This window comes from Stenotrophomonas maltophilia group sp. Smal32, from assembly GCF_030237085.1.
In the GTDB taxonomy this organism is placed as follows: Bacteria; Pseudomonadota; Gammaproteobacteria; order Xanthomonadales; family Xanthomonadaceae; genus Stenotrophomonas; species Stenotrophomonas maltophilia_Q.
Map to the genome: position 1 here is coordinate 1 of NZ_JASJSI010000027.1, position 49,706 is coordinate 49,706.

General features: G+C 66.9%; 49 protein-coding genes, 1 other RNA gene and 1 riboswitch. Of the genes, 29 read left to right on the forward strand and 21 right to left on the reverse strand.

The features are described from left to right. Positions 1–232: 232 nt before the first annotated feature. Positions 233–1,810 (reverse strand): BCCT family transporter, encoded by a 1,578-nt coding sequence (locus QRO91_RS08810; protein WP_197650484.1) that lies wholly within the window; start codon positions 1,808–1,810, stop codon positions 233–235. 254 nt (positions 1,811–2,064) lie between these two features. Beyond that, positions 2,065–2,165, forward strand: a riboswitch (TPP riboswitch). A gap of 82 nt (positions 2,166–2,247) precedes the next feature. Here QRO91_RS08810 and thiC point away from each other — a divergent pair. The 6 genes from thiC (at position 2,248) to QRO91_RS08840 (ending at position 11,894) form a co-directional block, all read left to right on the forward strand. Next, positions 2,248–4,092: a phosphomethylpyrimidine synthase ThiC gene (thiC, locus tag QRO91_RS08815; protein WP_049429951.1), complete on the forward strand. Its 1,845-nt coding sequence runs from the start codon at positions 2,248–2,250 to the stop codon at positions 4,090–4,092. A gap of 115 nt (positions 4,093–4,207) precedes the next feature. Continuing rightward, positions 4,208–4,879 carry an ion channel gene (locus QRO91_RS08820; protein ID WP_100443676.1) on the forward strand — a complete coding sequence of 224 codons (672 nt, stop codon included), beginning with the start codon at positions 4,208–4,210 and terminating at the stop codon, positions 4,877–4,879. Between the two features lie 271 nt (positions 4,880–5,150). After that, on the forward strand, positions 5,151–7,481 hold the full coding sequence (locus tag QRO91_RS08825) for a winged helix-turn-helix domain-containing protein (protein WP_049429949.1): 2,331 nt from the start codon (positions 5,151–5,153) through the stop codon (positions 7,479–7,481). A 114-nt stretch (positions 7,482–7,595) separates the two neighbouring features. Further along, a complete protein-coding gene (locus QRO91_RS08830; RefSeq protein ID WP_049429948.1) occupies positions 7,596–8,495 on the forward strand; it encodes a helix-turn-helix transcriptional regulator in 900 nt (299 codons plus the stop codon). A 49-nt stretch (positions 8,496–8,544) separates the two neighbouring features. Then, positions 8,545–11,508 carry a TonB-dependent siderophore receptor gene (locus QRO91_RS08835; RefSeq protein WP_049429947.1) on the forward strand — a complete coding sequence of 988 codons (2,964 nt, stop codon included), beginning with the start codon at positions 8,545–8,547 and terminating at the stop codon, positions 11,506–11,508. 179 nt (positions 11,509–11,687) lie between these two features. Further along, entirely contained in the window at positions 11,688–11,894 is a 207-nt protein-coding gene (locus tag QRO91_RS08840; RefSeq protein WP_049429946.1) for a hypothetical protein, read from the forward strand. Between the two features lie 56 nt (positions 11,895–11,950). Here QRO91_RS08840 and QRO91_RS08845 read toward each other — a convergent pair whose 3' ends face one another. After that, positions 11,951–13,072 (reverse strand): HDOD domain-containing protein, encoded by a 1,122-nt coding sequence (locus QRO91_RS08845; RefSeq protein ID WP_049429945.1) that lies wholly within the window; start codon positions 13,070–13,072, stop codon positions 11,951–11,953. A 151-nt stretch (positions 13,073–13,223) separates the two neighbouring features. Continuing rightward, entirely contained in the window at positions 13,224–13,760 is a 537-nt protein-coding gene (gene ppa, locus QRO91_RS08850) for an inorganic diphosphatase (protein ID WP_005410935.1), read from the reverse strand. Positions 13,761–13,944: 184 nt separating this feature from the next. Between ppa and QRO91_RS08855 the strand changes: the two genes are divergently transcribed. The 4 genes from QRO91_RS08855 (at position 13,945) to QRO91_RS08870 (ending at position 19,157) form a co-directional block, all read left to right on the forward strand. After that, positions 13,945–14,418 (forward strand): hypothetical protein, encoded by a 474-nt coding sequence (locus QRO91_RS08855; RefSeq protein WP_049429944.1) that lies wholly within the window; start codon positions 13,945–13,947, stop codon positions 14,416–14,418. A gap of 72 nt (positions 14,419–14,490) precedes the next feature. Further along, positions 14,491–14,991, forward strand: coding sequence for an RNA polymerase sigma factor (locus QRO91_RS08860; RefSeq protein ID WP_049429943.1), 501 nt, complete (start codon positions 14,491–14,493; stop codon positions 14,989–14,991). A 104-nt stretch (positions 14,992–15,095) separates the two neighbouring features. Continuing rightward, the gene (locus QRO91_RS08865) at positions 15,096–16,028 is read left to right on the forward strand and encodes a FecR domain-containing protein (RefSeq protein WP_049429942.1); all 933 of its coding nucleotides are present in this window, start codon (positions 15,096–15,098) and stop codon (positions 16,026–16,028) included. Positions 16,029–16,238: 210 nt separating this feature from the next. Next, positions 16,239–19,157, forward strand: coding sequence for a TonB-dependent receptor (locus QRO91_RS08870; RefSeq protein ID WP_049429941.1), 2,919 nt, complete (start codon positions 16,239–16,241; stop codon positions 19,155–19,157). Between the two features lie 138 nt (positions 19,158–19,295). Here the strand turns inward: QRO91_RS08870 and QRO91_RS08875 are convergent, their stop codons facing one another. Beyond that, positions 19,296–19,553, reverse strand: a complete 258-nt coding sequence (locus tag QRO91_RS08875) for a DUF2789 domain-containing protein (RefSeq protein WP_049429940.1) — start codon at positions 19,551–19,553, stop codon at positions 19,296–19,298. 106 nt (positions 19,554–19,659) lie between these two features. Between QRO91_RS08875 and QRO91_RS08880 the strand changes: the two genes are divergently transcribed. From QRO91_RS08880 to QRO91_RS08900, 5 genes are read left to right on the forward strand one after another with little or no spacing between them, the layout of a single operon-like run. Next, the gene (locus QRO91_RS08880) at positions 19,660–20,247 is read left to right on the forward strand and encodes a biliverdin-producing heme oxygenase (RefSeq protein WP_049429939.1); all 588 of its coding nucleotides are present in this window, start codon (positions 19,660–19,662) and stop codon (positions 20,245–20,247) included. A 31-nt stretch (positions 20,248–20,278) separates the two neighbouring features. Continuing rightward, on the forward strand, positions 20,279–20,746 hold the full coding sequence (locus QRO91_RS08885) for a YbaN family protein (RefSeq protein ID WP_049429938.1): 468 nt from the start codon (positions 20,279–20,281) through the stop codon (positions 20,744–20,746). Further along, entirely contained in the window at positions 20,733–21,461 is a 729-nt protein-coding gene (gene exbB, locus QRO91_RS08890) for a tonB-system energizer ExbB (protein WP_049429937.1), read from the forward strand. Before QRO91_RS08885 ends, exbB begins: the two co-directional genes overlap by 14 nt. A 9-nt stretch (positions 21,462–21,470) precedes the next feature. Further along, a complete protein-coding gene (gene exbD, locus QRO91_RS08895) occupies positions 21,471–21,896 on the forward strand; it encodes a TonB system transport protein ExbD (protein ID WP_049429936.1) in 426 nt (141 codons plus the stop codon). After that, positions 21,893–22,612: an energy transducer TonB gene (locus QRO91_RS08900; protein ID WP_197650480.1), complete on the forward strand. Its 720-nt coding sequence runs from the start codon at positions 21,893–21,895 to the stop codon at positions 22,610–22,612. Before exbD ends, QRO91_RS08900 begins: the two co-directional genes overlap by 4 nt. An 86-nt stretch (positions 22,613–22,698) precedes the next feature. Here QRO91_RS08900 and QRO91_RS08905 read toward each other — a convergent pair whose 3' ends face one another. Next, positions 22,699–24,726, reverse strand: coding sequence for a sodium-translocating pyrophosphatase (locus tag QRO91_RS08905; protein ID WP_049429934.1), 2,028 nt, complete (start codon positions 24,724–24,726; stop codon positions 22,699–22,701). Between the two features lie 308 nt (positions 24,727–25,034). On the opposite strand from QRO91_RS08905, the gene QRO91_RS08910 reads away from it, so the two are divergent. Further along, positions 25,035–25,538, forward strand: coding sequence for a hypothetical protein (locus QRO91_RS08910; RefSeq protein ID WP_049429933.1), 504 nt, complete (start codon positions 25,035–25,037; stop codon positions 25,536–25,538). 72 nt (positions 25,539–25,610) lie between these two features. Here the strand turns inward: QRO91_RS08910 and QRO91_RS08915 are convergent, their stop codons facing one another. Next, on the reverse strand, positions 25,611–26,000 hold the full coding sequence (locus QRO91_RS08915) for a DUF488 domain-containing protein (RefSeq protein ID WP_197620176.1): 390 nt from the start codon (positions 25,998–26,000) through the stop codon (positions 25,611–25,613). 114 nt (positions 26,001–26,114) lie between these two features. After that, positions 26,115–27,371, reverse strand: coding sequence for a 6-phosphofructokinase (locus QRO91_RS08920; protein WP_049429931.1), 1,257 nt, complete (start codon positions 27,369–27,371; stop codon positions 26,115–26,117). A gap of 136 nt (positions 27,372–27,507) precedes the next feature. Between QRO91_RS08920 and QRO91_RS08925 the strand changes: the two genes are divergently transcribed. From QRO91_RS08925 to QRO91_RS08935, 3 genes are all read left to right on the forward strand, one after another. After that, positions 27,508–28,071, forward strand: coding sequence for an adenylate kinase (locus tag QRO91_RS08925; RefSeq protein WP_014038375.1), 564 nt, complete (start codon positions 27,508–27,510; stop codon positions 28,069–28,071). A 327-nt stretch (positions 28,072–28,398) separates the two neighbouring features. Next, on the forward strand, positions 28,399–29,763 hold the full coding sequence (gene mpl, locus QRO91_RS08930; protein WP_049429930.1) for a UDP-N-acetylmuramate:L-alanyl-gamma-D-glutamyl-meso-diaminopimelate ligase: 1,365 nt from the start codon (positions 28,399–28,401) through the stop codon (positions 29,761–29,763). Continuing rightward, positions 29,760–30,338, forward strand: coding sequence for an LON peptidase substrate-binding domain-containing protein (locus QRO91_RS08935; RefSeq protein ID WP_049429929.1), 579 nt, complete (start codon positions 29,760–29,762; stop codon positions 30,336–30,338). The genes mpl and QRO91_RS08935 overlap by 4 nt, the downstream gene beginning before the upstream one ends. 178 nt (positions 30,339–30,516) lie before the next feature. On the opposite strand, the gene QRO91_RS08940 is transcribed toward QRO91_RS08935, so the two are convergent. Next, positions 30,517–32,514, reverse strand: a complete 1,998-nt coding sequence (locus QRO91_RS08940; protein ID WP_100443675.1) for a bifunctional DedA family/phosphatase PAP2 family protein — start codon at positions 32,512–32,514, stop codon at positions 30,517–30,519. Between the two features lie 85 nt (positions 32,515–32,599). Between QRO91_RS08940 and QRO91_RS08945 the strand changes: the two genes are divergently transcribed. Then, positions 32,600–33,262 carry a serine/threonine-protein kinase gene (locus QRO91_RS08945; protein ID WP_049427303.1) on the forward strand — a complete coding sequence of 221 codons (663 nt, stop codon included), beginning with the start codon at positions 32,600–32,602 and terminating at the stop codon, positions 33,260–33,262. 14 nt (positions 33,263–33,276) lie between these two features. Then, positions 33,277–33,765: a DUF2867 domain-containing protein gene (locus QRO91_RS08950; RefSeq protein ID WP_219632240.1), complete on the forward strand. Its 489-nt coding sequence runs from the start codon at positions 33,277–33,279 to the stop codon at positions 33,763–33,765. A 51-nt stretch (positions 33,766–33,816) separates the two neighbouring features. Here QRO91_RS08950 and QRO91_RS08955 read toward each other — a convergent pair whose 3' ends face one another. Further along, positions 33,817–34,500 carry a hypothetical protein gene (locus QRO91_RS08955; protein WP_049427297.1) on the reverse strand — a complete coding sequence of 228 codons (684 nt, stop codon included), beginning with the start codon at positions 34,498–34,500 and terminating at the stop codon, positions 33,817–33,819. 108 nt (positions 34,501–34,608) lie between these two features. Here QRO91_RS08955 and QRO91_RS08960 point away from each other — a divergent pair, with 108 nt between their 5' ends. From QRO91_RS08960 to QRO91_RS08970, 3 genes are all read left to right on the forward strand, one after another. Next, positions 34,609–35,427 carry an NAD(P)-dependent oxidoreductase gene (locus tag QRO91_RS08960; RefSeq protein ID WP_049427294.1) on the forward strand — a complete coding sequence of 273 codons (819 nt, stop codon included), beginning with the start codon at positions 34,609–34,611 and terminating at the stop codon, positions 35,425–35,427. 93 nt (positions 35,428–35,520) lie between these two features. Further along, positions 35,521–36,513: a YiiG family protein gene (locus tag QRO91_RS08965; RefSeq protein ID WP_049427293.1), complete on the forward strand. Its 993-nt coding sequence runs from the start codon at positions 35,521–35,523 to the stop codon at positions 36,511–36,513. A gap of 17 nt (positions 36,514–36,530) precedes the next feature. After that, entirely contained in the window at positions 36,531–37,496 is a 966-nt protein-coding gene (locus QRO91_RS08970; protein ID WP_049427307.1) for a YiiG family protein, read from the forward strand. Between the two features lie 62 nt (positions 37,497–37,558). Here the strand turns inward: QRO91_RS08970 and QRO91_RS08975 are convergent, their stop codons facing one another. Then, positions 37,559–38,431, reverse strand: a complete 873-nt coding sequence (locus QRO91_RS08975; RefSeq protein WP_049427291.1) for an ion transporter — start codon at positions 38,429–38,431, stop codon at positions 37,559–37,561. Between the two features lie 63 nt (positions 38,432–38,494). Between QRO91_RS08975 and QRO91_RS08980 the strand changes: the two genes are divergently transcribed. Continuing rightward, positions 38,495–39,721: an acetylornithine transaminase gene (locus tag QRO91_RS08980; protein ID WP_006467246.1), complete on the forward strand. Its 1,227-nt coding sequence runs from the start codon at positions 38,495–38,497 to the stop codon at positions 39,719–39,721. Positions 39,722–39,814: 93 nt separating this feature from the next. Here the strand turns inward: QRO91_RS08980 and QRO91_RS08985 are convergent, their stop codons facing one another. Further along, positions 39,815–40,417, reverse strand: a complete 603-nt coding sequence (locus tag QRO91_RS08985) for an HAD-IA family hydrolase (protein ID WP_049428280.1) — start codon at positions 40,415–40,417, stop codon at positions 39,815–39,817. A 122-nt stretch (positions 40,418–40,539) separates the two neighbouring features. Between QRO91_RS08985 and azu the strand changes: the two genes are divergently transcribed. Further along, positions 40,540–40,989, forward strand: a complete 450-nt coding sequence (gene azu / locus QRO91_RS08990) for an azurin (protein ID WP_049428283.1) — start codon at positions 40,540–40,542, stop codon at positions 40,987–40,989. A gap of 174 nt (positions 40,990–41,163) precedes the next feature. Here azu and hemL read toward each other — a convergent pair whose 3' ends face one another. Then, positions 41,164–42,453: a glutamate-1-semialdehyde 2,1-aminomutase gene (hemL, locus tag QRO91_RS08995; RefSeq protein WP_049428286.1), complete on the reverse strand. Its 1,290-nt coding sequence runs from the start codon at positions 42,451–42,453 to the stop codon at positions 41,164–41,166. A gap of 16 nt (positions 42,454–42,469) precedes the next feature. Then, on the reverse strand, positions 42,470–43,096 hold the full coding sequence (gene thiE, locus QRO91_RS09000) for a thiamine phosphate synthase (protein WP_049428288.1): 627 nt from the start codon (positions 43,094–43,096) through the stop codon (positions 42,470–42,472). A gap of 34 nt (positions 43,097–43,130) precedes the next feature. Here thiE and QRO91_RS09005 point away from each other — a divergent pair, with 34 nt between their 5' ends. Then, positions 43,131–43,355 (forward strand): rubredoxin, encoded by a 225-nt coding sequence (locus tag QRO91_RS09005; protein ID WP_014038358.1) that lies wholly within the window; start codon positions 43,131–43,133, stop codon positions 43,353–43,355. A 78-nt stretch (positions 43,356–43,433) separates the two neighbouring features. Here QRO91_RS09005 and QRO91_RS09010 read toward each other — a convergent pair whose 3' ends face one another. The 8 genes from QRO91_RS09010 to QRO91_RS09045 all read right to left on the reverse strand — a co-directional run bounded on the left by QRO91_RS09010 (position 43,434) and on the right by QRO91_RS09045 (position 47,504). Further along, complete coding sequence (locus tag QRO91_RS09010; RefSeq protein WP_005410904.1) at positions 43,434–44,279, reverse strand: SirB1 family protein; 846 nt, start codon at positions 44,277–44,279, stop codon at positions 43,434–43,436. 135 nt (positions 44,280–44,414) lie between these two features. Then, on the reverse strand, positions 44,415–44,861 hold the full coding sequence (locus QRO91_RS09015) for a DUF192 domain-containing protein (RefSeq protein ID WP_049428291.1): 447 nt from the start codon (positions 44,859–44,861) through the stop codon (positions 44,415–44,417). A 21-nt stretch (positions 44,862–44,882) separates the two neighbouring features. Continuing rightward, complete coding sequence (gene rpiA, locus QRO91_RS09020; RefSeq protein WP_006389802.1) at positions 44,883–45,530, reverse strand: ribose-5-phosphate isomerase RpiA; 648 nt, start codon at positions 45,528–45,530, stop codon at positions 44,883–44,885. Between the two features lie 23 nt (positions 45,531–45,553). Continuing rightward, a complete protein-coding gene (locus QRO91_RS09025) occupies positions 45,554–46,033 on the reverse strand; it encodes an EVE domain-containing protein (RefSeq protein ID WP_100443674.1) in 480 nt (159 codons plus the stop codon). Further along, positions 46,030–46,623 carry a 5-formyltetrahydrofolate cyclo-ligase gene (locus QRO91_RS09030; RefSeq protein ID WP_049428294.1) on the reverse strand — a complete coding sequence of 198 codons (594 nt, stop codon included), beginning with the start codon at positions 46,621–46,623 and terminating at the stop codon, positions 46,030–46,032. Before QRO91_RS09030 ends, QRO91_RS09025 begins: the two co-directional genes overlap by 4 nt. 83 nt (positions 46,624–46,706) lie before the next feature. Next, a non-coding RNA gene (ssrS, locus tag QRO91_RS09035) (6S RNA) lies at positions 46,707–46,892 on the reverse strand. 97 nt (positions 46,893–46,989) lie between these two features. Next, complete coding sequence (locus tag QRO91_RS09040; RefSeq protein ID WP_049428297.1) at positions 46,990–47,286, reverse strand: cell division protein ZapA; 297 nt, start codon at positions 47,284–47,286, stop codon at positions 46,990–46,992. Then, positions 47,283–47,504 carry a TIGR02449 family protein gene (locus QRO91_RS09045; protein WP_005410898.1) on the reverse strand — a complete coding sequence of 74 codons (222 nt, stop codon included), beginning with the start codon at positions 47,502–47,504 and terminating at the stop codon, positions 47,283–47,285. The genes QRO91_RS09040 and QRO91_RS09045 overlap by 4 nt, the downstream gene beginning before the upstream one ends. Positions 47,505–47,658: 154 nt before the next feature. On the opposite strand from QRO91_RS09045, the gene QRO91_RS09050 reads away from it, so the two are divergent. Then, positions 47,659–48,207: a UPF0149 family protein gene (locus QRO91_RS09050; protein ID WP_049428299.1), complete on the forward strand. Its 549-nt coding sequence runs from the start codon at positions 47,659–47,661 to the stop codon at positions 48,205–48,207. Between the two features lie 5 nt (positions 48,208–48,212). Next, positions 48,213–49,535 (forward strand): aminopeptidase P N-terminal domain-containing protein, encoded by a 1,323-nt coding sequence (locus QRO91_RS09055; protein ID WP_100443692.1) that lies wholly within the window; start codon positions 48,213–48,215, stop codon positions 49,533–49,535. The last annotated feature ends 171 nt before the right edge of the window (positions 49,536–49,706 follow it).

The window sequence follows — 49,706 nt, forward strand, 5'->3', positions numbered from 1 at the left end:
GGCGAACCGCCTCATCCCTCATGCCCTGAGTGATCTGTTTTGCCATGGGTCTACCTCGATGCTCGAAATTGATCCTATCGAGTGTCCAAGTTGATTAGACCACCACAGGTTTACGGCGTGTCCTGCCCACCCACACCGCTCCCCCCCCGATCAGCAGAAACCCAGAGCCGCTTTGGCTTCTGCACTTGCACTTGCCCGAAAAAGCGGTGCAGCCGCAGGCTGCAAAACACCCTCAATCCCGATCCTGCGCGCGCGCCGCCTCCGCCTGGGTCTCCTCCTGCGCCGCCATCTCGCGTGCGATCCACGCGTCAATCATGTGCCGCTGGCGCTGCGCCTGCCGCCGCTCGCGCGTGTACTCCTGGTCCAGCACCCGGTACAGCGACACCATCACCAGCACCATCAGCAAGGCAAACGGTAGCGCGGCAATCGTGATCATGCCCTGCAGCGCGTCCAGTCCACCGGCCAGCAGCAACGCCGCTGCGATCAATGCCACCGCAATGCCCCAGGCCAGCTTGCGCTTCAACGGTGGGTCGCCAGCCTCGTCGGTGGACATGCTGGCCAGCACCAGTACCGCCGAATCGGCCGAAGTCACGAAGAAGATCATCAGCAGCACCAGCGCGATGCACGACAGCAACAGCGGTAGCGGCATGCTGTCGAACAGCGTGAACAGCACCGTTTCGTAGCCATTGCCCAGCGCCTGCACCAGATCGGCGTGGCCGAAGATCTGTGCCCACAGCGCGGTGCCGCCGAACACCGCGAACCAGAAGAAGCCCAGCAGCGTCGGCGCGAGCACTACGCCGATCACGAACTCGCGCACGCTGCGGCCGCGCGAGATGCGCGCGATGAACGATCCCACGAACGGTGCCCACGAGATCCACCAGGCCCAGTAGAAGATCGTCCAGTCCGCCACCCAGGTGCTGCCGGAGAACGGTGACATGCGCAGGCTCATCGTCACCAGCTGGTTGAGGTAGGAGCCCAGCGTGGTGGTGAACGTATCGAAGATGAAGCCGGTCGGTCCAAGCACCAGCAGGATGGCTGCCAGCAGCGCAGCCAACGCCAGGTTGAAGTTGGACAGCCATTTCACCCCGCGCTCCACGCCGCTGGCGGTGGAGGCCATGTACAGCACGAAGGCGACGGCGATGATGGTCATCTGCACCGCGACCGTGGCCTGCACGCCGAACACGCGTTCGATACCGGCGGCGATCTGGATGGTGCCGAAGCCGAGCGTGGTAGCGACACCGATCGCGGTGGCAACGACGGCGGCGATGTTGACCACCCGACCGATCCAGCCGCGATGGTGACGGCCGATGATCGGTTGCAGCATGTCGCTGACCAGGCCGCGTCCATTGCGGTTGAACTGGAACCAGGCCATCGCCAGGCCGATCAGCGCATAGATCGCCCACGGATGCAGGCCCCAGTGGAAGAACGCATAGCGCATCGATGCGCGCGCCGCATCCAGGCTTTGCGGAGCCAGGCCCTCGGGCGGCTTGGCGAAGTGGGAAATCGGCTCGGCCGCGCCCCAGAACACCAGGCCGATGCCCATGCCGGCGGCGAACAGCATCGACATCCAGCTGGCACGCGAGAACTCGGGCTCGGCATCTTCGCCACCGATGCGCAAGTTGCCGAAGCGGCCGAAGGCCAGGTACATCAGGAACACCAGCGCCAGGAACACCACCAGCAGGTACAGCCAGCCGACACTGCGGATGACCTCGGCCAGCATGGACTGCACAACGGTATTGAAGGGGCCGGGCGCGATGCCGGCCAGCAGCACCAGCAACAGAACCAGCGCGATGGAAACGCGAAACACCATGAAGGAGCTTCTCCGATCAAGGGGATTGAGGGGAGCGAGCAGAGCTTGCAGCGAAGGGCCGGCGGCATGCAGCACGCGCCGGGCAGGGGCCGCGAAGGCGGCGGGGAACGCATCGATCTCAGCGACGCGATGGGCGTGCACGTTACTGAACGCGGCGTCATGGTTCCGTTAACGAATGCCGATCGGGGTCGGATCCGCGTTCCGCGGGAAAGCGGATCCGACCCCGGAGGCGGGCGGTCTATGCTCTAATGCGCAGCAAGAAGCGGGGGTACCGAGCCATGTGGCCACGGTTGAGACAGTCCCTTGGAACCTGATCCGGCTCATACCGGCGTAGGGAAGCTTTGCAATGCAGCCGTGCCCGGACTCCGCCCAAGGACCGCCCGTGCGCGGGTGCCGTGCGCCGCCGCTTCGTCCCTGACCTTCCTGGACGATGCCCGATGAACGCACAGCTCTCCGCCCTGCAGCAACAGGCCCAGCAACTCTCCGAATCGGTGACCCGGCCCATTCCCGGCTCGCGCAAGATCCATGTGCCCGGTTCGCGCCCGGACCTGCAGGTGCCGATGCGCGAGATCGCGCTGACCCGCACGCCCACGCTGTTCGGCGGCGAAGAGAATGCGCCGGTGACGGTCTACGACACGTCGGGCCCGTACACCGATCCGCAGGCCCGCGTCGATCTTTCCGCGGGCCTGCCGGCATTGCGCCGTGCGTGGATCGAGGAACGCGGGGACACCGAACAGCTCGACGGCCTCAGCTCTTCATTCGGCCGCGACCGCGAACATGACCCGAAGCTCGATGCCGTGCGCTTCCCCGCGCGCAGCCTGCCGCGACGTGCGCGTTCCGGCGCCAACGTCACCCAGATGCACTACGCGCGGCGCGGCATCATCACCCCGGAAATGGAATTCGTCGCCATCCGCGAGAACCAGCGGCTGGACGCGATCCGCGATGCCGGCCTGTTGCAGCAGCACCCGGGCGAAGCGTTCGGTGCGTCGATCCAGAAGATCATCACCCCTGAGTTCGTGCGCGACGAGATCGCCCGTGGTCGTGCGGTGCTGCCCAACAACATCAACCATCCGGAAAGCGAGCCGATGATCATCGGCCGCAATTTCCTCACCAAGATCAACGCCAACATCGGCAACAGCGCCGTGTCTTCCGGCATCGCCGAGGAAGTGGAGAAGCTGGTGTGGGCGATCCGCTGGGGCGGCGACACGGTGATGGACCTGTCCACCGGCAAGCACATCCACGAAACCCGTGAATGGATCATCCGCAACTCGCCGGTGGCGATTGGTACCGTGCCGATCTACCAGGCGCTGGAAAAGGTCGATGGCCGTGCCGAGGCGCTCACCTGGGAAATCTTCCGCGACACGCTGATCGAGCAGGCCGAGCAGGGCGTGGACTACTTCACCATCCACGCCGGCGTACTGCTGCGCTACGTGCCGCTCACCGCCAAGCGGGTCACCGGCATCGTCAGCCGCGGTGGCTCGATCATGGCCAAGTGGTGCCTGGCGCACCACAAGGAGAATTTCCTCTACACGCATTTCGAAGAGATCTGCGAAATCATGAAGGCCTACGACGTGACCTTCTCGCTGGGAGACGGCCTGCGCCCGGGCTGCATCGCCGATGCCAACGATGCAGCGCAGTTCGGTGAACTGGAGACGCTGGGCGAGCTGACGAAGATTGCCTGGAAGCACGACGTGCAGACCATGATCGAAGGCCCCGGCCACGTGCCGATGCAGCTGATCAAGGAGAACATGGACAAGCAGCTGCGTGAGTGCGGCGAAGCGCCGTTCTACACGCTGGGGCCGCTGACCACCGACATCGCGCCGGGCTACGACCACATCACCAGCGCGATCGGTGCGGCGATGATCGGCTGGTTCGGTACGGCCATGCTCTGCTACGTGACGCCGAAGGAGCACCTCGGCCTGCCCAACCGCCAGGACGTGCGCGACGGCATCATGGCTTACCGCATTGCCGCGCACGCGGCGGACCTGGCCAAAGGACACCCGGGCGCGCAGGTACGCGACAATGCACTGAGCAAGGCGCGCTTCGAGTTCCGCTGGGAGGACCAGTTCCATCTCGGGCTGGATCCGGAGAAGGCCAAGGAATTCCACGACGAGACACTGCCGAAGGATGCGCACAAGCTGGCCCACTTCTGCTCGATGTGCGGCCCGCACTTCTGCTCGATGAAGATCACCCAGGATGTGCGTGACTACGCCGAGGCCGGCATGAAGGAGAAGTCCGCCGAATTCCGCGCCGCAGGTGCAGAGGTCTACCACCAGGGGTGATGCCGCGCAGGTAGCGCCGGGCGCCGCCCGGCGAGCGCATCGGTCCCGGAAAGCCGCCGGGCGTAGCCCGGCGCTACCCGCTATGCTCCGGCCATCGCCCCGTGGAAAGGACGCCATGCCCATTGCTCTGACCACCCGTTGGCTGGCGATCGCCCGCCGCCACCCCTCGGCCTGGCTGCTGGGTGCGCAACTGCTGGCGGTGCTGTTGTACCCGGCGCTCGACGACACTGCCGGTGGCCGTGCAGCGCTGGGCATGTTCGGCATGGCGGTACTGGGCCTGGCGCTGTGGGTGGTCCAGCGCAGCCCGCTGGGAACCTGGCTGGCGTTGCTGCTGGCCATTCCCTCGGTGGTGTTCTCACTGGCCGGTGCCCTGCTGGACCGCAGCGGGCTGCTGACCACCGCCCAGCTGCTGGAGAGCCTGCTGTACTTCTATACGGCGGGCGCGTTGATCGCCTACATGCTGCAGGATCATAAAGTCACCCGCGACGAACTGTTCGCGGCCGGGGCAACCTTCACCCTGCTGGCCTGGGCGTTTGCTTTCGCGTTCGCGGTGTGCCAGCAGTGGTATCCCGGCAGTTTCCATGGCGCCAGCGGCGGTGATCAGCGCAGTTGGATGGAGCTGCTTTATCTGAGCTTCAGCTTGTTGTCCGGCGTTGGATTGAGCGACGTCGTGCCGCTGCACCCGCAGGCACGGGCCCTGGTGATGCTCGAACAGTTCGCAGGCGTCATGTATATCGGCCTTGTGGTGTCGCGTCTGGTCGGGTTGACCATGCTTCGGCGCATGTGAAAATGAACGCCAGATAAAAATTTCGCGCCCAAAAGGGCGCGAATAGTGATGCAGATTATGTGAATGCGTCGGCGAGAGAGAGAGCCTGAGTGTCGACCCCGTCATAGGCGGGGTAACCGGCTTAGGCTAATATCCGGGGGCGTTATTGTTTTTGCGGTATGCGCCGATGCTTTGTGCGGAATCTGGCTTTTCGATGACCCTGTCCAGGGACGGTGGGGACGGTATTGCTGGTGAGCCCTGCCCAGGTCCCGTCCCTACTGTATAGCGGAAAATGAACAGCAGCGAACTCGCGCCCATTGAGGCCGACCGAGTGCAGGTCGGCGACTGCGTCATTACCTTGTCCTCGCGTGAGGTCGAGGTTGAAGGCGCGCGCCGTCCCCGGCGGCTGACGCCGAAAGCGCTGGGCGTACTGCGCGTGTTGATGCGGCAGCCTGGGCGAGTGGTCACCCGTGAAGAGCTGTTTGCCGAGGTCTGGCCCGATACGTTGCCGACCAATGACGTACTGACCCAGGCCGTCACCCAGCTGCGCAAGGCGTTCGCCAACGACGACGACAACGGCCAGGCCTACATCGAGACCATCGCCAAGAGCGGTTATCGGCTGCTGGTACCGGTGCAGGCGCTGGACGACGTCGATCCCGTGGCGGAAGTGGACGCGGTGGCCGTTGCGGGCGTGATGCCGTCGCCGGACGGTGCCGGCGTGATTCCGGCGATGGCCGTGCCGGCAGCGCCTTCGCGCCGGCGTGGCTGGCGCCAGCTGCGCCGCCAGCTGTTGTGGGTGCTGGGGGTGATGATGCTGGCCGCGCTGCTGGTCATGGCCACATTGCTGCTCCGGCGTGGGCCGGAGTCGAGTTCACCGGTGGATGCCGCGGTCGAGAACGGCGTGCGGGTGATCGGCAGCCCGCAGCGTCCCTATCGCCTGATCACCGCCACCAGTGGTTTTGAAACCTATCCCACGCTTTCGCCGGATGGCTCCCAGGTTGCCTACGAAGGCGCCAACGAGGATGGCACCGGTGGTGGCGCGATCAAGGTGCAGACCTCGGGCAATGCGCCGGCCCGGCAGCTGGCGCTGCCGCCGAAGGGGGCCAGTGACCGCTTCCCGAGCTGGTCACCGGACGGGCGCGAGATCGCTTTTGCCCGCTTTGGAGCCGACGGCGGTTGCCAGGTGCTGATCGCCAGCGCTACCGGCGGCGGTGTGCGCCAGGCGACCCGTTGCGACGGAACCGAGCTGCTCAGCTTCGACTGGACGCCGGATGGCCGTGGCCTGGTCTTTGGCAGCATGGTGGGCCGCTATGCCCATCGCGGCATCCGTGTGCTCGACCTGGCCAGCGGCCAGTGGCGGGCGTTGGACTATGCGGTCGACCAGGATGATTTTGACTACGCGCCACGCTACTCGCCCGATGGCAAGTGGCTGGTGTTCGTGCGCAATCCGCAGATGGGCGACCTGTGGCGGATGCCGGCCGGAGGCGGTGAACTGGAGCAGTTGACCAACGAATCGGCCGAACAGCGTGGCTGGGCCTGGCTGGGCGATGGGCGCACCATCGTGTTCGGCCGGCGCGTGGACAGCGAAGTGCGGTTGTACTACCTGGATGTCGAGCGCCGCACTTTGCGTGATGCCGGCCTCGACGACGCACAATGGCCTGCGGTGTCACGCCACGGCGACGTGCTGGCTTTCGTTCACCGCCGTGCCCAGTTCGGCGTGTTCAAGGTGCCGATGGCCGGTGGCAGCGCCGAGCGGCTGTTTGCGTCCAGCGGGCGTGACGGGCAGCCGATGGCGGCGCCCGACGGTCGCCAACTGGTCTTCACCTCCGATCGTTCCGGCAGTTTCGCGCTTTGGTGGGCGGACATGCAGCGGCCCGATTCACTGCGGCCGATCGAGGGCCTGCGCCCGGAGGGGCGGCAGGCGCCGGACTGGTCGGCCGACAGCCGCCAGCTGCTGGTGGTCGGGCGCGATGAGCATGGGCGTACGGTGGTCTACGAGATCGCCCCGCGCGACGAACACCTGCAGTCGTTGCCGGTTCCGGTGGATCAGCCCCTGCAGGCCCTGTACGGGGCAACCCCGGAACAGCTGCTGGTGGTCGAGCGCGATGCAGAGCAGCGCACCCGGTTGAGCCTGTTCGATCGCAGCGTGACCCCCTGGCGCCGCCTGGCCAGCATCGACGGCGTCTCCCAGGCACGTTTCGATCGGGGCGATGGCCGCGTGCTGTTCACCCGCCTGGCGTCCGGTGGCCTGTGGTCGGTGGATGCGGCGCTGTCCCCGGCCAGCGTGCAGCAGGTCAGTGAAGACAGGCCCAGCCGCTGGCGCTATCGCACCTGGACGGTGGCAGGCACCGGCGGCATCGGGTATCTCGGCAACTCGACCGAGTGCGGTACGACCTTGATCCATATCCAGGCCGGGACCGAAGCCCCCGAGCGCTGCCTGGACCGGCAGCGGCTCAGCGCGGGCAACGGTATCAGTGCCAGCGCCGATGGCCGGGATCTGTACGTCGCCCTGGCGGTCAGCGATGGTGCCGACATCGGCGTCATGCAGCTGCCCCGGTCGACGCCAGCACTGTTCCCGGCATTTCTCAAGTCATTGATCCTGAAGAAAAATATCTCTTCGTGATTTCTTCGTGGAGTTCTCGCCGCGAATTCGTGGCGATCTCGGCGGATTTTCCTGACGGGCTGACGCCTGATTAGGCAAAACGGAAGCCTGTATCAGGCAAACCCGTGGTGCCCCATGCGTCAACTCTCGCTGGCCGATCGTGGCCAAACCGTCTCCCTCGACAAGGCGCTCGACGATCTCGCGCCGACCTGCATGGGCGTGGCCCGGCTCGGCAGCCTGCAGACGGCAGGGTCAAGCTTCACGGTCTGGCTTCAGGTCCGGGGCAGTTCCTGGGTGGAAGCCAAGGAAGGGCGTTTCCGCCTGCGCCATGGTGAGTGGATCGCCTTCGAGAAGGAGTCGCGCCCGCTGGTGCAGGCCGGCCGTAACGGACTGTGCGTGGGCCTCAGCCTGAATGCGGAGGCGATGCGGGTGCTGTCCGAGATGGCCGATTGCGGCCTGTATGCCGGTCGCGGTCGCATGAGCCGCGGCGACGCCCGCGTTGCCCTGCGCCTGTGGCGCGATGCGCTCGACAGCGGCCTGCCTGCGCAGGCGCTGCGCCCGCTGCTGTTGCATCTGGCCGGCCTGCAGCGTGACCTGGCCGACAACGTACAGCGCTGCCCCGGTCGCTCGCGCAGCCGCAAGCGCCAGGTGTTCGGCCGCATGCAGCGTGCCCGTCTCTATCTGGAGGGCAACAGCCACCGCGTAGTGCGGATCGGCGAACTCGCCGAGCTGACCAACTTCTCCAGCTGGTACCTCTCCAAGACCTTCCAGAGCCTGTATGAAGAGAGCCCCCAGTCGCTTTCGGCACGGTTGCGCCTCGAGCGGGCCGCCGATCTGCTGCGCGACACCGACATGATGGTGGGCGAGGTCGCTGCAGCCAGCGGATTCGACAACTGCTGCAGCTTCGCCAGGGCCTTCCGCGCCCGCTACGGGCAGTCTGCTTCCCGGTTCAGGGAGAACGGTGGCTTGCTCCCGCCACATTCTGCAAAGTCTCCGGTTGGGTCGCGCAAATACAGCATCGCAACGCAATCGTAACGTGCTGGAGCGTTTTAACACGCTACTAACACGTACCTTGGAGAGATTGATGAACGTTCGCACCCCTGCCGTGCGGCTGGGCCTGCTGCCCGCCGGCATTGCGCTGGCGCTGGCACCGGCATTTGCTTCCGCACAGGAAGCCAGTGCCCCGACCACCCTTGATCGCCTGGAAGTCACCGGCTCCCGCATCCGCTCGGTGGATGTGGAAACCTCCCAGCCGGTCCTCACCGTAAGCCATGAGGACATCCAGCGTTCGGGCCTGGTCAGCGTCGGCGACCTGCTGCAGAACCTGTCCGTGGCAGGCACCCAGACCTTCAGCAAGGCGGCCGTGCTGGCGTCCAACCCGGAACAGGGCGGCCAGTACGTCAGCCTGTACAACCTGGGTGAGCAGCGCACGCTGGTGCTGGTCAACGGCAAGCGCTGGAGCACCAGCCTGGCCGGCTTCACCGACATGTCGACCATCCCGACCTCGCTGATCGAGCGCATTGAAGTCCTGAAGGACGGCGCCTCGGCGATCTACGGTTCCGACGCCATCTCCGGCGTGGTCAACATCATCCTGCGCAAGAACTTCGACGGCGCCGAGGCCAGTGCCTACTATGGCCAGAACAGCCACGGCGACGGTTCCAAGACCCAGTACAGCCTGACCCTGGGTGCCAGCGGCGAGCGCTCCTCGATCGTGTTCGGCGCGAACTACATCAAGGAAGATCCGGTGTGGGCCAAGGATCGTGGCCTGACCCAGTACTCCTATGGCCAGGGCCACAAGGAAGACGGTCTGAGCCCGGCTGGCCCGTGGGGCCGTTTCACCGATCCGCGTGCCGAAGGCACCGCCGGTGCTGGCGAATACAACAAGGCTGGCAAGTGGGTCCCGAACACCTGGGTGGTCAACCACACCGGTTCGTGGGACACCCCGGTCGGCGTTGGCCAGCCGTCGAACAACTTCAACAACTACCACCTGATTGGTCTGGACGACTACTACAACGCCTCGCAGCAGATGATGCTGAACCAGGGCGCTGAGTCGAAGACCATGTTCACCTCGGCCAGCTACGACATCAACGACAACCTGCGTCTGAAGTCGACGGCGATGTACTCCGAGCGCGATTCCAAGCGCCAGATCGCCGGCTACCCGCTGACCGGCACCTCGCAGCCGCAGTTCCCAGTGGCGATCAGCAAGGACAGCATCTACAACCCGCTGGGCAACTGGGCCAACCCGGGCGCCGGCGTTGACATCGGTGGCTGGGGCCGTCGTATCTTCGAACTGCCGCGCATCACCCAGAACAACGTCAAGTCGCTGCACTTCGACGCGGCCCTGGAAGGCAACTTCGACTTCAACAACCGTCCGTTCGACTGGGATGTGGGCATCAACTACAACCAGTTCGACGTGACCCAGACCAGCTCGGGCAACATCAACCTGCTGGCCCTGAAGAATGCCCTCGGCCCGTCGTTCATCAACGCCAACGGCGTCGCCCAGTGCGGCACCGCTGCCAACCCGATCGCGCTGGGCACCAGCCCGGGCAGCTGCGTCCCGTTCGACCTGCTGGGCGGCGCCAGCGCCGCGACCCCGGATGCGCTGAAGTACATCAACACCCTGCTGAACTCGACCGGGCAGAGCAAGAGCAAGCAGTACTTCGCCAACATCACCGGTTCGCTGTTCGACATGCCGGGCGATGCGGGCGAGTTCGCCTTCGCTGCCGGTTACGAGCATCGCGAAGTGTCGGGCTACGATCATCCGGACGCACTGTCCTCCTCGGGTTACACCACCGAGCTGGCCGCGCAGCCGACCGAAGGCAAGTACAAGACCAACGAGTTCTACCTGGAACTGATGGTGCCGCTGCTGCGTGACCTGCCGGGTGCCAAGGAGCTGTCGCTGGATGTCGCCAGCCGCTACTCGGACTACGACAAGTTCGGCAACACGGTCAACAGCAAGTTCAGCGTGACCTGGAAGCCGATCGACGACCTGCTGGTGCGTGCGACCTACGGCGAGGGCTTCCGTGCCCCGACCCTGGACGACACCTTCGGTGGTGGTTCGCAGACCTTCGACAAGTTCACCGATCCGTGTGATGCCGTGTTCGGCCAGCGCAGCAACCCGGCCGTTGCCGCCCGTTGCGGTGCTGAAGGCCTGGCGTCCGACTTCCGTCAGACCGACGCTGCTGGTCGTCCGATCAGTGCCCGTGACACCCAGGGTAACAACCCGTTCAACTCGGGCGTGGGCAACGACAAGCTGCAGCCGGAAACCAGCAAGACCCGCACCGCGGGCCTGGTGTGGAGCCCGAGCTTCGTCAGCGGCCTGAACGTCTCGCTGGACTGGTACAAGATCACCGTGGACAACGTGATCACCGCGCTGTCGGCGAACTACGTGCTGAACCAGTGCTACCAGAACGGTGTGCAGGCCTTCTGTGACCAGTACAGCCGTGGCGACGTTGCCAATGGCCAGCAGGTCACCGGCCTGAGCCGCGGCAACGCCAATCTGGGCTCGCTGGAAACCGAAGGCTACAACTTCGGCGTCCGCTACCGTATGCCGGAATACAGCTTCGGTACCCTGTCGTTCAACCTGGACACCAACTACCTGACCAGCTTCCGTCAGCAGGCCACCAAGGGTGCTGCATGGGATGACTACGCAGGCTATTGGAACTACCCGCGTGTCCGCGGCACCCTGGCGACTACCTGGACCAAGGGCGACCTGTCGGCCACCTGGACCATGCGTTACTACGGCGGCTTCCGCGACTTCTGCTACGACCAGGAAAATGGCCTGGAGTGCAACCAGCCGGATTACTACACCGAGAACGGTGGCTGGAGCGGTGGCCTGGGTGCCAACAAGAAGGGCGCAATCGTCTATCACGACATCTCGGCCACCTGGCAGGCCCCGTGGAACGGCAGCGTGACCGTCGGTGCCCGCAACGTGTTCGGCAAGACTCCGCCGATCACCTACGCGGTGACCAACGCCAGTGCCGTGCAGCTGGACCCGATGCTGGATTACGACCGCTTCCTGTTCATCCAGTACAACCAGCGCTTCTGATCCATCGAAGCCTGAAGGCAAGACGAGGAGGGCGGGCCGCAAGGCCCGTCCTCTTTGCGTTTGGCAGAGCCGGGTCGGGAAACTCTGAATCGGGCGGTTCAGCGACAGGGGTCACGCTTGTCGCAATTGGACCGCTGGTACGGTCGCGGAGGTCCATTCCGGACCAAGGAGAGCGCGAAATGAAAAATGCGATGCCACGGATGTTCGCTGCTGCAGTTCTTGCCGTCCTGAGCCTGGCCGGTAGTGTGTCGGCCGGCCCGCTGGTGTGTGCCAATGGACGCTATTGCGCCGAAGTGCGCAGCGACTGCATCAAGGCCGGCGAAGATGCGGCGTACTGCCAGCTTCTCTTCGAACGCTGCGTGTACGACCACTGCGCGCAGCCCTGATGCAACGAAGGCGCGTCCTTGCGGGCGCGCCTTCATCGCATGCATTGCCGGTGTGGTCAGGCTTCGCTGGGCGTGAGCCCCATCAGGCTGTTGGCATGTTCGCGCCACTGCGGCAGTTTGTTGAGCACGCCCGCGCGCTGCAGGTAGTCCTCATCCACCGGATCGCCGTTGACCAGCGCAAGCGCCACATGCACCGCACCGGTCACCCAGAAGCTGCGCGTGTTGGCGCGCTGCGGCTGCAGGTGGAACGCCACGGCTTCGATGATCGGCATCGGCAGGCCCCACAGCCCCAACAGGTAGGCACCGGCTTCGGCGTGGCCCGGACGGGTATCGCCGGCCAGCGACGGCTCGGTGCGCTCGTTGCGTACGCCGGGCAGCAGCAGGCCGATGTCGGCCAGCAGTGCCGCGGTTGCGCCCAGTTCGGCACTGGATTCGGGCAGCAGGCGTGCGGCCAGCCGCGAGGCGAGCAGGGCGCGCTGCTGCAGCGAGTTGCGTTCGGCGGTCGACAGCGTCGGCGCCGAGAACACTTCGCTGGCCAGTACCAGGTCGCGCAGTGTTGCCAGGCCCAGCCGGGTCACTGCGGTGCGCAGGTCGGCGATGGTGCGGCCCTGGCTGAAGAACGCCGAATTCGACAGCTGCAGCACCTTGGCGGCGATGGCCGGATCGGCAGCCACAAGCTTGGCGACGTCTGCGCTGTCGGCATCGTCGTCATGCTCCAGCGCCTGGGTCAGGCTCAGGTACAGGTGCGGCGGCGACGGCAGTTTCTCGATGCGGCCGATGGCATCGCGCAGGCGCGGGCTGTCCAGCACTTCGCGCAGCTCTTCCAGGCTGGTCAGCGCTTCCAGAAGCACTTCCGGCGCCAGTGGCAACGGCAGGAAGCGATGGGCAACGCCGATCAGGCGTGCCGGCGGCGGCCGGTTGCCATGCTGGGCGTCCACCAGCGCGATGCGGATGGTTTCCGGACGCAGGGTCCGGATCTGGCCGAGCAGCGTGGTGGCATTGAGGTCCGGCAGCTGCGGGCAGACAATCACCGCGTCCACGCCCTGCGTGGCAACCGCGGTCATCGCGGCCTGGCCATCGGTGGCGGTCAGCGGCTGCCAGTCTTCCCCAAGATCGGCAATGAATTCGGTCAGCTCAGCCGGCAGGCTGGCTGCATCCCCAACAAGCAGAATACGCACGACACATTCCCCTGGCTGTCTCGACGATGGATGTCGATGACGTGTGAAGTGACGCAATTTACCTAATACGACGGCAAGAGTGATGTGCCGTCATCATGAAACGTGACCCGCATCGCTCCGGCACGGCATGCCGGAGCGATCCGGTTCAGGCTCAGGCCTTGCTGTCGAGATGGCGCTGGTGCGCCTCGATCAGGATCTGCTTGGCCTCGGCGGCGCCGCCCCAGCCATCGAGCTTGACCCACTTGCCCTTCTCCAGGTCCTTGTAGTGCTCGAAGAAGTGGCCGATGCGCTCCAGCCAGTGGCTCGAGACCTGCGCGATGTCTTCAACGTGGGCGTAGCCACTGAAGATCTTCGACACCGGCACGGCCAGGATCTTCTCGTCGCTGCCTGCCTCATCGCTCATCTTCAGCACGCCGACCGGACGGCAGCGCACGACCGAGCCCGGCACCAGCGGCAGCGGCAGCACCACCAGCACGTCGGCCGGGTCGCCGTCGCCGCACAGGGTGCTCGGCACGTAGCCGTAGTTGCAGGGGTAGCGCATCGGGGTGGACAGGATGCGGTCGACGAAGATCGCGCCGGTTTCCTTGTCCACTTCGTACTTCACCGGCTCCGAGTCCTTCGGGATCTCGATGATGACGTTGATTTCTTCCGGCGGGTTCTTGCCGGGCGAGACGAGTTCCAGACCCATGGTCGTGCTCCAGGTGGGGGATGTAGACGGATAGCCCCCCATTTTATGCCTTTGCCGGGCGCTGTGCAGGGGAGGGGGCTGACGGCAGGTCGAGGCAGGGGCCGACGCTGCTGGCCGGGATGGACCGATGGGGCCGGCAGGCATGGGGGCGCAGGCTGGATGCACCTTCCCGAGGAGTTGCCGCATGAGACTTCCTGCCCTGTCTTCCGGCCTGTTCTGCGCGCTGCTGATGGCCCCCGCAGCCCAGGCCTTCCCCTACGTCGACCTGATCGATTACCCGCGGCAGGAAGCCAACTGGGATCGCTTCTTTGCCTTGGAAGGCCGTCTGCAGCATGGCTTCGACAGGATCTGCGGAGACACCTTCTGCGAGGGTGAGTACAGCGACATCCGTGCGCTGCGCCTGCGGTGTTCGGTGGACGCGGTGCGCGGCACGGTGCATGAGTGCCTCTGGGCATTTGCCGCCAGTGACCTGGCCGTGTCGCGGCATGACGGTGCGATCGTGGCCCGGCAGCCGACCTGGCTGTGCCGGCTGCCGCTGGTGCCCGGCACTCCGGTGGAGGACTTCCACGCGGCGCTGGCGGCCCGCAATCCGCTGCACGATCCCTTGCCCGGCACGTCGGAGAGCGTCTATGACGGGCTGACCGGCTGCATCCACTGATGCGAACGTGACTGATTCTCATTAACGGAGTAGCATGCGCGGCGCCTTCCGCCTGTCGTCCCGGTTCCGCGCATGTCCTCCAATGCCGCCTCCCTCACTGAACTGCTGATCCGCGAGCGGCCTGCGCTGCTGCGCCGGGTGCAGCGCATCCTCGGGGGCGACAATGGCGCCGAGGACGTGATCCAGGCCGTGTGGTTCAAGGCCCGCAGGGTTGACGACAGCCAGGCCATCGACAACCCGCGCGCCTATCTCTACCGGCTGGCCGCCAACCTGGCGACCGACCATGGCCGCGAATCGACCCGGCGCAACCGCCTGCTGGCCGACCATTACCTGTGGGGGCCGGACGAGGTGATCTCGACCGAGGAACAGGCGATGGCCCAGGACGAGCTGCAGCGGGTGCTTGACGCGGCGGGACACCTGCCGGAGCCGACCCGCACCATCTTCCGGCTCAACCGCCTGCAGGGCCTGACCCAGGCCGAGATCGCACGCCGCCTGGGCGTGTCGGTGACCACGGTCGAGAACCATGTACGCACCGCGTTGCAACGCCTGGCCTGGGCGCGCAGCGGCCGATGATCACCCCGGCTTGGGGCTGGCCCGCGCTGAAACGTCTTGATCACTGGACCGAGGATGCGGTCTAGTTCCCCCGCCCGCGCTTGAATGCGCCTGTCTGCCAGCCGATGAGCCCGCCGAACATGCTGCCCGCCGCCAATGACGATGCCCTGGCCGAACAGGCCCGGGGCTGGATCGCTTGGCTGGCCGCAGGCGATATCAGCGATGTGCGCATGGATGAGTTCGAACACTGGCTCCAGCAGCCTGGGCACCGTCGCGCCTTCGAACACGAGCGCGCGTTGTGGCGCAGTGTCGGGCCGCGGCCGCAGGCCGGGCGCGTCGAACGCCGGCCCCCAAAGCGGCTGCGATGGGCGATGGCTGCGGCGGCCGCGCTGGCGATGCTGGTGGCATGGCCGGAAGCCTCGTTGCGCCTGCAGGCCGATCACCGTAGTACGCATGTCGTGCAGGACGTGCGGCTGCCCGATGGCAGCCGGGCGGTGCTGGATGCGGACAGCGCGATCGCCGTGCGGTTCGATGCGGATGCACGCCAGATCGAGCTGCTGCGCGGGCGCGCCTGGTTCGAGGTCAGCCCGGATGCGCAGCGGCGTTTCAGCGTGCGTGCGGGCAATGGCGTGGTCGAGGACATCTCGACCGCGTTCTCCGTCGCACGCGACAGCGACCAGGTGGAAACCCAGGTCGGACAGGGCAGGGTGCGCGTGGCCAGCCCGGTTGACGGTGGTTGGACGTATCTGCGGGTGGGCCAGCGTGCCATCTATGGCGAACACAGTGGCGTGACGCGCCTGCAGGACGTGGCTGCCGACAGTGTCGGCGCGTGGCGGCAGGGCGAACTGCTGCTGGAGCAGGCCAGCGTCGCCGACGCCGTGCAGTGGGTGGGGCGTTACCGTGCCGGCCCGACCTTCGTGCGCGGCGATCTGTCGCGGCTGCCGGCGGTCAGTGCCGCGCTGCGCATCGATCGCCCGGAACAGGCGCTGGACGCGTTGGCGGCAACGGCGGGATTGCAGGTTACCCGCCTTCCATTCGGCGTCGCCATCGTCCAGTAGATCCACGCCATGCGTGGATGATCGTCGCGGTGATCCCATTGTGCCGGTCAACGGTCGGCACCCACCGCGATCGCAAATCCCTCTTGGGGTTCCTGCCGCGCCACCCGTCTTACCCCGCGAACGTACCCGCCGCCGCCACGTACGTCGCCGTGTCCGCCTGTGTTGCGGATGACGCCGCGCCTGCGGCACCGATTACCTGACAGGTTCCCCATGTTCGACTCCCACCGCCTGGGCCGCGTGCCGCGCCCGTCCCGCCTGTGCATCGCCCTGCTGGCCGCCGGCCTGGCCAGCGCCGCACCGTCCGTGCTGGCACAGAGCGCCACCGGCAATCACGCTGCCGTGCAGCGCTTTGACATTCCGGCGCAGCCGCTGGACGAAGCACTGCGCAGCTTCATGCGCCAGTCCGGCGTGCAGGTGGTGTATCCGGCCACCCTCGCCCAGGGAGTGACCTCGCGCGCAGTCAACGGCAGCCTGTCGGCCAACGAGGCGCTGCAGCAGCTGCTGCAGGGCAGCGGGCTGGCGATGCGCCGGGTCAGTGCCGATGCGGTGACCCTGGAAGCGGCAACGCCGGTCCAGGCCGACAGCGGTGTGATCGTCACCGATACGCTCAGCGTGGCCGGCGACCGTGTCGACGGCGGCGCAGGCAGTGACGAAGCGCGGCTGCTCGACAGCTATCGCAGCGTCGGTTCCACCACCACGCTCAACCGCACGCAGCTGGAGCGTTTCCGCGGCACCTCCAACGGCGACATCGTCAAGGGCGTGGCCGGCGTCACCGCCGGTGACCCGCGCGTGGGCAATGGGTTCGACGTCAACATCCGTGGTATCCAGGGCCAGGGCCGCGTGCCGGTGATCATCGACGGTGGCCAGTCCAGCATGGACACCTACCGTGGCTATGCCGGCCAGTCGCAGCGCACCTATCTCGACCCGGACCTGATCTCCAGCCTGACCATCACCAAGGGCCCGAGCCTGCAGGCCAACGCCTCCGGTGGCATTGGCGGCGTGGTCGAAATGGAGACGCTGAAGATCGGTGACGTGCTGCGCGAGGGGCGCGACTTCGGCGTGCGCGTGCGTGGCGGCCTGGCCAATGGCAGCGCCAACAACCTGCCGGCCTACAGCGCCGCGCCGCGCAGCGACCGCAGCGCTACCGGCAGCCAGTTCTTCAACGTGGCCGGCGCCGGCCACTGGGACCGCTTCGATCTGGTCGCCGCCTATGCCTACCGTGACAACGGCAACTACTTCTCCGGCAAGCACGGCTACGATGATTTCCCGCAGACCCGTCGCACGCTGGCGCCGCTGAATCCGCCGCGTACCGAAGTGTTCAACACCTCGTCGCGCTCGAAGTCGGCGCTGCTCAAAGGCACCTGGCGCATCGATGACGCGCAGACGCTGGAAGCCGGTTACCGTCGCTACGAAGGCACCGCTGGCGAGATCATGGCCTCGCAGATCATCCGCGTCGACCGCGATCGCATTCCGCAGTGGGACCCGGGCCATGTCGACATGGACAGCTACAACCTGCGCTACCGCTTCAACCCGGACAGCGATCTGGTCGACCTGCGTGTCAATGCTGCGTACACCGATACCGACAGCGTGATGTACAACAGCCTGACCGGCATCACCCCGTGGTACTTCGACCGCCGCACCGAGTGGTATGACGCCCCGAGCTTCAGCGGTGACCCCGGTTACAAGGATGCGTATCGCAACCCGCTGCGGCAGAAGCGCCTGAACCTGGATGCAAGCAACACGTCGAAGTTCGACACCCGTGCCGGGGCGTTCACGCTGGACTACGGCCTGTCCTACAGCGATGAGGACATTGCACCAGGCAGCTCCGGCCCGGTCATGCACGATGACCTGGTCAACAACCGCTTCCTGCGCAACGCCGAGCGCAAGGAATACAGTGCCGTGGCGTCGCTGAAGTGGCAGCCCGACGAACACTGGGAGCTGCTGGCCGGTGGCCGCTGGAACCGGGTGGATGTGCACGACCGCAACCGCCTGGCAACGCCGGATGCCTACGAGGTGCAGGGCCGGTACCGCTATACCGAACTGCTCAATGGCAACCCGGCGCTGCCGTCGTGGCGTGCCAAGCGCATCGCGCTGCTGAACTGGTATCCGGACGCCAACGGCAATTTCACCCAGGCCTCGCTGCTGGCGTCGCCGTACAAGAAGGGCACCGTGGCCGACATCGCGGGCTGGAACTTCTATGACGCCGGCAAGCCGCAGGATCTGGAAGTGCCGGTCAGCTGGACCTGGTCGCAGCCGATCCGCCGTCGCGACAACGCGTTCTCGCCGACCGCCAGCGTCGCCTACCGCTTCAGCGAAGACACCATGGTCTACGTGAAGTACGCCGAGGGCACCAAGCTGCCGAGCCTGTTCGAGACCACGCTGGGCCTGTTCACTGCCGCCAAGCCGGTGGGCGAGCTGAAGCCGGAGCGCGCGCGCAGTTGGGAAATCGGCGCGAGCACCATCCGCTACGACCTGTTCACTGCCGGTGATCGCCTGGCGCTGAAGCTGGCCTACTTCGATACCCGCATCGACGATCTGATCACCCGCGACTACCGCACGCTGTCGGCGGGCCTGATCCGCAATGTCGACCAGTTCAAGGTGTCGGGCTTGGAGTTCCAGTCCAGCTATGACAGCGGCAAGGTGTTCGCCGATCTGTCCGCGCACTACTACTTCAAGGCCAAGACCTGCGCGCCGGACATCGCCGCCGAGCGCCGCGCCTATGGCGTGCAGCGCAGGAACGCGGAGCTGGCCGGCACGCCGGACTGCGTGGATGGCGGCTTCGAGGGTTCGTACACAAACACGCAGAACCCGCCTCGCTACATGGTCAACCTGACCCTGGGCTCGCGCCTGTTCGACGAGCGCCTGACCTTCGGTACCCGTGTGATCCACAACGCCGGCCCGATCAGCAAGCTGGACAAGGAATGGAACGTTGGCCTCTCGGCGATCCAGCAGCTGTACCGGCCGACCACGCTGGTCGACCTGTTCGCCAGCTGGAACTTCAATGACCAGTGGTCGGTGGAAGCGGGCGTGGACAACCTGACCGACCGCTACTACCTGGACCCGCTCGCCCTGGGCGTGATGCCGGCCCCGGGCCGCACCGCGCGCCTGGCGTTGACCTGGAAGTACTGATCCACGGGTGATCTGCCAGCGGGGTCGGATCCTTTTCCTGCGGAAAGGGCTCTGACCCCATCGGGTCCGGCCATCCACGCATGGCGTGGATCTACAGTGCCGCGTAATCGGTAGCGCCGGGCCATGCCCGGCGAACGCTTACAGCCCGGTCGCGGCCTTCACTGCATCTTCGTGCAGCGACTCGTTCAGCTCATCCACCACGGTGCTCCACGCCGCATCGGCCTGCAGCGATTCAGACAGGAACTGGCGCTGGGCATCGTTCCAGTACGGTGCCTCGACCACATCCACATCGGTGGCCAGCTGGTGCTCGCGGATGAAGCGGGCGATGCCCTCGGCACTGGCATCCAGGCCCAGTTGCAGGAACAGGTTGGTCATGCGCGGTTCGGTGGTGATCATCGTCGGTTCCTGCGGGAAGAAGGGATGCCTCATTATCGGCGCAGACGAGCTTGGGGAAAGCCCCGCGGCGAACGTCTACAGCACGACGACCCCTTTGGCATCCCCCATGAACGCACACATTGCCCCTGAAGACAGCCGCAGCCTGCGGCTCAAGGCTGCCACCCGCGACAGCCACGGCGCCCTGGACAAGCGCATCATGGCCGGCGACATCTTCGCCGACCGCAGCAACTTCGCCCGTTTCCTGCGCGTGCAGTACCGCTTCCACCGCAGCATCGACGCGCTGTACGCCAACCCTGCACTGGACGCACTGCTGCCCGATCTCGGCGAGCGCCGCCGCCTGACCCAGGTGGCACGTGACCTGCAGGACCTGGAGCAGACCCTGCCGGGGGCGGACATCGCCGCGCTGCCGTCGGATCTCGCGTTGCCGGCCGCGCTGGGCTGGCTGTACGTGGCCGAAGGCTCCAACCTGGGCGGTACCATCCTGTACAAGATGGCGGCCAAGCTCGGGCTGGACCGTGACTTCGGTGCCCGCCACCTGGCCGCGCATCCGGATGGCGCCGCCCGTCACTGGCGCGAGTTCACCGCCGCGCTGGACGCGGTGCCGCTGAGCGCCGAGCAGGAGCAGCAGGTGATCGACGCTGCCGATGCCGCGTTCCGCAGCGTGCACGGGCACGTTGAAGTGGAATTCGCCTGATGAACGCCCGCCACCCGCGGGTGCAGCGCTGATGCGCTGGCTCTGGTTCGCGCTGGGCTGGCTGATGGTCGGCCTCGGGGTGATTGGCGCGTTGCTGCCGGTGATGCCGACCACCATTTTCCTGATCCTGGCCGTGGGTTGCTTCGCGCGCAGCTCGCCGAAGTTCGAGCAGCGCCTGCTGTCGCATCCGCGCTACGGCCCATCACTTCGGCTGTGGCGCGAGCAGGGCGCGGTGTCGCGCAAGGGCAAGGCCTTTGCCAGCGCCGGCATGGCGGTCGGCTTCGCGATGTTCTGCTGGGGCGCGCATCCGTCGTGGCGCCTGTTGCTGGGCGTGGGACTGTTCTTCGCGGTCAGTGCCGGCTATGTGCTCAGTCGACCCGCACCACGCATTGAACCCACGCCGCTGGTGGAAGTGGACGACGCCAACGATCCGCGCGCGGCCCGCCGCCGTGCCGTGCCCCCCGATACAGATGGAACCCGAGACGATGCTGCCTGCTGACCTGGCCCCCGTGGCTGCCCCCGCACTGACGCCGTGGGGCATGTACCTGGCCGCCGATGTGGTGGTGAAGGCCGTGATGATCGCGCTGGCGTTGGCGTCGCTGGCCACGTGGACCGTGCTGCTGGCCAAGGGCTGGGAACTGGCCCGGCAAGCGCGGCAGCTGCGGGCGGCGCGCGCGCTGTTGCTGCAGTCTGCACAGCTGCCGGCGCAGAGCGAAGCGGCAAGCCTGCAGCAAGGCACCGCACTGGCGATGCTGGACGCCGCACGCACCGAACTGCGCCTGTCGCAGGAGCTGGACAGCCGCGACGGCACCAAGGAACGCGTGGCGTCGCGGTTGGATCGCATCGAGCTGGAAACCGCACGCGTGCAGCGGCGCGGTATCGGCGTGCTCGCCAGCATCGGTGCGGTGGCGCCGTTCGTGGGCCTGTTCGGCACGGTGTGGGGCATCATGAACAGCTTCATCGGCATCGCCCACAGCAACACCACCAATCTGGCGGTGGTCGCGCCCGGCATCGCCGAGGCGCTGCTGGCCACCGCGCTCGGCCTGGTCGCCGCGATTCCGGCGGTACTGGTCTACAACCACTTCAGCCGCGTGCTGGTCGGCTTGCGGGGGCTGCTTGGCGATCTGTCGGCGGCCGTGCAGCAGCTGGTCTCGCGCGATCTCGATCGTGCCGCTTCGCGCAGCGCAGCGACGCCGCTGCGTGCGGTGCACTGAGGCGCGGCGATGGCGATCAGGACCGCGTCCGACCGCGACGACACGCCGGAAGAAGCGCACGAGATCAACGTCACGCCCTTCATCGATGTGATGCTGGTGCTGTTGATCATCTTCATGGTGGCGGCACCGCTGGCCACCGTGTCGGTACCGGTGCAGCTGCCGGCCAGCAGTGCCAGTGCCACGCCGCCGGAACAGGCACCGGTGTACGTCACAGTGCAGGCCGATCTGTCGCTGCGTGTCGGCGAGCAGGCGGTGGCACGCGACGGGCTGGCCGCTGCGCTGCAGGTAGCCACCCACGGCGACACCGCGCAACGCCTGTTCCTGCGCGCCGATACCCGCGTGCCTTACGGTGAATTGATGGCAACACTGGATGCGCTGCGTGCTGCGGGCTACCTGAAGGTGGCACTGGTTGGACTGGAGCAGGGCGCGCGATGAGCGGACTGCGGCGCTGGGCGACCAGCCTGGCGATCGTACTGCTGGTGCATGCGCTGCTGATTGGCGTGGCCTGCTGGTGGGCGGCGTGCGCACCGGCGGTGGCTACCGTAGCGGCGCCCGCGGCGTTGATGCTGGAGTTGGCGCCGATGGCACAGGCGCCCCCGGTGCCGCGGCGCGAGCTGGCAACCGGGTCCCTGCAGCAGCAACAGCAGCGGCAGGCGCCGAAGCCGGCGCTACGCGAGCAGCCGAAGGCACCGGTGCAGCCGCAGGGTGACCTGCCGCCGCCGCGCACACCTGAGCCGGCGCCCTCGCCGGATACTGCCGACGCCAATGTCGCGCAGACCAGCGCACCGCCGCAGGTCGCCGCCGATGCGGCCGCACGCTATACCGCGCCGCAGACCACGGCCGGCGAACGCAGTCGTGCCGAGGCGACCTGGGAAGGCCGCCTGCTGGGGCATCTGCAGAAGCACCGGCGCTATCCGCGCCAGGCCGAACGACTGCGCCAGCAGGGCGTGGTGTACGTGCGTTTTGCCGTCGCCCGCGATGGTGCGGTATCCGGATTGAAGCTGGGCCGCGGCAGCGGCTTCGAACTGCTCGACCAGGAGACGCTGGATACCGTGCAGCGCGCCAGCCCGGTACCGGCGCCGCCGGCCGAAGTGGCCGGCGACCCGGTGGAAGTGATGGTGCCGGTGTCGTTCTTCCTGCGCGGGCGTTGACCTTGTAGAGCCGAGCCGATGCTCGGCTGTTCTCCGATCCCGCGAAGCCGTTGAGCCGAGCATGGGCTCGGCCCTACAGAAGGCCTTTACAGCAGCGGCACCAGCAGCAGCGCCACGATGTTGATGATCTTGATCAGCGGATTGATCGCCGGCCCCGCGGTGTCCTTGTACGGGTCACCGACGGTATCGCCGGTCACCGCGGCCTTGTGCGCTTCGCTGCCCTTGCCGCCGAAATGGCCATCCTCGATGTACTTCTTGGCGTTGTCCCAGGCGCCGCCGCCGGTGGTCATCGAAATGGCCACGAACAGGCCGGTCACGATCGTGCCGATCAGCAGCCCGCCCAGCGCGCGCGGTCCCAGCAGCAGGCCGACCACCACCGGCACCGCCACCGGCAGCAGCGAGGGCACGATCATTTCGCGGATCGCCGAGCGGGTCAGCATGTCCACCGCTTTGTCGTACTGCGGCTTGCCGGTGCCCTGCATGATGCCGGGGATCTCGCGGAACTGGCGCCGCACTTCTTCCACCACCGCGCCGGCCGCACGACCGACTGCTTCCATCGCCATCGCACCGAACAGGTACGGAATCAGGCCGCCGATCAGCAGGCCGATGATCACCGTGTGGTCGCTGAGGTCGAAGCGGAATTCCTGCCCGGGATGTGCGGCCTGCAGGTTGTGCGTGTAGTCCGCGAACAGCACCAGCGCGGCCAGCGCCGCCGAGCCGATCGCATAGCCCTTGGTCACCGCCTTGGTGGTGTTGCCCACGGCATCGAGCGGGTCGGTGATGTCGCGGATCTCCGAGGGCAGTTCGGCCATCTCGGCGATGCCGCCGGCGTTGTCGGTGATCGGCCCATAGGCATCCAGGGCAACGATCATGCCGGCCATCGACAGCATCGCGGTGGCGGCGATGGCGATGCCGTACAGCCCACCCAGTGCGAACGCGCCCCAGATTGCCGCACACACGGCCACCACCGGCAGCGCGGTGGACTTCATCGAGATGCCGAGGCCGGCGATGATGTTGGTGCCGTGGCCGGTGGTCGAGGCCTGGGCCACATGCTGCACCGGCTTGTACTGGGTGCCGGTGTAGTACTCGGTGATCCACACGATCAGGCCGGTCAGCACCAGGCCGATCAGCGCGCAGCCGTACAGCGCCATCGGCCCGTGCACGTTGTCGGCCATCAGCCCGGTGGTGATCGGGTAGAACGCGATCGCGGCCAGCACGCCGGAGACGATCACGCCCTTGTACAGCGCGCCCATGATCGAGCCGCCAGGCTTCACCTTGACGAACAGCGCACCAATGATCGAAGCGATGATCGATACGCCGCCCAGCACCAGCGGGTACAGCACCGCATTGGCACCAGCTTCGGCCAGCATCAGGCTGCCCAGCAGCATGGTGGCGATCACGGTCACCGCATAGGTCTCGAACAGGTCGGCAGCCATGCCGGCGCAGTCGCCGACGTTGTCACCGACGTTGTCCGCGATCACCGCCGGGTTGCGCGGATCGTCCTCGGGAATGCCGGCTTCGACCTTGCCGACCAGGTCGGCGCCGACGTCGGCGCCCTTGGTGAAGATGCCACCGCCCAAGCGCGCGAAGATCGAGATCAGCGACGAACCGAAGGCCAGGCCGACCAGCGCGTGCAGCGCCTGCTCCATCGGCAGGCCCATGCGCAGCAGCAGCGCGTAATAGCCGGCCACACCCAGCAGGCCCAGCCCGACCACCAGCATGCCGGTGATCGCACCGCCGCGGAAGGCGACGTCCATGGCGGCGCTGATGCCGTGGCGTGCAGCTTCGGCAGTGCGTACGTTGGCGCGTACCGAGACGTTCATGCCGATGTAGCCGGCGGCACCGGACAGCACTGCGCCAACCGCGAAACCAATCGCGGTGTACCAGCTGAGGAACACCCCGACCAGCACGAACAGCACCACGCCGGCCACGCCGATGGTCAGGTACTGGCGGTTGAGATAGGCACGCGCGCCTTCCTGGATCGCGGTGGCGATCGCGACCATGCGTTCATTGCCAGTGGGTTGGCGCAGGATCCAGCGCGCCGAGACGATTCCGAACAGGATTGCGAGGATGGCGCAGCCCAGCGCCAATGACAGCCCGTGACGTTCCAGCATTAGACCCCTCCGCAGAATGGATGTAGGCATCCAGTGGCGATGAACGGCACCACGAGGGGGACGACGGGCTGCAGCCTGGAACCAACCCGTACCGACCTTGGCGGTCGTCCGACGTATGGCGGTGTTCAGCATTCCCTGGTGCCCGCAGTATGCGTGCCGCCACTTGTAGAGTCGAGCCATGCTCGACTGGCGCCTGGGAGCCGCGGCGCATGCCGTCGGGCCCTGGGCATGATTCGCGAGCCAACGGCCTTTGCACCCCGTTAAGCCAATCTCTGCAAGCCTGCGCACAGTCCTGAAGGAGATACCCCATGCGCCTTTCCCTGTTGATGCTCGCCGCCCTGGTCCCGGCGCTGCCGGCCTTCGCGGCGGAAACCCCGGAACTGCAGCGCGCCGTGGGTGCACCACAGGCGGTAGGCGTGGTGCATACGCTGCGGCAGATCCCCGAGGCCTGTGCGCGCCTGGAAGGTGCATTCACCGGCCAGGCCGCCGAACCGTATCGCTTCTCTGCGGTGCGTACGAGCGAACAATGCCAGCCGCGCGCGCGCTTCGTCGACTACACCAAGGCCCAGCCGAGTGCCGACAAGGGCTGGAAGCTCAATGATGTGATCCGTGTGCCCAGCGCTGCGTGCCCGGCGCAGCAGGCGGTGGTGCGCGTGTGGCGGCTGCCGTCGAGCAACAAGGTCGAGCTGGACGGGCAGGGCCAGTCGCGCATCTACCTGGAAGAGGCGAAGAAGCAGGCGGCGGCCGGCCAGATTCCGCAGGTGACGATGTTTGCGGCGCAGTTGCAGGTGGAAGGCAAGGCCTGCAATTGAAATTGCGTGGGCGGTGTACCCACGCGGTCATCCGCGGGTAGTGCCGGCCGCTGGCCGGCAACCCTGCAATCGTCACTCTGCCAGCGTCGCCCCACGCGCCACCAGCAGCTCGCGCAGCGCCTTGCGGTGGCAGTGCGCCTCATCCTCGCAGTAGCACCCGACGCTGAGGTCGCTGTTCTGCGACATCGCAGCCAGCAGGTCCAGCGAGTGGGACGCATCCGGCGCCTTCATCTCCGCCTTGTAGTGGCGGAAGAACGCATTCCAGTCGGCGGCCGTCTTCGCCTCATGCGCCTGCTTCACCAGTTCCGCGCTGGGTGACAGTGTCGGGAACCAGACGTCATACCAGTCCTGCCGGGCGAACTCGCTGCGCGGCACGCCACGTGGCGGCCTGCGCACCGTGCCGATGCGCAGGCCCTCGCCAGCGGCGCGCGGCGTACCGAGTCGAACAACACGCAGTGCCATCATGTTCCTCCACGAAAAGGGGACGGAGGGGATTAAGTCGTATTCGACGTTTTGCTGGCGCTGAAGGGGGCAGAGGGCAGATACGACTTAATCCCCTCCGTCCCCTTTTTCGGGTCAGCCCTCGAACGGCGGCAGCTTCTGCTTCACCGCCACGTTCTTCAGCGTGACGTACTTCGGCAGGCCATCGGCACCGTAGGGCAGCGGGGCTTCACCCTTGATCAGCGGCGACAGGTAGGCACGCGCTTTGGCCGTGATGCCGAAGCCATCGCGGCGGATGAAGCCGGCCGGCATCTTCTTCTCGTGGTTGGCGATCTTCGACAGTGGCGCCGCTTCGATCTTCCAGCGGTAGGGAGCGTCGCTGCTGCGCACGATCACCGGCATCACGCCGTTCTGGCCCTTCAGCGCCAGCTGCACCGCGGCCTTGCCGACCGCCTGCGCCTGCTCCCAGTCGGTCCTGCTGGCCAGGTGGCGGGCCGAGCGCTGCAGGTAATCGGGCAGCGCCCAATGGACCTTCAGGCCCAGCTGGTCCTTGACCCGGCCGGCCAGGTGCGCGGCCACGCCCCCCAGCTGCGAGTGGCCGAACGAGTCCTTGCCGCCGCCAGCGTCGGCGACGAAGCGGCCGTCGGCGGTGGCGATGCCTTCCGATGCCACCACCACGCAGTAGCCGACGCGCTCGACCACCGCCTTCACCTTGGCCAGGAACGCAGTCTCGTCGTAGGCGCGCTCGGGCAGCAGGATGATGTGCGGGGCTTCGTCTTCGCCATTGCCGGCCAGGCCGGCGGCCGCAGCCAGCCAGCCGGCGTGACGGCCCATCGCCTCGTAGATGAAGACACGGGTGGAGGTCTCGGCCATCGCCGCCACGTCCAGCGCCGCCTCGTGCACCGACACGGCGGTGTACTTGGCCGCCGAGCCGAAGCCGGGGCAGGTGTCGGTCACTGCCAGATCGTTGTCGATGGTCTTGGGCACACCGATGCAGGTCAGGTCGTAGCCGGAGGCCTTGGCCAGCTGCGAGACCTTCAGCGCGGTATCGGCCGAGTCGTTGCCGCCGTTGTAGAGGAACCAGCGCACGTCGTGCGCACGCAGCACCTCCAGCAGGCGGTCGTAGCGGGCGCGGTCGGCGTCCAGCGATTTCAGCTTGACCCGGCACGAGCCGAAGGCGCCGCCCGGGGTATGGGCGAGGGCGCGGATGGCCGCAGCGCTCTCCTTGCTGGTGTCGATCAGTTCCTCGCGCAGCGCGCCGAGGATGCCGTTGCGCGCGGCCAGCACCTTGATGCCCTTGGTCCGGGCCTGCTCGATCACCGCCGCCGCCGTGGCGTTGATGACGGCGGTGACACCACCGGATTGGGCGTAGAGGAGAGTACCGTTGCGCATGCGTCTACCTGCTCGGGGGAAAGGACATTGCAGGGACATTACCCGGATGCGGTAAAGTGGCGCTATTGCGGTGCAGCGATACCGGTCCGTCCGGGACGCGAACCTTCTTTGTTTTCAACACGTTGGAGTCAGGTCAATGCGATTGGTTCTGTTGGGACCGCCCGGTTCGGGCAAGGGGACACAGGCGACGCGCCTGAAGGAAAAGCTGGGGATCGCCCACATTTCGACCGGTGACATGCTGCGCGCGGAAATCGCCGCGGGCACGGAGCTGGGCAAGCAGGCCAAGACGGTGATGGATGCCGGCAACCTGGTGTCGGATGACATCCTGCTGGGCATGCTGGAGTCGCGCCTGACCCAGGCCGATGTCGCCAAGGGCTTCATCCTCGATGGCTATCCGCGCAATGTGGCCCAGGCCAATGCGATGGACGGCCTGCTGGCCAAGATCGGCCAGCCGCTGGATGCCGTGGTGCAGCTGGACGTGGCCACCGAGCTGCTGGTCGACCGCATCGCCGGTCGCGCCAAGGAACAGGGTCGTGCCGACGACAATCCGGAAGCGGTGCGCCAGCGCCTGCAGGTTTACAACGACCAGACCGCCCCGGTGGTCGACTTCTACGCCGGCCGTGGCACCCTGGCCCGCGTCGACGGCGTCGGCGAACTGGACGAGATCGAAGCCCGCATCCTGGCGGCGATCAAGGCCTGATCCGGCGGGGCCGGCCCGCTGCCGGCCCTTCGGGCGAAAAAACACAGGCCTGGTCCGCGAGGATCAGGCCTGTGTCGTTTCATAGGCGCCAGCAGAGGGCTTGCTCAGGGCCCCGCAGCATGAGCTCCCTTGGGGATGGCCTCTTGGGGAGTAGGACCGGTTCGGGTACTGCGGCTGGCAGTTCGAATTGTGTCCGGGTTCACAGAACATCGCTATCGGGAATTCCCTGACAGAAGATTGGAGTTTTCTCACATCCCGTGTAGGACTTGTCTTACCCGGGGGCGGACATTGGCCCTATACAGCCGTCATCGGTCACAATCCCCGGTCATGAGCAGCGTACATATCCTTGCAATCGCCGGCACCTTCATGGGCGGCGTGGCCGCCCTGGCGCGGGAACTCGGCCATACGGTCAGTGGCAGCGACCAGGCCATCTATCCGCCGATGTCGACCCAGCTGGAACAGCTGGGCATCACCCTGGACCAGGGCTATCGCGCCGACAGCGTGCCGGCCGGAACCGATGAAGTGGTGATCGGCAACGCGCTCTCGCGCGGCAATGCGGCCGTGGAGGCCGTGCTCGACGCCGGCCAGCGCTACATTTCGGGCGCGCAATGGCTTTCTGAACAGGTACTGCCGGGCCGCGACACCCTGGCCGTGGCCGGTACCCATGGCAAGACCACCACCACCACCATCCTCACCTGGCTGCTGGAAAGCGCCGGGCGTTCGCCGGGCTTCCTGATCGGCGGCGTGGCCGAGGATTTCGGCGTTTCCGCGCGCCTGGGCCAGGGCCGCGAATTCGTGGTCGAAGCCGATGAGTACGACACTGCCTTCTTCGACAAGCGCAGCAAGTTCGTGCACTACCGGCCGCTGGTGGCCATCCTCAACAACCTTGAATACGACCATGCCGACATCTTCCCCGATGTGGCGGCGATCCAGCGCCAGTTCCACCATCTGGTGCGCACGGTGCCGGCGCGTGGCCGCCTGATCGTCAACGGCGAGGACCAGCACGTGGCCGAGGTGCTGGCGATGGGGTGCTGGACCCCGGTCGAGCGCTTCGGTTTCGACCCGACCCTGGAATGGCATGCGGAACTGCTGGTTGCCGATGGCAGCGCGTTCCGCGTGTACCACCGCGGGCAGGCGCTGGGTGATGTGCAGTGGTCGCTGCTGGGCCGGCACAACGTGCTCAACGGCCTGGCCGCGCTGGCCGCCGCGCATGCGGTGGGCGTGGCACCGGCCGAGGTGATCCCGGCGCTGGCGCGCTTCCGCAGCGTCAAACGCCGCATGGAAGTGATCGGCAGCCACGAGGGCATCACCGTCTACGACGATTTCGCCCATCACCCGACCGCGATCGCCACCACGCTGGAAGGTCTGCGTGCCAAGGTCGGCGATGCGCGTATCGTGGTTGCCATGGAGCCGCGCAGCAATTCGATGCGGCTGGGCGCACATGCGCAGGCGCTGGCGCCTTCGCTGGCACTGGCCGATGACGTGGTGTTCCTGCACCGCCCGGAACTGGCCTGGGATGCCGCCGCTGTGATCGCCGCGGTGCGTGGTGAAGCGCACGCGGTGCCGGATACCGACGCGCTGCTGGCGCAGCTGCAGACCAGCGCGCGCCGCGGCGACCACGTGGTGTTCATGTCCAATGGTGGCTTCGACGGCGCACCGCGCCGCTTCCTCGCCGCGCTGCAGGCCCGATGAGCGTCGACGGTTCGCTGCCGCTGTTTCCGCTGCACACCACGCTGGTACCGGGTGCGGCGGTGGGCCTGCGCGTGTTCGAGCGGCGCTACCTTGATCTGGTGCGCGACAGCGGCCGCAGTGGCGAAGGCTTCGGTGTCTGCCTGATCCTCGACGGCCAGGAAGTGGGAGCCCCGGCAACACCGGCGGCCTATGGCGTGCAGGTGCGCATCGAAGACTTCGATGTCGGCGCCGACGGTGTGCTGCAGTTGCGCCTGCGCGGCACCCGCCGTTTCCATGTCGAGCGCACCCGCGTGCGCGACAACGGGCTGGTGGTGGCCGATGTGCGCTGGTGCGAGGAAGACCCCGATGACGAACTGCGGCCGCAGCATGCACTGCTGGCCACGGTGCTGGGGCACATCATCGAGCAGGCCGGTGAGGCCTATGCGCCGGCCAATCCGGCGTTGCTGGACCAGGCCAGCTGGGTCGGCTGGCGGCTGGCCGAGCTGCTGCCGCTGAGCGAGCAGCAGCGGTTGCAGCTGCTGCAGCTGGATGATCCGCACCAGCGTCTGCAGCAGTTGCTGGGCTGGATGCCGTAGAAGCCATCCTCGGGTGGATGTGCACCTTGGGGCACACGCTGGGGTATCCGTGGAATCCCCATCCAGGCATGGCGTGGATCTACTGTAGCGCCGAGCCTATGCTCGGCTTGTTGGATCGTGGGAAGCGCAGCCGAGCATGGGCTCGGCTCTACAGTGGGTGATCGCGCACCGGTACCGGTCAGGGCGTTGTAGTCTTCAACCGCAGCACCGGCAACCCGGTTTCGCTGTGCACGTCCTCGCGCTGCGGCAGGTCCTGCACGGCTTCCTTCACGGCATTCAATGCCGGGTCGACGCCACGCAGCGGGTGCCACATGCCGATCCACTCGAAGTGGCGTTCGTAACGCAGGGTCTGCGCGCTGCCCAGCCAAAGCGGCGTGTTGCCAGGCTGCAGCTGGGCCGGTGCTGGCCACAGCCGCAGTACATAGCGCTCATCCGGCTTCGCGCCCTGGCGCACCATCAACAGCGCTTCCACGCGCGTATCCAGGGTTGCCGGCAGCACCGGCAGTTCATCGGCACCGGTGTTCTTGTCCAGCATCAGCAGCGCCTGCTGCCAGCCAGCCTGGTCCTGCCGCTTCCAGCCACGCGCTTCCAGCTGTGCCTGCAACGGTGCCAACGGACCGGCCACCTGCACGTCCAGCGGCCAGCGCTGATCGTCGTCGAACTCGTTGCGACGCGCCGGCAGCTGCACCCAGTCGCGCTGCCACCAGGCCTGCATGTCCATCGCCTGCGGTGCCGGCAGGGTGGGTTCGAAGCGTTCCAGCTTCACCGGGATGTTGCGCGGCGCGTACCACATCGCTGCCACGGCGAAGACGCCGTAGAACAGCCACGCCACCGGCTTCACCCAGAACGAGCGGTTGAAGCGGCGGCGATAGGCGATGCCCAGCACCAGCAGCCAGAACGTGCCGAACAGCATGCCGCCGATCACATCGCTCAGCCAGTGCGCGCCCAGGTACAGGCGCGAGAATCCGATCAGGCTGACCACGATGCCCGAGATCAGGTACGGCCAGACGCGGGTGCGGCCGGGCATCTCGCGTGCGATCAGCACCGCGAAGAAGCCGAAGGTGATGGTGGCCATGGTCACCGACACCGACGGGAAGCCGAAGCCACTGCTGGCATCGACCGGGCGCACCACATCGACGGTGGCGCCGAGCAGCATGGTCAGCGCCAGGCCGAAGGCCAGTGCCGCCAGCCAGTGTGCGGCGGCCATCCAGCGCCGGCGCCAGATCAGGTAGCCCATCGCTGCAGCCGTGGCCGGCAGCAGTACCTGCCACGCCCCCAGCGACGCCAGCGCGGCCATCGGGTAGTCGGCCAGCGGATTGCGCAGTGCCAGCATGGCCTGGTGCACCAGCAGGTCGATCGCCAGCGGTTCGCCATGCGCGACCACCACGGTCAGCAGCGCGAACCAGCCCCAGCCCAGCAACAGCAGCATCAACGCCAGCATCGCCAGCGGCACCGATTCGCGGCGCTTCGGGTCCAGCACGCCCACGGTGTAGCGGCCCAGCGTCGGGTGGCGGTTGGACCAGTCCAGCAAGCGTGCCAGCCAGTTGTCCATGCGTGCGGCCGACCAGCGGTAGCCGTACAGCACGATGGCCCAGACCAGGCCAAGGATCACCGCCAGCAGGCCTACCACCACCACCAGCCGCCCTGCCACGGCAGCCACCGCGTCATACGCTTCGCCGAGGATCCAGCCCGGGGCCAGGAACAGCACGGCCCAGGAAATGCTGGCGATGCCGCTGGCCTGCACGTAGCGGCTGGCGGGCATCTTCATCATGCCGGCGATGGCCGGTACGAACGGGCGGATCGCGCCGACATAGCGCGCCACCAGGATGCTCTTGAACGCATTGCGGCGGAACAGGTTTTCGCCGCGGTCGAGCAGCTGCGGGTAGCGGCTGAACGGCCAGATGCCGCGCAGACGATCGCCCCAGCGGCGGCCGATCCAGTAGCTGATGCCATCACCGGCGAACGCACCCAGCGCCGCTGCCGCCACCGCGTACGGCCCGGAGATCTGGCCCAGGCCGATGAACACACCCACCGCGAACAGCAGCGGCAGGGCCGGCACGATGGCGCCGAGAATGATCACCGCATCGCAGAAGGCAATGAGGAAGATAACGGCGCCCGCCAGCACGGGGTGAGCGGCAATCCACGCGAGGGTGGCGTCGATCCATGAAGAGTCCATTGCCCGATTATAGGGGCGTGAACGTGACTGGTTCCCAGTCGCTTCGTGACCGTTTGCAACCGGCGCCATCGCCTAGAATGGGGTCATGCCGCATACGCCAGACGCTCCCCACCGTGCCTTGAAGGCCGACAGTTTCGGCCGGATCCTTCTGGTTGAAGGGCCCAACGGCCCGTTCGTGCGCCGCGATCTGCGCGCTACGCCGCTGTGGCTGCGGCTGCCCGCGTGGTGGCTGGCGCGGCGTGAAGCACGCGCGTTGCGCCATATTCACGGCATGGCCGACGTGCCGCAGTTGCTTGCATGGGATGGCCGCCACCTCGACCGCAGCTTCATGGCCGGCGATGCCATGTACCAGCGCCCGCCGCGCGGCGACCTGGCCTGGTTTCGTTCCGCGCGCCGGCTGCTGCAGCAGCTGCATCGGAACGGCGTGGCCCACAACGATCTGGCCAAGGAGGCCAACTGGCTGGTCACCGAAGACGGCCGCCCGGCGCTGATCGACTTCCAGCTGGCAGTGATCGGCCACCCGCGCTCGCGCTGGATGCGCCTGCTGGCGCGCGAGGACCTGCGCCACCTGCTCAAGCACAAGCGCATGTATTGCCGTGAATCGCTCACCCCGGTGGAGAAGCGCGTGCTCAAGCGCACCTCGTGGGTGCGTGAGCTGTGGTTCGCCACCGGCAAACCGGTCTATCGCTTCGTCACCCGCCGCATCCTGCACTGGGAAGACAACGAAGGGCAGGGACCGAAGCCGTGAGTGCATCGCAGGTGATGAGCGCCCCGCCGAGCGCGGGCAGCGTGCTGCGCACACAGCTGCCCGGCGCCGACTTCGTGCACGCATGCCAGGCCACTACCCGGCGCGACGGGCGTACCGCACTGCAGGCCTACCGCGACATGGCGGCGACCATTCCGGGCTGGTTCGATGGCTTGATGGCGCTGCGCAACCACGGCATGCGCTTGCTGGGCATGAAGCATCTGGGGTCGTTGCGGGCGGTGCAGGATACTGTCGATCCGGCTCCCGGCCAGCGGCTGGGCATCTTCACCCTGCAGTCGCTGGATGACGATGCCATCGTGCTGGAAGACGATGATCGCCACCTGCGCGTACAGCTGGCCCTGCAATGGCAGGGCGACGTGCTGGAAGTGGCGACGGTGGTGCATACGCACAACGCGTTTGGCCGCCTTTACATGCTGCCGGTCGCGCCCGTGCACCGGTTGATCGTGCCGCATCTGCTGCAGAAGCAGGTGCAGGCCTATCGATGACGCGTCGCTGCGTCCGCCGGGCATGGCCCGGCGACACGCGGCGTTTCCGGGTTACGGCGTCGCCGGCACCACCTGCTGGCCGATGAAGTTGCGCTTGGCATCGAAGTCATAGGCGATCTGCAGCTGGCCCACGTCCGGGCAGGCGTGGCAGTCACGCAGCGGCGTGCGGTACAGCAGGCGGATGCCGCCGCCCTCCAGCGGTGTCGCTCCGGCCGACTGCGCAGGCGCGAACGGCGTGGCCTGCGGGTTCGCCTTCAGCAGCTCCTGCACGGTCGCGTCGGCACGCAGCGTGTCGTCCAGTTGCACGGCATCCACATCGATGCGCTTGCCGCTGGCGTCGACCAGGCGGGTGCCTTCGTTGGTGTTGGCCCGGAAGGGATACTCGACCGTGGCAATGCCCAGCCCCTCGTTCTCATGCCACGCTGTGACATACGCCAGTTCCCCGGCGCTGGACAGTTGCTCGGCGGCGGTGATCGCCTCGGCGCTCGCTCCGCCCGCTCGCATTGCATCGCGCAGGCAATCCCGGGTGGCCGCATTCTCGCCCTGGCGGCATGCGTTCAGATCGCCATCCCAGACCACGGCCTCGCTCCAGCGCATCTTTCCGTCGGCGGCAGCCTTCTCCGCGCTGGGCGCGTCACCGGCGGGCGTCTCCTTGCCGGGTTCCGGCGAACGGCCCTGGCAGGCAGTCAGCAGGGCAAGCCCCAAGGCAGGCAGCAACAGGCGGGAACGGCGCATGGCGTGAACCTCGTGCGTTGGCTGGAGGCCCGAGTATCGTCAAGGCCGGGTGAACTCCGCGTCGGCGCGGCATACTAGCGGCTCATTGCATACGCTGGAGTGTGGAACGTGGGCAGTCTGCAGGGCAAAACGCTTTTCATCACCGGTGCCTCGCGTGGCATCGGCCTGGCCATCGCACTGCGCGCTGCGCGCGACGGTGCCAATGTGGCCATCGCGGCCAAGTCGTCGGTGCCCAATCCGAAGCTGCCGGGCACCATCCACACCGCTGCCGAAGCGGTGACGGCGGCAGGCGGGCAGGGCCTGGCGCTGAAGTGCGACATCCGCGAGGAAGAGCAGGTGCAGGCGGCCGTCGCGGCCACGGTCGATACCTTCGGTGGCATCGACATCCTGATCAACAACGCCAGCGCGATCTGGCTGCGCGGCACGCTGGATACGCCGATGAAGCGCTTCGACCTGATGCAGCAGGTCAATGCGCGCGGCAGTTTCCTGTGCGCGCAGGCCTGCCTGCCGTACCTGCTGCAGGCGCCGAATCCCCACATCCTCACCCTGGCACCACCGCCGAGCCTGGAGCCGAAGTGGTGGGCACCGCACACCGGCTACACGCTGGCAAAGATGGGCATGAGCTTCGTCACCCTGGGGCTGGCTGCGGAGTTCGGTCCGCAGGGCGTGGCGGTGAACGCGCTGTGGCCGCGCACGGTGATCGCCACCGATGCGATCAACATGATTCCGGGCGTGGATGCGGCCGGTTGCCGCACGCCACAGATCATGGCCGACGCGGCGCATGCGGTGCTGGTGCGCGAAGCGGCCGGTTTCCATGGCCAGTTCCTGATCGATGATGAAGTGCTGGCGCAGGCCGGCGTCACCGATCTTTCGGGCTACGCGGTGGACCCGTCGCGGCCGTTGCTGCCGGATCTGTTCCTGGATTGATATCGCACTACCGGAAGAGGCCGAGGGCTGCGACGCTCGGCCTGCTGCGCTAGAATGCGCGGCTGTAATCGTTTCCAACAAGGATGTGAGCACATGTCACGCACTCTTTCCGTCGCGGCGCTGGCCGCTTCGCTGTCGTTGATCCTGACCGCCTGCGGTGGCAAGGCCCCCGCAGCTGCGGGCGGCGCTGATTCCTCCGGCACGCCGGACGCCAGCGCGGCCTCGTCCGATACACAGCAGCAGTTGACCGCCAAGCTCAACGCCTACATCGGTTGCTTCAACGCGCTGGATTCGAAGACCCACGGCAGCATCCAGTCCTACACGCGCTGGATCAAGGATGTCGACGCTGGCCCGACCGGGCGTGAGACGCACGTGTACGGCCCGTTCGAGATCAGCGACTACGACATGAAGCAGTGCGACGCCCCGGTGACCGAGGCGATCGCTGCCAAGCCGGCGCTGGCCGAACTCGATGCTGCTGCAGGCCATTACCAGCAGGCGCTGAAGGCGCTGGTGCCGGTCAGCAAGGACGCGCACGACTACTACGATCGCCAGGACTACGAAGACGACCAGTTTGCCAAGGGCAAGCAGCTGCACGCGCCGTTGATGGCCGCCTTCAAGGATTTCGTGGCTGCCAGCGAAACCTTCAATGCCGAGCTGGAGCATCAGAACGATGCCGCCCAGCGCGAGCAGCTCAAGGCGCTGGAGCAGGCCGAGGGCCGCACGCGCGAGTACTACCGCCTGGCGATGATGCTGGAGGCCAAGGCCCTCATGGATCTGATGAGCGAAGATGATTTCGATCAGGCCAAGGCCCGCGAACGCCTGGATGCCTTCAATCGCATCTCCGATGAAGCGCACGCCAAGGTTGCCGACCAGGAGCCGGGCAAGTCGGACTGGGAAGGCTTCGAACGTGGTGCCGAGAATTTCCGGCGCGAAGGCAAGGAGCGGCTGCAGCGCGTCAGCGAGAAAAAGCCTTACACCGATTTCGAACGACGCATGCTTGATTCGCCGTCGATGGCGCCGCGCGGTTCGGCCAGCAAGCTGATGCAGGAATACAACTCGCTCGTTTTCCAGAGCAACCGCCAGTGACCGGCGCGCCAGTACTCATGCGAGAGACCATGACGACGTCCTGTCTGCGTATCGCGCCGCTGCTGCTGATCGGCGCTGTGGCGGGCCTGAGCGGCTGCAACAGATCGGCAGGGCTGCCGGTGGCCGACCCCGGCCTGGAGAAGGTGAACGCCTACATCGAGTGCTACAACGGCGTTGAACAGCCCTTCCACGAGGGCTTCCAGGCCTACACCAGCTGGATGAAGGACCCCGAAGCCGGCCCGACCGGCAAGGAAGCGCAGCCGCGTTCGCCCGGAAAGGTGCTGTCGCACCGCGTCGAGTACTGCGGCCAGCCCCTGACCGACGCGCTGGCGAAGACCCCGGCACTGCCGATGGATGGCCCCGCGCGTGACTATCAGCAGGCATTCCAGGCATTGAACACCCTGGTCGAGCGTGCCGATGGCTACTTCACCCGCGAGGACTATCGCCGTGATGGCGGTGAAGGGATGCGCAGCCAGCATGCCCCGTTGATGCAGGCCTACGCCGATTTCTTCAGGGCCAGCGAAGCGATGGATGTGGCGCTGGAAAAGAACGAGAACGATCGCCGGGTCGCGCAGCTGAAGCAGATCGAGGAAAGCGAAGGGCGTTCGCTGGCCTACTACCATCTTCGCCTGCTGGGCGATGGCAAGCAGCTGGCCATGGCGTTCCAGAGCGACGCGCCGGACGTTGCAGCGTTGCGCGCGCAGCTGGCTGACTTCCAGGCACTGGTGACGGAGATCCAGAACGGTGGCGTCGGCAAGGATGACCCGATGTGGGGCCACGTGCAGCGTTCGGCGGACAAGCTGGTGCGTACCGCGGGACGTGGCGTCGAGCGCCTGGAGCAGCACAAGCCGATCACCGCCGAAGCGCTGGCGGCAGAACGGAAGGCGTCAGGAAGTTGGCTCACCACCGACCCGGAAGGGGCGCAGTCAACGATCCTTGCCGCTTACAACGATCTGGTAACTACCAGCAACCGCATGCGATGAGCAGCGCGCGCATCCATGCGTAAACGCCAAGGGGTAGTGCCGGCCGCTGGCCGGCATGTGCCTCAATGGCTGAACGCGTCCGGCAGCTCACCGCCGCACTTGCGGCAGTGCCGTGCATCCGGCTCGTGGCCTTCCAATCCGCACTGCGGGCAGCCACGTGCGTCACGGCGCGCGGCCAACTCGGCCTCGCGCATCGTGCTGGCCAGTTCGGCGGTGTAGATGCCGGTGGGCACGGCGATGATGCTGTAGCCGATCAGGATCAGCACCGAGGTGACGAAGCGGCCAAGCACGGTCTGCGGCACGATGTCACCGAAGCCGACCGTGGCCATGGTTACCACCGCCCAGTACATGCTGGCCGGGATGTTGCTGAAACCATGCTCGGGGCCTTCGATCACGTACATCAGTGCGCCGGCGATGATGGTGATGGTGATCACCGTGAACAGGAACACCAGCACTTTGCGCCGGCTGCGCCACAGCGACGTCATCAGTACGCCGCTTTCCTCGATGTAGCGGGTCAGCTTGAGGATGCGGAACACGCGCAGGATGCGCAGTGCGCGCACCACCAGCAGGCTCTGCGCGCCGGGGATGAACATCGACAGGTAGGCGGGCAGGATCGACAGCAGGTCGATGATGCCCCAGATGCTCACCGCATACCGCAGCGGGCGCTTGACCACCGCCAGCCGCAGCAGGTACTCGGCGGTGAAGATGATCGTGAAGCCCCATTCCAGGATGTACAGGCCGGTGGACCATTCGGCGTGCAGGTGCTGCACGCTGTCGATCATCACCACCAGGATGCTGGCGACGATCGCCACCACCAGGATCAGGTCGAAATTGCGCGAAGGGCGGGTGTCGTGGCGGTAGATGATGTCGAACCACCGGCGGCGCCAGCCGGTCTCGGTGGCGGGGTTCAGCTGGGGGGCGGAAAACGGTCGCATGGGCGCATTGTGCCGCAGGGGTTCCGGCGCGAGAATGGGGATTCCTGAATCCTGCCGACTGCCATGACCGCCGCGACCGATCCGCTGATCTCCCTTTCGCACTATTACCTGCCGGTCTACAAGCCCCGCCAGGTGGTACTGGAGCGAGGCCAGGGCGCCCGCGTGTGGGACAGCCAGGGCCGTGAGTTCATCGACCTGGCCGCCGGCATCGCCGTGTGCGGCCTGGGCCACAACGACCCGGACCTGGTGGCCGCGCTGGTCGAACAGGCCGGCAAGCTCTGGCATACCAGCAACGTGTTCTACAGCGCGCCGCCACTGCACCTGGCCGAGGAGCTGGTGAAGGCCAGCCGCTTCGCCGAGCGCGTGTTCCTGTGCAATTCCGGCGCCGAAGCCAATGAAGTGGCGATCAAGATGGTCCGCAAGTGGGCCTCCAGCCAGGGCCGCCCGGCCGACAAGCGGGTGATCATCACCTTCCGCGGCAGCTTCCACGGCCGCACCATGGGCGCGGTGACCGCCACTGCCCAGCCGAAGTACCAGGAAGGCTACGAGCCGCTGCCCGGCGGCTTCCGCTACATCGATTTCAACGATGAAGTGCAGTTGGAAACCGCGATGGCCGCCGGCGATGTGGCTGCAGTGATGCTGGAGCCGATCCAGGGCGAGGGCGGCGTGATGCCGGCCAAGTCCGGTTTCCTCAAGCGCGTGCGCGAGCTGTGCGACCAGCACAACGCGTTGCTGGTGCTGGATGAGATCCAGGCCGGCATGGGCCGCACCGGCACGCTGTTCGCGCACTGGCAGGACGACGTGGTGCCGGACATGGTCACCCTGGCCAAGGCACTCGGCGGTGGCTTCCCGATCGGCGCGATGCTGGCCGGCCCGAAGGTAGCCGAGACCATGCAGTTCGGCGCGCACGGCACCACCTTCGGTGGCAACCCGCTGGCCGCTGCGGTCGCCCGCGTGGCACTGCGCAAGCTGGCCTCGGCGGAGATCGCGGCCAATGTCAGCCGCCAGTCGAAGGCGCTGCGCGATGGCTTCGCCCGCATCAACGACGAGTTCGGTGTGTTCAGCGACGTGCGTGGCCGCGGCCTGATGCTGGGCGCGGTGCTGAGCAAGGACTTCGCTGGCCAGGCCGGAGCGATCCTCGACCATGCCGCCGAGCAGGGCCTGCTGACCCTGCAGGCCGGCCCGGACGTGCTTCGCTTCGTGCCGTCGTTGAACATCACCGACGAAGAAGTGGCCGAAGGCCTGAAGCGCCTGCGCGCAGCGATTGCTGCGTTCATTGCCGCGCGCTGACGCCAGCAGAGGCATCTGTAGAGCCGAGCCTACGCTCGGCTCATCGCGATGCCAGGCAACAGCAGCCGAGCATGGGCTCGGCTCTACGGCGGTTCACGCAATCCGATAGCGCTTCAACACCTTGCCCAGTCCACGGCCATCGTGCACGGTTTCTGCATGTAGGCCGGCGGCGCGTGCACCGCGTACGTTGGCGAACAGGTCATCGATGAACAGCGTGTACGCAGGCGCGGCGTCGAGCATCTGCAGCGTGCGCAGGAACACCTCCGGCGCCGGTTTGCGCAGGCCGAAATCGGCGCTGCAGAACACGCGCCCCAGCAGGGCAGGGAACAGCTCCGGCAGCAGGGAAGGCAACGCCTGCTTCATCAGCGCGCCATTGTTGGTCAGCACCGCCATCGGCAGCTGCAGGGCCTGCAGCCGTTGCAGTACTGCGGGCTGCGGATGGCTGGCGGCTTGCCGCGCTGCTGTCCAGGTGTCCACGTCGACAGTCCTGTGCAGAAGCTCTCCCAATCGCGCGAGATAGGCCGGGCCATCCAGCGCACCATTGTCATGCGCGGCTTCCAGGCCGCTGTCGTACAGCGCAGCCTGCACGGCCTGCGTCGGAACCCCCAGCGCCTGCGCCAGGTGCAGTACACGCTGCGCGCGCTGGTACTGCACCAGCACGCCATCCACATCCAGCAGCAACAGATCGATCCGCATCGGCCGAGCATGCCATCGTGGCCGATGTGCGGAAACCCTGGAGTGCGCGTGCGACAGACGGTCGCAGACATGGCTGCAGGTGCCTGCCTAGAATGGCGCTTGAACCTGCAGGAGACGCAACGATGAAGGCTTGGATGGTGGCAGTGGGACTGGGTGCGCTGATGCTGGCGCCGTCGGCGATGGCACGGGTGTGTGCGGTGAGCATCGACAGCACCGACCAGATGAGCTTCAGCAGCCGCGAGATCAAGGTCGCCGCCGACTGCACCGCCGTGGACTTGACTCTGCGCCACACCGGCAAGCTGGCCGCCACTGCCATGGGCCACAACTGGGTACTGACCCGCACCGCCGATTACCAGCCGGTGGCGATGGCCGGCATGCGCATGACCCTGGCCGACAGCTACCTGCCGAAGGCCGACAAGCGCGTGCTGGCGCACACCAAGGTGATCGGTGGCGGTGAGAGCACGCGCGTGCGCTTCTCCACCCAGGGGCTGCAGAAGGGCGGTGACTACACCTTCTTCTGCTCGTTCCCCGGCCACTTCGCGATGATGAAGGGCAAGTTCGTCTTCGGTTGATGCCGCTTGTAGCGTCGAGCCATGCTCGACTGTTCTTTTCCGCGCTGCGCGCGATGAGCCGAGCATGGCTCGGCTCTACAGATAAATCGCCGTACGCAGTGCAGTAGATCCACGCCGTGCGTGGATACGGTGCACCGCAATGCCAACCAAGGTTGGCACCTGCCAGAGCTGGGCTCAGCCCTTGGCAGCCTTGAACGCCACGCGTGCGGCGGCCAGCGTCGCCTCGATCACCGCATCGTCGTGCGCGCTGGACAGGAAGCCGGCCTCGTACGCCGACGGTGCCAGGAACACGCCCTGGTCCAGCATGGCGTGGAAGAATCGGTTGAATGCCGGGATGTCGCAGGCGGTGGCCTGCGCATAGGTTTCCACCTTTTCACTGGTGAAGAACAAGCCGAACATCGCACCCACGCGGGTGGTGGTCACGGCCACGCCGGCTTCGGCGGCGGCGGCTTCCAGGCCGGCGCACAGGCGCGCGGTGCGTTCGGCCAGGTCGGCGTGGAAACCCGGCTGCTGGATCAGTTCCAGCATCGCCAGGCCAGCCGCCATTGCCACCGGGTTGCCGCTCAGCGTGCCGGCCTGGTAGATCGGGCCGGCCGGGGCAATCTGCTGCATCAGCTCGCGGCGACCGCCATAGGCGCCCACCGGCATGCCGCCGCCGATGATCTTGCCGAAGGTGGTCAGGTCCGGGGTGATGCCGTAGTGCGCCTGCGCACCGCCGAGGGCGACGCGGAATCCGGTCATCACTTCGTCGAAGATCAGCAGCGCGCCATGCTTCGTGCACAGTTCGCGCAGGTGCTGCAGGTAACCGTCGCGCGGCGGGATGCAGTTGGCGTTGCCGACCACCGGTTCGATGATCAGGCCGGCGATGTCCTGGCCCTGCTGTTCGAACAGCGCGGTGGCAGCCTCGAAGTCGTTGTAGGGCAGGGTCAGGGTCAGTTCGCTCAGGCCGGCTGGCACGCCAGGCGAGGTCGGTACGCCCAGGGTCAGCATGCCGCTGCCGGCCTTGACCAGGAACGAGTCGCCGTGGCCGTGGTAGCAGCCTTCGAACTTGACGATGCGGTTGCGGCCGGTCGCACCGCGCGCCAGGCGGATCGCGGACAGCGTGGCTTCGGTGCCGGAGTTGACCATGCGCACCATCTCGCACGACGGCACCAGGCGGGTGATGGTTTCGGCCATGGTCACTTCGGCCGCGCACGGCGCGCCGAACGACAGGCCGTTGTCGATCGCCTTCTTCACCGCCTGGCGCACGGCCGGGTGGTTGTGGCCGACGATCATCGGGCCCCAGGAACCGACGTAATCGATGTAGCGGTTGCCGTCGACGTCGTACAGGTAGGCGCCGTCGGCGCGCTCGACGAAGAACGGCTCGCCGCCGACCGACGTGAACGCACGTACCGGCGAATTGACGCCGCCCGGCAGCAGCTGCTGGGCACGGGAGAACAGGGCGTGGGACTGGTCGTGGTTCATGGGGCTTTCCTGGGCATTACGCGAACTGGGCGAGGTAGGCGCGCTGGGTCGCGACCGGGTCCGGTGCGGCATAGATACCGCTGACCACGGCCACCAGATCGGCGCCGGCGTCGATGATGGGACCGACATTGTCCGGCGTCAGCCCGCCGATCGCCACCCGCGGCACGCCCAGTGCGGCGCTTTGCCGCAGCAGGTCGGTATGGGCGCGGCTGGTGGTGATCTTGGTGGTGGTCGGGAAGAACGCGCCGAAGGCCACGTAGCTGGCGCCGGCAGCCACGGCCTTCTCGGCATTGGCCAACTGGTCGTAGCAGGAGGCGCCGATGATGGCGTCGGGGCCGAGCAGGGCGCGCGCGCTGGGGATGTCACCGTCGGTGCCGCCCAGGTGCACGCCGGCCGCGCCCACGGCCTTGGCCAGCGCCGGGTCGTCGTTGATGATCAGCGGCACGCCGCGCTCCGCGCACAGCGCCTGCAGGGCGGTGGCCTGTTCCTGCCGCAGCGCGTCGTTGGCGGTCTTGTTGCGGTACTGCAGCCAGGTGCCGCCAGCGGCCAGCAGCGGCGCGGTACGGGCCAGCAGGTGCGCGGTATCGGGCTCGTCCGGGGTGATCAGGTAGACGCCGCGGGGCGCCGGGGAAGCAGAAGTCATCGATGGCTACCGGTGCGTGGGCCGCGATGGGACAATGGCGGCCCGTGAATCCAGCCCTGATTATCCGATGAGCGATGCCACCCCCACCACCTTGCGCACCTGGATGTGCGTGGTCTGCGGCTTCCTTTACAGCGAAGCGGAAGGCTTGCCGGAGGAGGGCATCGCGCCGGGGACGCGCTGGGAGGACATCCCCGAGACCTGGACCTGCCCCGATTGCGGGGTGACCAAGGCCGATTTCGAGATGGTTGAAGTCGATTGACCGGTAGGGCCTGCAGGCCCTTCTGTGGGTGCGGACCGTTGGGGTGGGTGTGGACCGTTGGTCCACACACCGACTCCCTCAATGCAGCCGCGGCACCGGCCCGCCCAGGTCGATCAGCTTCTCACGCAGCCACTGCGCATCGCTGGCCTCGGGATTGCGCTTCAGGTACTGCCCCAGGTCGTGGCGGGCACCGGCCAGATATTCCAGCTGCAGATAGGCCAGGCCGCGATCCCGCAGCGCGTCGTCCTGCTCCGGGGCCAGCTTCAGCAGGCGATCGGCACTGCGTGCAGCGCGGTCCCACTCGCCGGCCTCGGCGTACACGCCATGCAGGTTACGCAGCATGCGCATCAGGATCGCGCGCGCCGGCGCCGGGTCAAGGATCTGCGCCAGCACCTGGTCATCGGGCATCTGCCCGCCCAGGTGTGATTTGGCGCGTTCGCGCAGTTCGTCCACGTCCAGTGGTCGGCCGCCGTTGAACGGGTCCATCACCAGCACGCCGTCGTCCACCGGCAGGCGCACCAGGAAGTGCCCGGGGAAGGACACGCCATCCAGCGGGATGCCCAGCCGGCGCGCGACTTCCATCTGCACAAGCGCCAACGAGATCGGGTTGCCCAGGCGCCGCTCGAACACCTGGTTGAGGTAGCTGTTGCGCGGGTCGTAATACTCGTCGTGGTCCCCGCTGTAGCCCAGCTCGTCGAACAGGTGGCGGTTGATCGCCGCCATCTTCAAGGGGCTGTTGTCGATGCTCTCCACTTCCGAGCGCAGGTGGTCGACATGGCTCTGGATCAGCGCGTCGTAGGTGGACGGCTGCAGATCGGGGTATTCATCGCGCGCGATCAGCAGCGCGGTCGGCAACAGTGGCAGCGCCTCGTCTTCGAGGTCGGCCAGTGCATCCCAGTCGGGGAGTGTGATCCGGTCCTGCATGGCCACAGACTGGCGGCAATTGCAGACGGTTTCAAGCGGTGTCGCGTGAAAAATTCCGGGGTCAGATCCCTTTCGCTTGCGAAAGGGATCTGACCCCGGTCAGGTTGGATTGCCGGCCAGCGGCCGGCACTACCATTATTTTTCGATGCCCGGGCCGAAGGTCAGCGCAGTGCCGTCCTTCAGCTTGAGCTTCTCGGCCTGGCCGGCGTTGAGCTCGAGCACGTACCGGGCCGGGCCACCGCTGGGATACGGCGGGCACATGTCGCCGGCCGAGCACGGCGGTACGTCGCGCTGCTGGCTGACCAGCCTGCGCTCGCTGTCGAAGTACAGGATGTCGAGCGCGATCTTGGTGTTCTTCATCCAGTACGCCTGCATTTCCTCGCGGTCGTGGATGAACAGCATGCCGTGGTCGGCCGCCATCTGGTCGCGGAACATCAGCCCGCGCGCGCGGGTTTCATCGTTGGTGGCCAGCTCGACCTGGTAGCGGGCGCCATCCAGTTCGACCCAATGGCGGGCCGCGTCGGTGGCACAGCCGGCCAGGGCCAGCAGCGGAAGCATCAGCAGCGAACGCAACAGCGACATCGTCAGGATCCTTCGAAAGGGTCAGAGCACGACCGGTGGCTCGCCACCGACGATCACCACATCGGCGCGGCGGCGTGCGAACAGGCCGACGCAGACCACGCCCGGCAGCTGGTTGAGTTCGCGCTCCAGCTTTTCCGGATCGGTGATCTGCAGGTTGTGGATGTCCAGGATCTGGTTGCCGTTGTCGGTGACCACGCCTTCGCGCCAGGTTGGCTGGCCGCCGGTCATGTCGCGGATCTGGCGGGCGACCAGGCTGCGCGCCATCGGGATCACTTCCACCGGCAGCGGGAACTTGCCCAGCACCGGCACCTGCTTGCTCGGGTCGACGATGCAGATGAAGCGCTCGCTGGCCTCGGCGATGATCTTCTCGCGGGTCAGCGCGGCGCCGCCGCCCTTGATCAGGCACTTGTTAGCGTCGCACTCATCGGCGCCATCCACGTACAGCGACAGGTTGCCGCTGTGGTTCAGCTCGATCACCTCGATGCCGTGCTGCTTCAGGCGCGCGGTGCTCTGCTCGGAGCTGGACACGGCCCCCTTGATGCGGTGCTGGATGCGGGCCAGCGCATCGATGAAATAGGCCACGGTGGAACCGGTGCCGACACCGACGATCATGCCGTCTTCAACGTACTCGATGGCTTTCTCGGCGGCCAGGCGCTTGGCTTCGGACATGGGAAGAACTCTCAGGCAGGGAATCAGGATTTCTTTTCCAGCGACAGCAGCAGCTTCCACTGCGCAGCGGTCACCGGGAACACCGACAGGCGGTTGCCCTTGGCAACCAGCGGGAAGCCTTCGCCGAGCTCATCAGCGTGCAGCTTGATCTCGTCCAGCGCGATCACCTGCTTGAGCTTGCGGTCGAAGCCCACGTCCACCAGCATCCAGCGCGGGTTTTCGCGCGTGCTCTTGGGGTCGTGGTAGTCGGACGTCGGATCGAACTGGGTGTCGTCGGGGTAGGCCGGGCTGGCCACCGTGGCGAGGCCGACGATGCCGGGCACCTTGGTATTGGAGTGGTAGAACAGGATGCCGTCACCCACCTGCATGCCATCGCGCATGAAGTTGCGCGCCTGGTAGTTGCGCACCCCGTTCCAGGGTTCGACCTTGACCTTGGCCAGGTCATCGATGGAGAAGGCGTCCGGTTCGGACTTCATCAGCCAGTAGCGCTTGCGGGCGGTCATGCGTTCACGGGGGCAGCGGAGGGGAACAGGGTGCCGTCTTCGGTGCAGATCGCGTCCACCGGCACGTCCCACGACGCCACCGGCAAGGCCTCGACCTGCTGCACCGCGAACGCAGCACCGACCAGCCAGGGCGGCGCCGGCCGGTCGTGGCGGAAGGCGAAGCTGCGATCATACCAGCCGCCCCCCATGCCCAGCCGGCGGCACTGCGCGTCGAAGCCCACCAGCGGGGTCACTACCAGCGCCATCTGTGCCGGTTCCAAGGTGTCTTCCAGCGCCACGTCCGGTTCGGGAATGCCGTAGCGGTTGCTGGTCAGCGGCTGCCCCGGCCGCCACGGTGCGAAGCGCAGCACCTCACCGGCCAGCACCGGCAGGCAGTAGGTGAGGCCTTCGGGCAGTTGCAGCTGCCAGCGGTGAAGGGCGATTTCGCCATCCAGCGCCCAATAGCCGGCCACGGCGCCTTCGCGCGGGGCGAACGGCAGGGCGAGCAGGGCGTCGGCAAGCGATTCGGCGGCGGCAATGCGCGCAGCGGCGGAAAGGTCGCGGCGGCGTTGCCGCAGGTCGTGGCGCAGGGCCTGGCGCGGGTCGGTCATGGCAGCGTGCGGCAAGGAACAGCCGTCATTGTGCCGCAAAGAACAAGGGCGACGCCCGAAGACGCCGCCCTTGCTGGAATATTGCATTCTCCGCAATGTCGATGCATGCGAAACGACCTTGAACCCGGGGGCTCAAGTGGGAACGCTGGAGAACCATCGGGCTTCCCGCTACAAGGCGGACCTGCACTCCCGGCGCTGTCGCGCTCCCGGTGTCGTTCTTAAGGGACAAGGCGAATGTTTGCACATGCCGTCGAGTACCGCAGAGAACGCGTGGCCATTATAGCCAGCGAGCAGAATCTGGATAGGCCGTTCGTCGGCAACAGTCCGTGCCAATTCAGATATGAGAAGACGCGTTGTGCACGATCTTCAGGCGCCGCTGTCGATGGCGCGGTCCAGGCGCCGGTTCAGGTCGGCCAGCGTCTGCTGCAGGGCCACCGCCTGGCGGGCGTTCTCGTCGCGCAGCTGCTGCAGTTCGTGGGCCAGGTTCAGCGCGGCCAGCACGGCAACGCGATCGACGGCGGCCATGCGGTTGCTGCCGCGGATCTCGCGCATGCGCGCATCGAGCAGGCGCGCGGCCGCCATAAGGCTGTCGCGTTCATCGCCACCGACGCCCACCGTGTATTCACGATCGAGGATGCGGACACTGACCGGTTCGGCGCTCATGTGTGCTGCTCCAGGGATTTGAGCCGGCTGATCATTGCTTCCACCCGCGAGCGTGCCTGCTCGTTCTTGGCCAGCAGCGTGGAACGCTCGGCCACCAGCTGTTCCTGCTGGTGGCGCAGGCTGCGGTTCTCCTCGGCCAGGCGCTGGTTGCGTTCAAGCAACGCCTCCACGCGGGCGGCGAAGTCCTGCAGCTGGGCAAGGGGATCGGCGGGTTCCATGCGGGCACGATAGGCAAGCCGGGTAAGGGCGGTCAAGCGTTGTCGCAGCAAGGCTGGACAGCTGCGGAGAGGATGCCGTCGGGTTGCTACACTACCGGGTCTCACGGGCGCGCGCGTGCGCGTCCCGGGTTTCCTTATCCGAACGAGCCGCACGATGACCGAACTTCCCTCCGTCGACGACGTTACCCGCGCCAGCCAGGAACTGGGCCTGGGCGCCACCGCTGCCGAACTGCACGGCGCGCTGTGCGGCTGGCTGGCCGCCGGCGGCGCCCCCGGCAACGACTGGCCGGCGCGCGTGCTGGCCGACGACAACCTGCCGCCGGTGGCCGCCGGCAGCGTGCTGGGGCAGCTGCTGCAGGCCACCATCAAGCAGCTGGAAGACCGCGACTTCGCCTTCGAACTGTTGTTGACCGACACCGACGACGTGTCCGCGCAGGCCGATGCCATGTTCAGCTGGACCCGCTCGTTCCTGGGCGGCTTCGGCCTGGGCAGCGGCGGCCGCCGCCCGGCCCTGTCCGAAGAGGGCGAAGAAGCGCTGACCGACATGGCCAGCCTGGCGCGTGCGTCCAGCGAGGATTTCGAGGCCGGCGGCGATGATGACGACGAAGCCCTGTCGGAGATCGAGGAGTTCATCCGCGTGGCGGTGCTGCTGCTGCACGGCGACGTGGTGCTGGCCGCGCGCCATCGGCAGCGCCTGAACTGATGGATATCAAGCAGCGCACCGGCATCGCGGCCGGCGAATACAAGCGTCGTCGCCGCCAGCTGATGGACATGGCCGGCGAGGACGCGATCCTGGTGCTGCCGGCCGCGGCCGAGAAGGTGCGCAGCCTCGATACCCATTACCCGTTCCGGCAGGATTCGGACTTCCAGTACCTGAGTGGTTTCCCGGAGCCGGAAGCGGTGCTGGTGTTGATCCCGGGCCGCCGCCACGGCGAAGCCATCCTGTTCTGCCGCGAGCGCGATGCCGAGCGCGAGGCCTGGGATGGCAGCCGTGCCGGCCAGGAAGGGGCGGTGGCGCACTACGGCATGGACGATGCCTACCCGATCGACGATCTGGACGACATCCTGCCGGGCCTGCTGGAAGGGCGCTCGCGCGTCTACTACCACTTCGGCCGCGATGCCGACTTCGACCTGAAACTGATCGGCTGGGTCAACCGCGTGCGTTCGCAGGTGCGCCACGGCGCGCAGCCACCTCATGAGTTCCTGGAGCTGGGCCACCTGCTGCACGAGCAGCGCCTGTTCAAGTCCGGCGCGGAGGTGGCGCTGATGCATCATGCCGCGCAGATCAGCGTGCGTGCGCACCTGGCGGCGATGCGGGCGGCCAGGGCGGGTATCCACGAATACGAACTGCAGGCCGAGCTGGAGCGCGTGTTCCGCGCCAACGATGCCGTGCCTGCGTACTGCAGCATCGTCGGCGCCGGCCGCAACGGCTGCATCCTGCATTACCGCGACAACAACGCGCGTTCGCGCGATGGTGAGCTGGTGCTGATCGATGCCGGTGCCGAGTACCGCGGCTATGCCAGCGACATCACCCGCACCTTCCCGGTGAATGGCCGCTTCAGTGCCGAGCAGCGCGCGCTGCACGATCTGGTGGGCGAGGCGCAGACCGCGGCGCTGGCGCAGGCCAAGCCGGGCGTGCCGTACGAGGCCGGCCACCTCGCCGCAGTGCAGACCCTGACCGAGGGCCTGCTGCGGCTGGGCCTGCTGAAGGGCACGTTGGAAAAGAACCTGTCCGAAGGCCTGTACCAGCGCTTCTACCGGCACAAGACCGGGCACTGGATCGGCATGGACGTGCACGACGTGGGCGATTACCGCCTGGCGGGCGACTCGCGCTTGCTGGAGCCGGGCATGGCGTTCACCATCGAGCCGGGGTTGTACATCGGCGTGGATGACACGACGGTGGAACCGCGCTGGCGCGGCATCGGTATCCGTACCGAGGATGACGTGCTGATTACCGGCGACGGCCATCGGGTGCTGACCGAAGGGCTGGCGCGCAGTGCCGACGAGATCGAAGCGGTGATGGCGGGGTAAGGGGTTATCGGCAGGGCTTGCAGCCCTGCACCTGCTTCAAGCCAGGGCAACATCCGAAGCAACAGCAACAGCGGGCATTCCGTGGGATGGCGGGGCACTGTGGGTTTGCGGGGACGCCGTAAACCCGTCCATGGGGGCTTGGTCGCCGCATCCATGCGGCTCACACCCCGC

Coding starts and splice junctions, on each gene's coding strand:
- QRO91_RS08885 (WP_049429938.1), top strand. CDS start 20,279: ATGCGCTGGCTCTGGTTCGCGCTGGGCTGGCTGATGGTCGGCCTCGGG.
- mpl (WP_049429930.1), top strand. CDS start 28,399: ATGAGCAGCGTACATATCCTTGCAATCGCCGGCACCTTCATGGGCGGC.
- QRO91_RS08925 (WP_014038375.1), top strand. CDS start 27,508: ATGCGATTGGTTCTGTTGGGACCGCCCGGTTCGGGCAAGGGGACACAG.
- QRO91_RS08935 (WP_049429929.1), top strand. CDS start 29,760: ATGAGCGTCGACGGTTCGCTGCCGCTGTTTCCGCTGCACACCACGCTG.
- QRO91_RS08835 (WP_049429947.1), top strand. CDS start 8,545: ATGAACGTTCGCACCCCTGCCGTGCGGCTGGGCCTGCTGCCCGCCGGC.
- QRO91_RS08985 (WP_049428280.1), bottom strand. CDS start 40,417: ATGCGGATCGATCTGTTGCTGCTGGATGTGGATGGCGTGCTGGTGCAG.
- QRO91_RS08965 (WP_049427293.1), top strand. CDS start 35,521: ATGTCACGCACTCTTTCCGTCGCGGCGCTGGCCGCTTCGCTGTCGTTG.
- QRO91_RS08920 (WP_049429931.1), bottom strand. CDS start 27,371: ATGCGCAACGGTACTCTCCTCTACGCCCAATCCGGTGGTGTCACCGCC.
- QRO91_RS08860 (WP_049429943.1), top strand. CDS start 14,491: ATGTCCTCCAATGCCGCCTCCCTCACTGAACTGCTGATCCGCGAGCGG.
- QRO91_RS08875 (WP_049429940.1), bottom strand. CDS start 19,553: ATGATCACCACCGAACCGCGCATGACCAACCTGTTCCTGCAACTGGGC.
- QRO91_RS09005 (WP_014038358.1), top strand. CDS start 43,131: ATGGCGGCCCGTGAATCCAGCCCTGATTATCCGATGAGCGATGCCACC.
- QRO91_RS08830 (WP_049429948.1), top strand. CDS start 7,596: ATGCGTCAACTCTCGCTGGCCGATCGTGGCCAAACCGTCTCCCTCGAC.
- QRO91_RS08980 (WP_006467246.1), top strand. CDS start 38,495: ATGACCGCCGCGACCGATCCGCTGATCTCCCTTTCGCACTATTACCTG.
- QRO91_RS08945 (WP_049427303.1), top strand. CDS start 32,600: ATGCCGCATACGCCAGACGCTCCCCACCGTGCCTTGAAGGCCGACAGT.
- QRO91_RS08865 (WP_049429942.1), top strand. CDS start 15,096: ATGAGCCCGCCGAACATGCTGCCCGCCGCCAATGACGATGCCCTGGCC.
- QRO91_RS09050 (WP_049428299.1), top strand. CDS start 47,659: ATGACCGAACTTCCCTCCGTCGACGACGTTACCCGCGCCAGCCAGGAA.
- QRO91_RS08900 (WP_197650480.1), top strand. CDS start 21,893: ATGAGCGGACTGCGGCGCTGGGCGACCAGCCTGGCGATCGTACTGCTG.
- QRO91_RS09025 (WP_100443674.1), bottom strand. CDS start 46,033: ATGACCGCCCGCAAGCGCTACTGGCTGATGAAGTCCGAACCGGACGCC.
- QRO91_RS08975 (WP_049427291.1), bottom strand. CDS start 38,431: ATGCGACCGTTTTCCGCCCCCCAGCTGAACCCCGCCACCGAGACCGGC.
- QRO91_RS08905 (WP_049429934.1), bottom strand. CDS start 24,726: ATGCTGGAACGTCACGGGCTGTCATTGGCGCTGGGCTGCGCCATCCTC.
- rpiA (WP_006389802.1), bottom strand. CDS start 45,530: ATGTCCGAAGCCAAGCGCCTGGCCGCCGAGAAAGCCATCGAGTACGTT.
- thiC (WP_049429951.1), top strand. CDS start 2,248: ATGAACGCACAGCTCTCCGCCCTGCAGCAACAGGCCCAGCAACTCTCC.
- azu (WP_049428283.1), top strand. CDS start 40,540: ATGAAGGCTTGGATGGTGGCAGTGGGACTGGGTGCGCTGATGCTGGCG.
- QRO91_RS09030 (WP_049428294.1), bottom strand. CDS start 46,623: ATGACCGACCCGCGCCAGGCCCTGCGCCACGACCTGCGGCAACGCCGC.
- QRO91_RS09040 (WP_049428297.1), bottom strand. CDS start 47,286: ATGAGCGCCGAACCGGTCAGTGTCCGCATCCTCGATCGTGAATACACG.
- QRO91_RS08820 (WP_100443676.1), top strand. CDS start 4,208: ATGCCCATTGCTCTGACCACCCGTTGGCTGGCGATCGCCCGCCGCCAC.
- exbB (WP_049429937.1), top strand. CDS start 20,733: ATGCTGCCTGCTGACCTGGCCCCCGTGGCTGCCCCCGCACTGACGCCG.
- QRO91_RS08870 (WP_049429941.1), top strand. CDS start 16,239: ATGTTCGACTCCCACCGCCTGGGCCGCGTGCCGCGCCCGTCCCGCCTG.
- QRO91_RS09010 (WP_005410904.1), bottom strand. CDS start 44,279: ATGCAGGACCGGATCACACTCCCCGACTGGGATGCACTGGCCGACCTC.
- QRO91_RS08825 (WP_049429949.1), top strand. CDS start 5,151: ATGAACAGCAGCGAACTCGCGCCCATTGAGGCCGACCGAGTGCAGGTC.
- QRO91_RS08915 (WP_197620176.1), bottom strand. CDS start 26,000: ATGGCACTGCGTGTTGTTCGACTCGGTACGCCGCGCGCCGCTGGCGAG.
- QRO91_RS08950 (WP_219632240.1), top strand. CDS start 33,277: ATGAGCGCCCCGCCGAGCGCGGGCAGCGTGCTGCGCACACAGCTGCCC.
- QRO91_RS08840 (WP_049429946.1), top strand. CDS start 11,688: ATGAAAAATGCGATGCCACGGATGTTCGCTGCTGCAGTTCTTGCCGTC.
- QRO91_RS08810 (WP_197650484.1), bottom strand. CDS start 1,810: ATGGTGTTTCGCGTTTCCATCGCGCTGGTTCTGTTGCTGGTGCTGCTG.
- QRO91_RS08910 (WP_049429933.1), top strand. CDS start 25,035: ATGCGCCTTTCCCTGTTGATGCTCGCCGCCCTGGTCCCGGCGCTGCCG.
- QRO91_RS08955 (WP_049427297.1), bottom strand. CDS start 34,500: ATGCGCCGTTCCCGCCTGTTGCTGCCTGCCTTGGGGCTTGCCCTGCTG.
- exbD (WP_049429936.1), top strand. CDS start 21,471: ATGGCGATCAGGACCGCGTCCGACCGCGACGACACGCCGGAAGAAGCG.
- ppa (WP_005410935.1), bottom strand. CDS start 13,760: ATGGGTCTGGAACTCGTCTCGCCCGGCAAGAACCCGCCGGAAGAAATC.
- QRO91_RS08940 (WP_100443675.1), bottom strand. CDS start 32,514: ATGGACTCTTCATGGATCGACGCCACCCTCGCGTGGATTGCCGCTCAC.
- QRO91_RS09015 (WP_049428291.1), bottom strand. CDS start 44,861: ATGTCGCTGTTGCGTTCGCTGCTGATGCTTCCGCTGCTGGCCCTGGCC.
- hemL (WP_049428286.1), bottom strand. CDS start 42,453: ATGAACCACGACCAGTCCCACGCCCTGTTCTCCCGTGCCCAGCAGCTG.
- QRO91_RS08880 (WP_049429939.1), top strand. CDS start 19,660: ATGAACGCACACATTGCCCCTGAAGACAGCCGCAGCCTGCGGCTCAAG.
- thiE (WP_049428288.1), bottom strand. CDS start 43,096: ATGACTTCTGCTTCCCCGGCGCCCCGCGGCGTCTACCTGATCACCCCG.
- QRO91_RS09045 (WP_005410898.1), bottom strand. CDS start 47,504: ATGGAACCCGCCGATCCCCTTGCCCAGCTGCAGGACTTCGCCGCCCGC.
- QRO91_RS08970 (WP_049427307.1), top strand. CDS start 36,531: ATGCGAGAGACCATGACGACGTCCTGTCTGCGTATCGCGCCGCTGCTG.
- QRO91_RS08855 (WP_049429944.1), top strand. CDS start 13,945: ATGAGACTTCCTGCCCTGTCTTCCGGCCTGTTCTGCGCGCTGCTGATG.